This window comes from Neglectibacter sp. CSJ-5 (assembly GCF_032490475.1).
In the GTDB taxonomy this organism is placed as follows: domain Bacteria; phylum Bacillota; class Clostridia; order Oscillospirales; family Acutalibacteraceae; genus Hominenteromicrobium; species Hominenteromicrobium mulieris.
In genome coordinates this window covers 227,299-284,969 of record NZ_JAVYJC010000004.1, presented here as the reverse complement: position 1 = coordinate 284,969, position 57,671 = coordinate 227,299, and the positions used below count along the sequence as shown (strand labels likewise).

52 protein-coding genes and 1 pseudogene (2 of these 53 only partly in view) are annotated in these 57,671 nt (G+C 53.8%); 39 read left to right on the top strand and 14 right to left on the bottom strand.

From position 1 onward, the window contains the following. From R2K26_RS10220 to R2K26_RS10170, 11 genes and pseudogenes are all read left to right on the top strand, one after another. Positions 1 to 1,338, top strand: the 3' portion of a protein-coding gene (locus R2K26_RS10220) for a phospho-sugar mutase (RefSeq protein WP_316520533.1). Its footprint begins 366 nt before the window's first position; the window shows 1,338 of its 1,704 coding nt (coding positions 367-1,704); its start codon lies beyond the left edge, outside the window; it ends in the stop codon at positions 1,336 to 1,338. 323 nt (positions 1,339 to 1,661) lie between these two features. Then, positions 1,662 to 2,834: a recombinase RecA gene (gene recA / locus R2K26_RS10215; protein ID WP_176819585.1), complete on the top strand. Its 1,173-nt coding sequence runs from the start codon at positions 1,662 to 1,664 to the stop codon at positions 2,832 to 2,834. Next, positions 2,834 to 3,445, top strand: coding sequence for a regulatory protein RecX (locus tag R2K26_RS10210; protein ID WP_316520530.1), 612 nt, complete (start codon positions 2,834 to 2,836; stop codon positions 3,443 to 3,445). The genes recA and R2K26_RS10210 overlap by 1 nt, the downstream gene beginning before the upstream one ends. A 248-nt stretch (positions 3,446 to 3,693) precedes the next feature. After that, positions 3,694 to 5,016 carry a 30S ribosomal protein S12 methylthiotransferase RimO gene (gene rimO, locus R2K26_RS10205; RefSeq protein WP_316520528.1) on the top strand — a complete coding sequence of 441 codons (1,323 nt, stop codon included), beginning with the start codon at positions 3,694 to 3,696 and terminating at the stop codon, positions 5,014 to 5,016. 14 nt (positions 5,017 to 5,030) lie between these two features. Further along, a complete protein-coding gene (gene pgsA / locus R2K26_RS10200) occupies positions 5,031 to 5,624 on the top strand; it encodes a CDP-diacylglycerol--glycerol-3-phosphate 3-phosphatidyltransferase (protein WP_316520526.1) in 594 nt (197 codons plus the stop codon). A gap of 50 nt (positions 5,625 to 5,674) precedes the next feature. Continuing rightward, the gene (locus tag R2K26_RS10195; RefSeq protein WP_316520523.1) at positions 5,675 to 6,631 is read left to right on the top strand and encodes an NAD(P)H-dependent glycerol-3-phosphate dehydrogenase; all 957 of its coding nucleotides are present in this window, start codon (positions 5,675 to 5,677) and stop codon (positions 6,629 to 6,631) included. Beyond that, entirely contained in the window at positions 6,621 to 7,091 is a 471-nt protein-coding gene (locus tag R2K26_RS10190) for a GAF domain-containing protein (protein WP_316520520.1), read from the top strand. The genes R2K26_RS10195 and R2K26_RS10190 overlap by 11 nt, the downstream gene beginning before the upstream one ends. A gap of 69 nt (positions 7,092 to 7,160) precedes the next feature. Then, a complete protein-coding gene (locus R2K26_RS10185) occupies positions 7,161 to 7,685 on the top strand; it encodes a nitroreductase family protein (RefSeq protein WP_176819579.1) in 525 nt (174 codons plus the stop codon). Between the two features lie 335 nt (positions 7,686 to 8,020). After that, positions 8,021 to 9,403, top strand: a complete 1,383-nt coding sequence (locus R2K26_RS10180; protein ID WP_316520517.1) for an MATE family efflux transporter — start codon at positions 8,021 to 8,023, stop codon at positions 9,401 to 9,403. A gap of 38 nt (positions 9,404 to 9,441) precedes the next feature. After that, positions 9,442 to 9,626, top strand: a pseudogene (locus R2K26_RS10175) (TnpV protein); the annotation flags it as partial. Positions 9,627 to 9,763: 137 nt separating this feature from the next. Further along, positions 9,764 to 10,366, top strand: coding sequence for a Type 1 glutamine amidotransferase-like domain-containing protein (locus tag R2K26_RS10170; RefSeq protein WP_316520514.1), 603 nt, complete (start codon positions 9,764 to 9,766; stop codon positions 10,364 to 10,366). A gap of 348 nt (positions 10,367 to 10,714) precedes the next feature. Here R2K26_RS10170 and R2K26_RS10165 read toward each other — a convergent pair whose 3' ends face one another. Genes R2K26_RS10165 through R2K26_RS10145 form a run of 5 tightly spaced genes read right to left on the bottom strand, consistent with a single transcriptional unit; the run spans position 10,715 to position 14,224 of the window. Beyond that, complete coding sequence (locus tag R2K26_RS10165; protein ID WP_316520511.1) at positions 10,715 to 11,245, bottom strand: histidine phosphatase family protein; 531 nt, start codon at positions 11,243 to 11,245, stop codon at positions 10,715 to 10,717. Positions 11,246 to 11,258: 13 nt separating this feature from the next. After that, positions 11,259 to 12,290, bottom strand: a complete 1,032-nt coding sequence (locus R2K26_RS10160; protein WP_316520508.1) for a 3-deoxy-7-phosphoheptulonate synthase — start codon at positions 12,288 to 12,290, stop codon at positions 11,259 to 11,261. 16 nt (positions 12,291 to 12,306) lie between these two features. Next, a complete protein-coding gene (locus tag R2K26_RS10155) occupies positions 12,307 to 12,753 on the bottom strand; it encodes a hypothetical protein (RefSeq protein ID WP_316520505.1) in 447 nt (148 codons plus the stop codon). Between the two features lie 14 nt (positions 12,754 to 12,767). Next, a complete protein-coding gene (gene ymfI, locus R2K26_RS10150; RefSeq protein ID WP_316520503.1) occupies positions 12,768 to 13,490 on the bottom strand; it encodes an elongation factor P 5-aminopentanone reductase in 723 nt (240 codons plus the stop codon). Further along, on the bottom strand, positions 13,487 to 14,224 hold the full coding sequence (locus R2K26_RS10145; protein WP_316520500.1) for a 16S rRNA (uracil(1498)-N(3))-methyltransferase: 738 nt from the start codon (positions 14,222 to 14,224) through the stop codon (positions 13,487 to 13,489). Before R2K26_RS10145 ends, ymfI begins: the two co-directional genes overlap by 4 nt. A 184-nt stretch (positions 14,225 to 14,408) precedes the next feature. On the opposite strand from R2K26_RS10145, the gene lepA reads away from it, so the two are divergent. Together lepA and hemW are read left to right on the top strand one after the other, a co-directional pair. After that, positions 14,409 to 16,211, top strand: a complete 1,803-nt coding sequence (gene lepA, locus R2K26_RS10140) for a translation elongation factor 4 (protein WP_176819572.1) — start codon at positions 14,409 to 14,411, stop codon at positions 16,209 to 16,211. Next, positions 16,204 to 17,316: a radical SAM family heme chaperone HemW gene (gene hemW / locus R2K26_RS10135; protein WP_316520490.1), complete on the top strand. Its 1,113-nt coding sequence runs from the start codon at positions 16,204 to 16,206 to the stop codon at positions 17,314 to 17,316. The genes lepA and hemW overlap by 8 nt, the downstream gene beginning before the upstream one ends. A 337-nt stretch (positions 17,317 to 17,653) precedes the next feature. On the opposite strand, the gene R2K26_RS10130 is transcribed toward hemW, so the two are convergent. The 3 genes from R2K26_RS10130 to R2K26_RS10120 are packed head-to-tail and all read right to left on the bottom strand — an operon-like array spanning position 17,654 to position 23,308. Next, a complete protein-coding gene (locus tag R2K26_RS10130) occupies positions 17,654 to 21,112 on the bottom strand; it encodes an FtsX-like permease family protein (RefSeq protein WP_316520488.1) in 3,459 nt (1,152 codons plus the stop codon). Positions 21,113 to 21,134: 22 nt separating this feature from the next. Then, positions 21,135 to 21,839 (bottom strand): ABC transporter ATP-binding protein, encoded by a 705-nt coding sequence (locus R2K26_RS10125; RefSeq protein WP_316520487.1) that lies wholly within the window; start codon positions 21,837 to 21,839, stop codon positions 21,135 to 21,137. Between the two features lie 29 nt (positions 21,840 to 21,868). Beyond that, positions 21,869 to 23,308: an MATE family efflux transporter gene (locus tag R2K26_RS10120; RefSeq protein WP_316520483.1), complete on the bottom strand. Its 1,440-nt coding sequence runs from the start codon at positions 23,306 to 23,308 to the stop codon at positions 21,869 to 21,871. 138 nt (positions 23,309 to 23,446) lie between these two features. Here R2K26_RS10120 and R2K26_RS10115 point away from each other — a divergent pair, with 138 nt between their 5' ends. Continuing rightward, complete coding sequence (locus tag R2K26_RS10115; protein WP_316520477.1) at positions 23,447 to 24,040, top strand: TetR/AcrR family transcriptional regulator; 594 nt, start codon at positions 23,447 to 23,449, stop codon at positions 24,038 to 24,040. On the opposite strand, the gene R2K26_RS10110 is transcribed toward R2K26_RS10115, so the two are convergent. Then, a complete protein-coding gene (locus R2K26_RS10110; RefSeq protein ID WP_316520885.1) occupies positions 24,033 to 24,863 on the bottom strand; it encodes a DNA glycosylase in 831 nt (276 codons plus the stop codon). The two genes, R2K26_RS10115 and R2K26_RS10110, sit on opposite strands and share 8 nt — an antisense overlap. Then, complete coding sequence (locus tag R2K26_RS10105; RefSeq protein WP_176819566.1) at positions 24,863 to 25,573, bottom strand: DUF6062 family protein; 711 nt, start codon at positions 25,571 to 25,573, stop codon at positions 24,863 to 24,865. Before R2K26_RS10105 ends, R2K26_RS10110 begins: the two co-directional genes overlap by 1 nt. 891 nt (positions 25,574 to 26,464) lie before the next feature. On the opposite strand from R2K26_RS10105, the gene rlmB reads away from it, so the two are divergent. Both rlmB and R2K26_RS10095 read left to right on the top strand, forming a co-directional pair. Continuing rightward, complete coding sequence (gene rlmB, locus R2K26_RS10100; RefSeq protein WP_176819565.1) at positions 26,465 to 27,226, top strand: 23S rRNA (guanosine(2251)-2'-O)-methyltransferase RlmB; 762 nt, start codon at positions 26,465 to 26,467, stop codon at positions 27,224 to 27,226. 25 nt (positions 27,227 to 27,251) lie between these two features. Next, entirely contained in the window at positions 27,252 to 30,314 is a 3,063-nt protein-coding gene (locus R2K26_RS10095) for a hypothetical protein (protein WP_316520467.1), read from the top strand. 157 nt (positions 30,315 to 30,471) lie between these two features. Here the strand turns inward: R2K26_RS10095 and R2K26_RS10090 are convergent, their stop codons facing one another. Next, positions 30,472 to 30,618, bottom strand: a complete 147-nt coding sequence (locus R2K26_RS10090) for a MarR family transcriptional regulator (RefSeq protein WP_176819663.1) — start codon at positions 30,616 to 30,618, stop codon at positions 30,472 to 30,474. 122 nt (positions 30,619 to 30,740) lie between these two features. Between R2K26_RS10090 and R2K26_RS10085 the strand changes: the two genes are divergently transcribed. Next, the gene (locus tag R2K26_RS10085; protein WP_316520464.1) at positions 30,741 to 31,070 is read left to right on the top strand and encodes a hypothetical protein; all 330 of its coding nucleotides are present in this window, start codon (positions 30,741 to 30,743) and stop codon (positions 31,068 to 31,070) included. 34 nt (positions 31,071 to 31,104) lie between these two features. Here R2K26_RS10085 and R2K26_RS10080 read toward each other — a convergent pair whose 3' ends face one another. Beyond that, positions 31,105 to 31,557, bottom strand: a complete 453-nt coding sequence (locus R2K26_RS10080; RefSeq protein ID WP_316520460.1) for a hypothetical protein — start codon at positions 31,555 to 31,557, stop codon at positions 31,105 to 31,107. Positions 31,558 to 31,582: 25 nt separating this feature from the next. Beyond that, the gene (locus R2K26_RS10075) at positions 31,583 to 32,050 is read right to left on the bottom strand and encodes a VanZ family protein (protein WP_316520457.1); all 468 of its coding nucleotides are present in this window, start codon (positions 32,048 to 32,050) and stop codon (positions 31,583 to 31,585) included. 174 nt (positions 32,051 to 32,224) lie between these two features. Between R2K26_RS10075 and R2K26_RS10070 the strand changes: the two genes are divergently transcribed. The 12 genes from R2K26_RS10070 (at position 32,225) to cysS (ending at position 47,625) form a co-directional block, all read left to right on the top strand. Beyond that, the gene (locus tag R2K26_RS10070; protein ID WP_316520455.1) at positions 32,225 to 33,574 is read left to right on the top strand and encodes a VCBS repeat-containing protein; all 1,350 of its coding nucleotides are present in this window, start codon (positions 32,225 to 32,227) and stop codon (positions 33,572 to 33,574) included. Between the two features lie 39 nt (positions 33,575 to 33,613). Then, positions 33,614 to 34,318, top strand: coding sequence for a response regulator transcription factor (locus R2K26_RS10065; protein ID WP_308449418.1), 705 nt, complete (start codon positions 33,614 to 33,616; stop codon positions 34,316 to 34,318). Positions 34,319 to 34,616: 298 nt separating this feature from the next. Next, on the top strand, positions 34,617 to 36,107 hold the full coding sequence (locus R2K26_RS10060; RefSeq protein ID WP_316520450.1) for a HAMP domain-containing sensor histidine kinase: 1,491 nt from the start codon (positions 34,617 to 34,619) through the stop codon (positions 36,105 to 36,107). A gap of 28 nt (positions 36,108 to 36,135) precedes the next feature. Beyond that, on the top strand, positions 36,136 to 37,071 hold the full coding sequence (locus tag R2K26_RS10055; protein ID WP_316520447.1) for a DUF1385 domain-containing protein: 936 nt from the start codon (positions 36,136 to 36,138) through the stop codon (positions 37,069 to 37,071). After that, complete coding sequence (prmC, locus tag R2K26_RS10050) at positions 37,068 to 37,913, top strand: peptide chain release factor N(5)-glutamine methyltransferase (RefSeq protein ID WP_316520445.1); 846 nt, start codon at positions 37,068 to 37,070, stop codon at positions 37,911 to 37,913. Before R2K26_RS10055 ends, prmC begins: the two co-directional genes overlap by 4 nt. Before the next feature lie 305 nt (positions 37,914 to 38,218). Further along, positions 38,219 to 38,509, top strand: a complete 291-nt coding sequence (locus R2K26_RS10045; RefSeq protein ID WP_176820398.1) for a Dabb family protein — start codon at positions 38,219 to 38,221, stop codon at positions 38,507 to 38,509. Between the two features lie 210 nt (positions 38,510 to 38,719). Beyond that, positions 38,720 to 40,069 carry an MATE family efflux transporter gene (locus R2K26_RS10040; RefSeq protein WP_316520441.1) on the top strand — a complete coding sequence of 450 codons (1,350 nt, stop codon included), beginning with the start codon at positions 38,720 to 38,722 and terminating at the stop codon, positions 40,067 to 40,069. 7 nt (positions 40,070 to 40,076) lie between these two features. After that, positions 40,077 to 41,459, top strand: coding sequence for an MATE family efflux transporter (locus R2K26_RS10035; RefSeq protein WP_316520438.1), 1,383 nt, complete (start codon positions 40,077 to 40,079; stop codon positions 41,457 to 41,459). A 201-nt stretch (positions 41,460 to 41,660) separates the two neighbouring features. Next, a complete protein-coding gene (locus R2K26_RS10030; protein ID WP_316520435.1) occupies positions 41,661 to 43,727 on the top strand; it encodes a beta-galactosidase in 2,067 nt (688 codons plus the stop codon). A gap of 125 nt (positions 43,728 to 43,852) precedes the next feature. Then, positions 43,853 to 45,025 carry a ribose-phosphate pyrophosphokinase gene (locus tag R2K26_RS10025; protein ID WP_308449411.1) on the top strand — a complete coding sequence of 391 codons (1,173 nt, stop codon included), beginning with the start codon at positions 43,853 to 43,855 and terminating at the stop codon, positions 45,023 to 45,025. Positions 45,026 to 45,476: 451 nt separating this feature from the next. Then, positions 45,477 to 46,166 carry a serine O-acetyltransferase EpsC gene (gene epsC / locus R2K26_RS10020; RefSeq protein ID WP_176820403.1) on the top strand — a complete coding sequence of 230 codons (690 nt, stop codon included), beginning with the start codon at positions 45,477 to 45,479 and terminating at the stop codon, positions 46,164 to 46,166. A gap of 19 nt (positions 46,167 to 46,185) precedes the next feature. Next, entirely contained in the window at positions 46,186 to 47,625 is a 1,440-nt protein-coding gene (cysS, locus tag R2K26_RS10015; protein WP_316520427.1) for a cysteine--tRNA ligase, read from the top strand. A gap of 64 nt (positions 47,626 to 47,689) precedes the next feature. On the opposite strand, the gene R2K26_RS10010 is transcribed toward cysS, so the two are convergent. Further along, the gene (locus R2K26_RS10010) at positions 47,690 to 48,121 is read right to left on the bottom strand and encodes a MerR family transcriptional regulator (protein WP_316520424.1); all 432 of its coding nucleotides are present in this window, start codon (positions 48,119 to 48,121) and stop codon (positions 47,690 to 47,692) included. 403 nt (positions 48,122 to 48,524) lie between these two features. On the opposite strand from R2K26_RS10010, the gene R2K26_RS10005 reads away from it, so the two are divergent. From R2K26_RS10005 to R2K26_RS09960, 10 genes are all read left to right on the top strand, one after another. After that, positions 48,525 to 49,460, top strand: coding sequence for a transglutaminase-like domain-containing protein (locus R2K26_RS10005; protein ID WP_316520420.1), 936 nt, complete (start codon positions 48,525 to 48,527; stop codon positions 49,458 to 49,460). 24 nt (positions 49,461 to 49,484) lie between these two features. Beyond that, on the top strand, positions 49,485 to 50,525 hold the full coding sequence (locus R2K26_RS10000) for a type II secretion system F family protein (protein WP_316520417.1): 1,041 nt from the start codon (positions 49,485 to 49,487) through the stop codon (positions 50,523 to 50,525). A gap of 19 nt (positions 50,526 to 50,544) precedes the next feature. Beyond that, positions 50,545 to 50,856, top strand: a complete 312-nt coding sequence (locus R2K26_RS09995) for a hypothetical protein (RefSeq protein WP_308449406.1) — start codon at positions 50,545 to 50,547, stop codon at positions 50,854 to 50,856. 9 nt (positions 50,857 to 50,865) lie between these two features. Continuing rightward, positions 50,866 to 51,330, top strand: coding sequence for a DUF4860 domain-containing protein (locus tag R2K26_RS09990; protein WP_308449405.1), 465 nt, complete (start codon positions 50,866 to 50,868; stop codon positions 51,328 to 51,330). Continuing rightward, complete coding sequence (locus tag R2K26_RS09985) at positions 51,327 to 51,752, top strand: hypothetical protein (protein WP_316520410.1); 426 nt, start codon at positions 51,327 to 51,329, stop codon at positions 51,750 to 51,752. The genes R2K26_RS09990 and R2K26_RS09985 overlap by 4 nt, the downstream gene beginning before the upstream one ends. Next, on the top strand, positions 51,749 to 52,132 hold the full coding sequence (locus R2K26_RS09980) for a hypothetical protein (protein ID WP_316520408.1): 384 nt from the start codon (positions 51,749 to 51,751) through the stop codon (positions 52,130 to 52,132). The genes R2K26_RS09985 and R2K26_RS09980 overlap by 4 nt, the downstream gene beginning before the upstream one ends. 15 nt (positions 52,133 to 52,147) lie before the next feature. After that, the gene (locus R2K26_RS09975; protein WP_316520405.1) at positions 52,148 to 53,215 is read left to right on the top strand and encodes a PilT/PilU family type 4a pilus ATPase; all 1,068 of its coding nucleotides are present in this window, start codon (positions 52,148 to 52,150) and stop codon (positions 53,213 to 53,215) included. A 220-nt stretch (positions 53,216 to 53,435) separates the two neighbouring features. Next, entirely contained in the window at positions 53,436 to 54,749 is a 1,314-nt protein-coding gene (locus R2K26_RS09970; protein WP_316520402.1) for a BTAD domain-containing putative transcriptional regulator, read from the top strand. Positions 54,750 to 54,929: 180 nt separating this feature from the next. Then, on the top strand, positions 54,930 to 55,283 hold the full coding sequence (locus tag R2K26_RS09965) for a hypothetical protein (RefSeq protein WP_308449400.1): 354 nt from the start codon (positions 54,930 to 54,932) through the stop codon (positions 55,281 to 55,283). Between the two features lie 67 nt (positions 55,284 to 55,350). Further along, positions 55,351 to 57,671, top strand: the 5' end (the start) of a protein-coding gene (locus R2K26_RS09960) for an InlB B-repeat-containing protein (RefSeq protein ID WP_316520394.1). It continues 3,088 nt past the right edge of the window; only the first 2,321 of its 5,409 coding nucleotides appear in the window; the start codon lies at positions 55,351 to 55,353; its stop codon lies off the right edge, out of view.

Below are 57,671 nucleotides of genomic sequence, written 5' to 3'. Positions count from 1 at the left end.
CCGGCGCTGTCCTTCGCTGTGCGTCACCTGCACTGTGATGCAGGCATCTGCGTTACCGCAAGCCACAATCCGGCAAAGTACAACGGCTATAAGGCCTACGGCAACGACGGCTGTCAGGTAACGGAAGGCATGGCAGACGGCATTATGGCGGAGATCGAAGCGCTTGATATTTTCGCGGACGTGAAGAAAATCCCGTTTGAGGAGGCCCTTGCTTCCGGCAAGGCGGAATATATTGGCGTAGAGACCGTCAACGCGTTCATCGACGCGGTTTACGGCGTGAGCATCCTCGGTAAGCCGGCGGATAACCTCAAGCTCGTCTACACCCCGCTCAACGGCAGCGGCAAAATGTGCGTGCTGCGTATCCTCGACCGCATCGGCGTGAAGGATATCACCGTTGTGCCGGAGCAGAGCGAGCCGGACGGCAACTTCCCCACCTGCCCGTACCCGAACCCGGAAATCCGCGAAGCACTCCAGAAGGGCCTTGACCTCTGCAAGACCGTAAAGCCCGACCTGCTGCTCGCGACCGATCCGGACTGTGACCGCGTAGGCATCGCCGTCAACCAGCACGGCGAGTATGTGCTCATGACCGGCAACGAAGTGGGCATTCTGCTCCTGAACTTTATTGCACAGTGCAAAACGGAACTCGGCACCATGCCGAAGGACCCGGTCGCGGTCACGACGATTGTTTCCACCGATATGGTCAACGACATCGCGAAGGATTACGGCATTGAAATTCGCCGTACCCTTACCGGCTTTAAGTATATCGGCGACCAGATTGCGTTGCTTGAGAGCGAAGGCCACCCGGAGCGCTACCTGCTCGGCTTTGAAGAGAGCTACGGCTACCTCTCCGGCGGCTATGTGCGCGATAAGGACGCCGTGGACGGCAGCATGATCATCTGCGAAATGGCTTCCTACTACAAAGAAAAGGGCATGACGCTCGTCGATGCCATCAATGTTCTGTACGAAAAGTATGGCTACTACAAGAACGCCCTGTGCAACTTCGCGTTTGAGGGCGAAGACGGCATGAAGAAGATGAATTCCATCATGGATCATCTGCGCCACAACGCTCCGGCAGAGATTGCCGGTTTCAAGGTTGTCGGCGACAGCGACTATCAGCTTTCCGTGCGCACAGAGGGCGCGGAGAAGACGGAGATCACGCTTCCGAAGTCCAACGTACTCGAGTATCGTCTGGAGAACGGCAGCAAGCTCATCGTCCGCCCGTCCGGCACAGAGCCGAAGATCAAAATTTACCTCTCCGGCAAGGGTAAAACCGTCGCAGAGTCCGATGAGATCATCGCAAAAATGGAGAAAGCGGCAACCGAACTGCTCGGTCTGTAATTTCTACATAAGCTAAAAAAGGGCAGAGTTCCGGTTTTCTCCGGGGTTCTGCCCTTTTTGCGCAAAAAGATGTCCGCCGATATCCTGTGATGTCCTCTTAACTGTCGCTTTTTCGCTCATCTCAGCAAGAAAAGAAAATATGTTCGAGAAAACCGTTGCTTTTTTTCGACGGATTTAGTATAATAGAGGCAGTAAAAAAAGAGTTTCACCTTTGGAAACCACAGCCTTTTGAAAAAGGTTGGCGAAAACTTTAACCACGCTCGACGGAAACACAATCAATCAGGAACCATAACCCAAATTTCAAAAGAAGTGAGGATATAACCATGGCGAAGGAAAATAAAAGCCCCGTAAGCAAAAAAGTGGAGGACATCAAGCCCGAAGACAAGCGCAAAGCGCTTGAGACTGCGTTGACGCAGATTAAAAAGCAGTTCGGCGAGGGCGCTGTCATGCGCCTTGGCCAGAACAACGGCATGCACGTGGATGCGATCTCCACCGGCTCTCTTTCGCTGGACCTCGCGCTCGGCATCGGCGGTCTGCCGCGCGGCAGAATCATTGAGATCTACGGGCCGGAATCCTCCGGTAAGACCACCTTGGCGCTCCACTGCGTCGCCGAAGGCCAGAAAATGGGCGGCAACGCGGCGTTTATCGACGTGGAGCACGCACTTGACCCGGTCTATGCGTCCGCGCTCGGCGTAGACGTGGATTCTCTGCTCGTTTCGCAGCCGGATACCGGCGAACAGGCGCTCGAGATCACCGAGGCGCTCGTGCGCTCCAACGCCATCGATGTTATCGTTGTGGACTCCGTGGCAGCGCTCGTTCCGCGCGCGGAGATCGAGGGCGAAATGGGCGACAGCCACGTCGGCTTGCAGGCGCGTTTGATGTCGCAGGCGTTAAGAAAGCTTGCCGGTGCCATCTCGAAGTCAAACTGCGTCGCCATTTTCATCAACCAGCTGCGCGAAAAAGTCGGCGTTGTCTACGGCAATCCGGAGGTCACGCCGGGCGGCCGTGCGCTGAAATTCTACTCCTCCGTGCGTCTCGATGTGCGCAAGAAGGAGGTTTTGAAGAGCGGTACCGACATCATCGGCTCCCGCACAAAGGTCAAGGTTGTGAAAAACAAGGTTGCGCCGCCGTTCCGTGAGGTCGAATTCGACATCATGTACGGGCAGGGCATCTCGAAGGTCGGCGACCTGCTTGACCTTGCCGAAAGGCTCGAGATCGTGCAGAAGAGCGGCGCGTGGTTCTCCTACAACGGCACGCGTATCGGTCAGGGCCGCGACAACGCGAAGAACTTCCTGCGCGACAACCCGGATATTTTTGAGGAAATTTCCGAGCTCGTCCGTCAGAACGCGGATAAACTCTACGCAAAGTCCATCAAGGGCGGCAGTGCGCCGAAGCCCGTTGAAAAGGCCGAGGAGGAAGAATCCCCCGAGCAGGCGGAGAACACCCGCAAGAACGTGCAGGCGGACATCGACATCACGGTCGATGACGACGAATAATGAAGATTACGGACATCGCCCCGCGCCGCCACAGACTTTCGCAGCTTTATATTGACGGAGAAGCGGCGGTGAAGGTGGACACGGAAACGCTTTTGCGCTGCGGCATTTCTATCGGCGACGAGCTCGACGACGAGGAGCTGCACGCGCTTTTGCAGGCCTCCGCAAAGCACCGCGCCGAGGAAAAGGCGCTGTACCTTTTGGAGCACCGCGCCCACTCCAAAAAAGAGTTGGAAAATAAGATCACCCGCGCGGAATTTGACCGCGAGGCTGCCCGCAGCGCCGTGGAGCACATGGAAGAGCTGGGCTTACTAAATGACGAGGACTACGCCCGCCGCCTTGCAAACGAGCTTTTCACACGCAAAAGATTCGGCGCGCGCCGCGTAAAGCAGGAGCTGCGCCAAAAGGGCATTGACGACGCGCTCATCGCCGCGGTGATGGACGAGTTTTCCACAGAACGTTCGGAAACAGAGGAAAACATCCGCGCCATTTTGGAGCGAAAGTATCCCATGGCGCGCGAAGACGAAAAAGTGCGCCGCCGTGCCGTAGCCGCCTTGCAGCGCTACGGCTACGGTTTCGACGAGATCTTCTCTGTCTTAAATTCAGAAGAATGACCGTAAAACGGCGCTGCTTTGGTTGCAGGGCTGTTTTGTGCGTTGCGCGAGACGGACAGGGTGCGCAAAAAAGGCATGATTTCCGGGCGGCAAGCGTGTTTTTGCGCGTATAATTGTATGATTTTTGTGAACGGGCGGCATTTCGATTGAAAAGCCGCTCGTTTTCTGCTAAAATAGGTAGCGGCAAAACAGAAATTATATAAGGGCATGTCTAAGGCTTGGATATGCACCGAGAAAGGGTTATATACATGGCAATTAAAGTGGGAATGGTCAGCCTTGGCTGTGCCAAAAACCAGGTGGACGGCGAAATGCTGATGGCGAACCTGAAAAACGCGGGCTTTGAGTTGTGCGATGACGCTGCGCTTGCAGACGTTGCAATCGTGAATACCTGCGGCTTTATCGACAGCGCGAAGCAGGAATCTATCGATGAAATTCTGGAGCTTGCGACGCTGAAAAAAGAGGGCCGCATCAAGAAGATTGTGGTGACGGGATGTCTTGCGGAGCGCTACCGCGAGGAAATTCACAAAGAGCTGCCCGAGGTGGACGGCGTGTTCGGCATCGGCGCGAACGCGGACATTGCGGCGTGCATTGAAAGTGCAATGAATGATTTTACGGAGAGCTTTCCCGAAAAGAGCAAAATGCCGCTGTGCGGCGAGCGCGAGCTTTCGACCCCGAGCTATTTTGCGTATATCAAGATTGCAGAGGGCTGCGACAACAAATGTACTTACTGTGCGATTCCGATGATCCGCGGCGGCTACCGCAGCCGCACGATGGAGAGCATCGAGGAAGAAGCGCGCGGTCTCGTTGAAAACGGCGCGAAGGAGCTTATCCTCATTGCGCAGGACACGACCCGCTACGGCATTGACTTGTACGGCGAATATTCCCTTGCAAAGCTGATGCGCCGCCTGTGCAAAATTGACGGCCTCAAGTGGCTGCGCGTGCTCTATTGTTACCCGGACGCTTTGACGGATGAGCTTTTGGAGACGATGGCGGAGGAAGAGAAGATTGTGAAGTATATCGATCTGCCGCTGCAGCACGCTTCCGCACGCGTTTTAAAGCGCATGAACCGCACCGGCGACCGTGAGAGCCTGACGGCGCTGATGAAGAAAATCCGCGAGAAGATTCCGGGCGTGACGCTGCGCACAACGCTTATTACGGGTTTCCCGGGCGAGACGGAGGAGGAATTCACCGAGCTTGCGGAATTTGTGAAAGACATTGAATTTGAGCGCCTCGGTTGCTTTGCCTATTCGCAGGAGGAGGGCACGCCGGCGGCTTTGATGCCCGACCAGATCGACGACGAGGTGAAGAACCACCGCGCGGAGATCATCATGGAATCACAGATGAACATTATGGACCGCCTTGGCGAAAAGCAGGTTGGGGGGGACATCACCGTGTTGACGGAGGGCTTTGACCGCTACGCCGAATGCTGGTTCGGCCGCAGCGCCATGGACGCGCCGGACATTGACGGCAAGGTGTTTTTCTCTGCGGAAACGAAGCCGTACTACGGTGAAATGGTAACGGTGCACGTGGACGAGGCCATTGACGGCGACCTGTTCGGTACGCGCGTCTAAACGGGAGAACCGCTATGAATTTACCGAATAAACTGACGATACTGCGCATCATCTTAGTACCGTTTTTTGTGCTTTTCATGCTGCTTTCTGGCGACATATTCCCACACCGCAATTTAGTGGCGCTGGCAATTTTCGGCATTGCGTCGTACACCGATCACTTGGACGGCAAAATCGCGCGGCGCGATCACCTCATCACAAATTTCGGCAAGCTGATGGACCCCTTGGCCGATAAGATCATGGTGATGTCGGCGCTTGTCTGCTTTGTGGCGAACGGCATGACGAACACGGTATTTGTGCTCCTTATTATGGTCCGCGAATTTGCCGTGACGTCCATCCGCCTTATTGCGGTGGAGCAGGGCAGGGTGATCCCGGCGAACAACTGGGGCAAGGCGAAAACCGTGTCGCAGATTGTCGCAATCTGCATCGTGCTGTTGACGCAGTACATTCTCGACCTTGGCGCATACGGCATTTTGGCTTTGCCGACGGAGACGCTTTCTCCGATATTTACATGGGTAAATCTTGTCGTGATGGCGATTGCAACCTTGCTCGCCGTCGTTTCCGGCATCATTTACGCCAAAGACGCAAAAGATTTATTTACAGAGCTGTGATTTGAATTTCGCGCTTACATTACCCCTTTGGAAGGACCTTAGCATTCCCTATGAAAATTACCGTTATCGGCTGCGGCCGTTGGGGCACGTTTATCGCGTGGTACCTCGATAAGATCGGCCACAGTGTTTCCCTTTACGGGCGGAAAAGCTCTGCCCACATGCAAAAGCTCATCGAAACCCGTACGAACGGGCTTGTAGAGCTGCCCGAAACCTTACATTTGACAAATTCTTTGGACGCTGTGAAAGACAGCGACGTGATTGTAATCTCCGTCAACTCGCAGGGCCTGCGCGGCCTGATGCGCGAGCTTCAGCCGTTTGAGCTGAAAAATAAAATTTTCGTGCTGTGCATGAAAGGCGTGGAGATTGAAACCGGCATGCGGCTTTCCCAGGTGTGTGCCGCGGAGTGTGACAACTCGAACGCGGTCGCCGTTTGGGTTGGTCCCGGCCATGTACAGGAGTTTGCGGCTGGTGTGCCGAACTGCATGGTCATTGACAGCGACAGCGAAGACGCAAAAAAGACGCTGGTGGAATCATTCGGCAGCGACCTCATTCGCTTTTACTACGGACAGGACCTCATCGGCAATGAGATCGGTGCGGCGGCGAAGAATGTCGTCGGCATTGCTGCCGGTATGCTGGACGGCCTCGGGCTTTCGACGTTAAAAGGCGCTTTGATGGCGCGCGGCACGCGTGAGATTGCGCGGCTGATTGACGCTTTAGGCGGCAACGAGCTTTCGGCTTACGGGCTTTGTCACCTCGGCGACTACGAAGCGACGCTGTTTTCGCCGTATTCGCACAACCGCATGTTCGGCGAGAAGTTTGTGAAAAACGAGCCGTACACCGATTTGGCGGAGGGCTATTACGCCGTGGACGCGCTTTTGCGCCTTGGCAAGACGGTTTCAGCCGATTTACCGATTTGCCGCGCGGTATACAATGTGTTGTATAAAGGCGAAAATGCGCACGATGAAGTCAACGCTTTGTTTACAAGGAGTATAAAAAATGAGTTTTGAGCTTCAAGGCAGCGGGACGTATGAAGACGTCGTTTTGCAGGCGAAGGCACTCATTGAAGACGAGCCGGAGCTTGTGCCGAACATGGCGAACCTTTCGGCACTGTTGAATCTAACACTGAAAAACATCAACTGGGTGGGCTTTTACACGGTGCAGCCGGACGGTAATTTGCTGTTGGGGCCATTTCAGGGTAAACCGGCGTGCATCCGCATTAAAGCGGGGCGCGGCGTGTGCGGCACAGCGCTTGCGGAGAAGAAAACGCTGCGCGTAGCGGACGTGCACGCGTTCCCGGGGCATATTGCCTGCGACAGCGCGAGCCGTGCGGAGCTTGTGGTGCCGGTGATGAAAGACGGAAAAGTCTATGCTGTTTTGGATGTGGACAGCCCGTTTGAAAATCGCTTTACCGCAGAAGATGAGGCATTTTTAGAGAAAATCGCCGTGCTTTTGGCGGAGAAATTTTGAGTCAATAAGCGGATGACCGCTTAAAAATAAGGGTACAGACCCGAAAAATCAAAGAGAGGAAGCGTTTTTATGACGAATGAAGTGATTCAGAACATTTTGACCCGCTGCAGTGTCCGCGCGTATGACGACCGCCCGGTGGAGAGAGAAAAGATCGATACGCTTTTGCAGTGCGCTGTGCATGCACCGAGCGCGATGAACCGCCAGACATGGCATTTTTCTGCTGTTTTAAATCGCGAGAAAATCGCGAAGCTTGCGGCGGCTGTGGGCAAGGCGCTCGGCAACGAGAAGTACGACATGTATAAGCCCGCCGCGCTTATCATTCCGTCGAACGAGCTGATTGGCGACACGGGTATCACTTCCTGGGACAACGCTTGCGCGCTTGAAAATATCTTCCTCGCGGCGCATTCCATGGGGCTTGGTACTGTGTGGATCAACCAGCTTTCTGACACGTGCGACGTGCCTGAGGTGCGCGCCGTTTTGACGGAGTTCGGCGTGCCGGAGAACCACAAGGTATTCGGCATTGCGGCCATCGGTTATGCGGCAGCAGAAACGCCTGTGAAGGAGAAGAAATTCCCCGTTACGTATGTGGAGTAAAGAAAAGTAAAGTGAAAGCGCCTGCAAGGTTTGACCCTGCGGGCGCTTTTTAGTAACTAAAAAGTTTGCCTTTGTCGTTCCGTTTACCGAACAGCTTTCCGGCGGCGGAGTTGTCGACGAGTCACGCGCGAAAAGCTTTGCGTACGGTAGGATTGAAATATACGCGCCGGGAAACGGGTGCGGCTATCTCCTGAGATGTCAAATTAAAATCCTATTTCGTACTTTTATTTTTGTAACCGCTTGAAAAATGGGAGAAAAGGTGTTAGAATGGGCGTATGCGTGTTTAGAGCGCGGTTTAAGAATAGGCGTTATAGGGTATCAAAGGGGGAGGACATTTGGAAAAAACAAAAAACGGAATCACGGAAGGTGTTATTTGGAAACAGCTTTTGCTTTTCTTCTTTCCGATCTTGATCGGCACTTTTTTTCAGCAGTTGTATAACACGGTTGACACGATCATTGTCGGTCAGTTTGTCGGCACCGAGGCGTTGGCGGCTGTGGGCACGACGGGCACGGTCATCAACCTGCTTGTAGGCTTTTTTGTCGGCGTAGCTTCCGGCGCGACGGTCATTATTTCGCAATATTTCGGCGCAAACGACCGCGAAAATCTTTCTAAATCTGTCCACACGTCCATGGCGCTGGCGGTGGCGGGCGGCGTTGTCATTATGGTCATCGGCATTGTGACGGCGCGCCCGACAATGCTGGCGATGGGTGTGCCGGACGACATCATGGATGACGCGGTTTTGTACATGAACGTATATTATCTTGGCATCATCGGCAACCTGATTTATAATATCGGCACAGGTGTTCTGCGCGCCATCGGCGACAGCCGTATGCCGCTGTACGTTTTGATTGTGTGCTGCCTTGCAAACGTGGTACTCGATTTGTTGTTCGTGGTGGTGTTTCACTGGGGTGTGTTCGGTGTAGCGTTTGCGACGGTTTTATCGCAGCTGATCAGCGCCGTGCTTTTGATGATCCGCCTGATGGGCACGCAGGAAGCATACCGTGTGGAACTGCGCAAAATTCGCTTTCACAAGGACATTCTAAAGAATGTGGTCCGCATCGGCTTGCCGGCCGGCTTGCAGTCTGTGATGTATTCATTCTCGAATATCCTCATTCAGGCGAGCATCAACAGCTTTGGCACGACGGCTATCGCGGCCTGGGCGGCCATCGGCAAGATTGACGGCTTTATCTGGATGGTGATGAACGCGTTTGGCATTGCGGTGACGACATTTGCCGGGCAGAATTTCGGCGCACGCCAATATGACCGCATGAAGCGCTGCACGCGTGTGGGCCTTAGCATGTGCCTTGGTACGATCATCGCGCTTTCCGCGCTGCTGTTTATTTTCCGCTATCAGCTTTTGATGTTCTTTACGGGCGATGCGGAGGTTGTAAATATCGGTGCGCAGTTCTGTTTGGTATTGGCGCCGTCTTACTTTACGTTTGTTTTTATCGAGATTTTGTCCGGCGCGATTCGCGGTGCCGGCGAGGCTTTGCAGCCGATGCTTATCACCTGCATCGGCGTATGCGGTCTGCGCGTCGTGTGGATATTGCTTATGGTTCCATATTGGCACACGATGCAGATGGTCGCGATGAACTACCCGGTATCATGGGTCATCACGGCGGTGATCTTTGTTATTTATTATTTGCGAGGCAAGTGGCTTGACCGCTGCATCAAACGCGAGCACGACCCGCAGCATGGCACTGCGACGGAAGCGTAAAGCAAAAAGCATCTCGGCATAGCTGGGTGTACGTAAGACAGTATTGCACTAAGATTGACGAAGCGGCACGAAACCGCATGGAGCTGATCGTGCCGGAGCTGGCGAAGCGAAACGGCGTGACCGAGAAACTGAAAGCCGACACCAAATGGAATGGGTACGGCAGATGAACGCTTGCAAGGCACAGGCAGAGGAAATTGTGAAAATCGAATTGATTTACGATTGAGTGAGGAAGTCCGGGCAGAAAACTGTTCGGACTTTTCTCATATATTCCAAAGTTGCGGTAGAACTGTTCACAAGTTTATGGTATAATTTGAATACGAAAAGCGAGCAATAAATCGTGATTTATAAAGGAGAATATTGATGAAACTATTTTTATGTTCGCACTTCTCAAGTGTAGGAAGTCTGATAAAGGAAGAAATTGAAAGTAAGAAAGTCGCATTTATTCCAACAGCTTCACTGCGTGAAGGCTACACCGGTTATGTTGGCTCGGCTCGAAAATTATTCAAAAAGTTGGGAGCAATCGTAACTGAAATTGATATTTCAACGGAGGCTTATTCAACGATACAGTCTGTTTTTGAAGATGCGGATGTGATATATTTTACCGGCGGAAATTCTTTTTTCCTTATAGACCAGCTCCGTAAAACGGGAACGGATGAGCTGTTGAAAAAAGAATTGGCAAAGGGAAAACTGATGATTGGTGAATCGGCAGGTGCGATTATATGCGCTCCAAGCATCCAATATATCGAGCAAATGGATGAAAAGCCGGAGGACTACTCACAAGAAGATGATGCAGGGCTTGATTTGATTGATTTCTATGTTCTTCCGCATTATCTTACAGCACCATTTAAGAAAGTTACCGAGAAAATAATGACTGAATTTTCGGATTTGAATCTATGCCCTATTAACAACCATCAGGGAATTGTAATTGATGGTGAAGGTTCAAAGGTTATTTGCAAAGACTAATTTGAAAATTCAAGTTTGTCGAACTGATAAAATCCCTTTAGGAACTAAAGGGCGCACTTCTATACTCTCTATCGAGAGTAGTGCGTCCTGCGGAGCTTCATTCCCGGTCAGCAGAAGAAAACTGCACGACCGAGAATGTTTCGTCACTTCGTTCCGTCAAGGTGGCTACACCCCCTTGCGCCGCTAAAGCGGCTATCCCCTGTGGACTTGCCGTCTGCAAACGGTTTTGACAAACCGTTTGCCGCCAGCAAGTTGGAAGATTAGACATAAACAAATCCTCCGCATGGTCTAAGCCATACGGAGGATTAACTGTTTTACGGACACCCGTCTATAGCCGAGATGCTCTTTTTACAGATCAAACTCCATGATGCCGCAGTTTGGAAGCTTGAAGGCGGCGTAGTCGGTGTTTTTGACATCTAAGAAGTAGGTGCGGATCATGCGGCAGATGCCGCCGTGGCAGACGAGGAGCGTGGTGGGGCCGTTTTCGGCTTTCAGCTTGTTTAAAAACGGGTAGAGCCGACCGGCTAAGTCCAGCATGGATTCGCCGCCGGGGTAACGTACGGCGAACTCGCGCTTATTTGCGTTGAACGCTTCGCCGTCCCAGTCGGTATTTTCGTAGATGCCGTAGTTTTGCTCGATGAGCCGCTGTTCGGTCTCGATGGTATCTATGCCGATCTCGTCTGCGATGAGCCTTGCGGTGTGTTGGGCGCGCAGAAGCGGGGAGGCGATGATGCGCTTGATGCCTTTATCTTGGAGGCTGCGCCCGGCTTCTTTTGCCTGCGCGATGCCTTTTTCGGTGAGGTCGATATTCGTGAGGCCGCAGACGCGGTGCGCAGCGTTCATGGGTGTTTCGCCGTGGCGTGTGACGTACAGTTTCATCTTACAACTCCCTTTACGCTTTTTCCGCGATGCTGTAAAGCAGCTTTTCGGTGTCTTCCCAGCCGAGGCAGGGGTCTGTGATGGATTTGCCGTGGATCATCTCCGGGCAAATCTTCTGCGCGCCCTCGAAGAGATAGCTTTCAATCATGACGCCCTTGACGAGCTTGTGTATGGCGGGGTCGTAAGAACGGCTGTGCAGCACCTCGCTGACGATGCGGATCTGCTCTTTGAACTTTTTGCCGGAATTCGAGTGGTTGACATCCACGACGCAGGCGGGATTTTCGAGCCCGCTTTTTTCGTAGAGGGAAGCGAGACGCTTTAAATCCTCGTAGTGATAGTTCGGGATAGTTGTGCCGTATTTATCAACGCCGCCGCGCAAAATAGCGTGGGCGAGCGGATTGCCGGTGGTGGTGACATCGCACCCGCGATAGATGAAGTTGTGCGCGCTTTGGGCGGCTTTGATGGAGTTCATCATGACGGAAAGATCGCCGGAGGTGGGGTTTTTCATGCCGGCGGGGATATCCATGGAACTTGCAGTCAGACGGTGCTGCTGGTTTTCGACCGAGCGCGCGCCGATGGCTTCGTAGGACAGAAGGTCATCCAAATAGCTGCGGTTTTCGGGGTACAGCATTTCATCCGCGCATGTGAGGCCGGTCTCCTCAATGGCGCGCATGTGCATTTTGCGGATGGCGATGATGCCGCCGAGCAGGTCAGGGGCTTTATCGGGGTCCGGCTGGTGCAGCATGCCCTTATAGCCCTCGCCCGTGGTGCGGGGCTTATTGGTGTAGATGCGTGGAATCAGAATGAGGCGGTCTTTCACCTGCTCGTTCACACGGGCAAGGCGGCGGGTGTATTCGCAGACGCTTTCTTCGTTATCCGCCGAGCAGGGGCCGACGATGACGAGAAATTTATCGGACTCTCCGCGGAACACGGCGGCAATCTCTTTATCGCGCGCGGCTTTGATTTTTTTGATGTGCTCCGGGACGGGAAATTCGGCTTTGAGGGCCGCCGGGTTCGGCAGCTCTTTGTTGAGGATCATGGACATAGGGGTGCTCCTTTGATTACTCGAGTTCTGTATTTTGCGCTAAATAGCGAGCGATGGCTTCGTCGCTGTACGAGAGCAGATGCCCGTAACGCACGGCGATTTGGCGGCGGTTTTCGCTCGTATAGTTGTTTTCGGCGATGAGGGCTTGCTTATCGTGTTGGATGCTTAAGATTTCTTTAAGGTCACGGTCTTCGCGGTAGAAAACGACGTTTTGCTTGCCGCGGTTCAACGAGACCGGGAAAAGGTCGGTGATGAGCGGTTCTTTTAAATAATACGCTTTGCAGCCGTACTTTCGGGCGATTTCTTCACACGCGGGGAGAAAATCTGCGCCGAGTGCGTTTTGAAGTTCGTCTTCTGTGAACGGGTGGCTGAGCGCGATGCGCTTTACGCCGGCACGGACAACCTCGCAGAATGCCTCGCACACGCCGAGTGCGAAGGAATAAGCATCGATTTGATTGGACATGGTAAATATTCTCCTTAACGCCAGCCGCCCGAAATGACGAGCGTTTCACCGGTGATGTACGGGCTTTCGGCTAAAAATCTGACGCCTGCGGCGACCTCTGCCGGAGTGCCTGCACGCCCGAGGGGAATCTCCTCGCACAGCGCTTTTTTCTCGTCTTCGGACAAATGGGCGTTCATTTTGGTATCGATATAGCCGGGTGCGACGGCATTGACGGTGATGTTCGACGGGGCGAGCTCCAAGGCCAGTGCGCGGGTGAGCCCGAGCATACCGGCCTTGGCGGCGGAATATGCGACTTCCATTGCCGCGCCGCTCACGCCCCAAATGGACGAGACATTGACGATAGCGCCGGATTTTTGGCGGATCATGGAGCGGGACGCGCATTGAGAGAGGTAAACGGCGGAGGACAGATTCGTGTCACACAAAGTTTTCCACTGTGCGGACGTCATGGTGTCGAAAAAATCGACGAGCGAGATGCCGGCGGCGTTGACGAGAACGTCAATATGCCCGAGTTTTTTTTCGGTGTCCGCCCATACGTGTTCACATGCGGCGGGGTCGGAAAGGTCGCCGCAGACGGGATAGGCTTCGATGCCGTTTGATTTGAAAGTTTCGGCAAGTTGATTTACATTTTCAATGTGCTTTGCGCCGTGGAGCGCGAGGGCGTAACCTGCGGCGGCGAATTCTTTTGCGATGGCAGCGCCGATCTCACCCGACGCGCCGGTGACTAATACTGTTTTCATTGCATATTCCCCGTGATGTACATTAAAACGGAAAGCGCCGCAAGCGGTGCGGTTTCTGTTCTTAAAATGCGTGGGCCGAGCGTGGCGGGTGTAGCGCCGTATTGTTTAGCGAGCTGTACTTCGGCAGCGTCAAAGCCGCCCTCCGGGCCGATGAAGACGGAAACTTCGGCCTCATCGGGGGAGACGAGCGTGCCGAGCGCTTCGCCTCCGCCTTCGTAGAATAAAATCTTTTTGCTGGGTGCGGTTTTGAGCGCGGACTCTAAATCGGTCATTTTACCGATTTCCGGGATGATGCCGCGGCCGCTCTGCTTTGCGGCTTCAAGCGCGATGCGCTGCAAACGCTCTTGTTTTTTTGAAACGGATTTTGCATCCGGCCGGGAAACGCTGCGGGAAGTCAAAACGGGCACAATCTTCGTGACGCCGAGCTCCACGGCTTTTTGCGTGATGAGCTCCAGTTTATCAGCCTTCGGCATACCGGGGTACAGCGTGACGCGCAGAGTGGGCTCGCTTCTGTTTTTAAACTTATCGGTAAGGCGCACCATGACGGTATCGCCCGTGATGCTTTCAATTTCGCCTGTATAGTCGGTGCCGGCACCGTCCGAAAGCGTGAGGGCGTCGCCCGTGTGCATGCGCAGGGAGCGGGCGATGTGGCGGCCGTCTTCACCGTCTATGACGGCAGAGCCTACGGACGCGGCTTCGTCAAACTGCACGGCGGATGTAAAAAATCTCGGCATATCGGTTCTCCTTATGAAACCACGTATACGCGTGGTTTTGTCTTTTCTATGATACCACGTTTAGGCAGAAAAGCGCAAGGTGTGAAGTACCTTAAAATGCGGACTTTTTCAAAAGCAGTCATTGCGTAAATGCCGTGAAAATGCTATACTTAACCATGTATACTTCTAAAGAGGAGAATCACGCTTGGAACAGAGTAAAATTCGCAATTTCAGCATCATTGCACATATTGACCACGGCAAAAGCACGCTTGCCGACCGCATTTTGGAGCAGACCGAGGCGGTCGCGAAGCGCGACATGGAAGACCAGATCCTCGACAACATGGATCTGGAGCGCGAGCGCGGCATCACCATCAAGGCGCATGCTGTGACGCTCGTCTATCGCGCGAACGACGGCGAGGCATATACGTTCAATCTTATCGATACCCCGGGCCACGTGGACTTTAACTACGAGGTTTCCCGCTCACTTGCGGCCTGTGAGGGCGCGGTACTGGTGGTGGACGCTTCTCAGGGCATTGAGGCGCAGACGCTTGCAAACACGTACCTTGCGGTGGACGCAGGCCTTGAGGTCGTACCGGTATTGAACAAGATCGATCTGATTTCCGCGGACCCGGACAAGGTTGCGGCGGAGATTGAGGACGTCATCGGTATTCCGGCAGAGGACGCGCCGCGCATCAGCGCGAAAACGGGCCTCAACATCAAAGCCGTTATGGAGAAAATCGTGACGGATATTCCCGCACCGCAGGGCGACCCGGACATGCCGCTGCGCGCACTGATTTTCGACTCCTACTATGACGCATACCGCGGCGTTATCGCGTATGTGCGTATTAAAGAGGGAACGGTGCACCCCGGCGACACCATCCGCATGATGGCGGTGGGCAGTGAGTTCACCGTGGTGGAGTGCGGCATTCTGCGCGCGACGTCTTTGGAGCCCGCAAAGAGCCTTTCCGCGGGCGAAGTCGGCTACATTACGGCATCGATCAAAAACGTGCGCGAGGCGCGCGTGGGCGACACCATTACGCTGGCGGACAGACCGGCGGCAGAGCCGCTGCCCGGATACCGCGCGGTGCAGCCGATGGTTTTCTGTGGCGTGTACCCGGCAGACGGTGCACACTATGCAGACCTTAGAGATGCGCTCGAAAAATTGCAGCTGAACGACGCGGCGCTGACGTTTGAGCCGGAGACCTCCGTGGCGCTCGGCTTCGGCTTCCGCTGCGGCTTTTTGGGACTGCTGCACATGGAGATCATTCAGGAGCGTCTGGAGAGAGAATATAACCTTGACCTCATCACAACCGCGCCGAGCGTTGTGTACCACATTACAAAGACGGACGGCACAAAACTTTCCATCGATAACCCGACGAATTACCCTGATCCCTCGCACATTGCGCTGGCGGAGGAGCCGATTGCGAACGCGCACATTTACTCCCCGACAGAATTTGTGGGTAACATCATGGAGCTTTGTCAGGACAGACGCGGTATTTTCAAGGATATGAAATACATTGACACCGACCGTGTGGATATTCACTATGAGCTGCCGCTCAATGAAATTATCTACGATTTCTTCGACGCGCTGAAATCCCGCACGCGCGGCTATGCGTCGTTTGACTATGAACTCATCGGCTACCGCAAGAGCGAGCTTGTGAAGCTGGATATTATGCTGAACGGCGAAGTGGTGGACGCGCTTTCGTTTATCATCCACGCGGAAAAGGCGTACCCGCGCGCTCGCAAGATGGTGGAAAAGCTGAAGGAGAAAATTCCGCGCCAGTTGTTTGAGGTGCCGGTGCAGGCGTGCATCGGCGGCAAGATCATCGCGCGTGAGACCGTTAAAGCGATGCGCAAGGACGTTTTGGCGAAGTGCTACGGCGGTGACATCACCCGTAAAAAGAAGCTGCTGGAAAAACAGAAGGAAGGCAAGAAGCGTATGCGCCAGCTGGGCACGGTAGAAGTACCGCAGGAGGCGTTTATGGCGGTTCTGAAGCTCGATGAATAAACCGTTTTCGCTGTATATCCACATTCCGTTTTGCAAAAGCAAGTGCCCGTATTGCGATTTCTACTCCGCGCGGCCGGAAGAAGACGACGTATTTGACCGCTATTTGGCGGCGCTGTGTGCGCGGCTTGCAGTGTACGGTGAAAAATACGGCGAACGGCTGCTGCATACGGTATATTTTGGCGGCGGTACGCCGAGTGTGTTCGGTGCGAAAAGACTGTGCCGCGTGCTCGAAAAAGTGAAAGAGCAGTTTAATGTTGCCGAAAACGCGGAAATCACGACGGAGTGCAACCCGGCGGATGTAGACGTTTCATTTTTTGAAACGCTGAAATGCGGCGGGTTCAACCGTATTTCAATGGGTATGCAGTCCGCAAAAGAGGCGGAATTGAAAATTCTCGGCCGCAGGCACACGGCGGAAACCGTGCGGGAAGCGGTGAAGGCGGCGAGAGAAGCGAGCATCGACAATGTTTCGGTCGATTTGATGCTTGGCCTGCCGAACTCGAGCTTGGAGACACTGAAAAGCTCGATCGATTTTTGCGCTGCACTCGAGGCCGACCATGTTTCCGCGTATATTTTAAAGATAGAGCCCGGTACGCCGTTTGCAAAGCAAGAGCTTAATCTGCCCGATGAGGACGGCACGGCAGACCAGTATTTGTTTGCCGTAAACGAGCTTAAAAAGCACGGGTACGCCCAGTATGAGATCAGCAATTTTGCGCGGCCGGGCAAAGAGAGCCGACACAATTTGCAGTATTGGCGGTGCGGGGAATATTTGGGACTCGGTCCCGCGGCGCACTCCTTTATGGAGGGCAGGCGGTTTTATTTCCCACGCGATTTAGAGGGCTTTTTAAACGGCAATGCGCCCGCAGACGACGGCGCGGGCGGCGGCTTTTCGGAATTTGCGATGCTGTCGCTTCGGCTGACCGAGGGGCTGCAAAGAAAGATTTGCGAGACACGATTTGAAAACGGCGGTGCGCTGTTTGACGGGGTTCTGGAAGGTTGTAAGCGCTTGCCGAAAAATCTGATACATGCAAATTACGAGCGAATCTCGCTGACCGCGGAGGGCTTTTTGGTCTCCAACGCGATTTTGGCGGAAATTTTGCCGGGATAAAGAAAATTCTCCTTTGGCTGTGGAGCCGAGGGAGAATTTTTTCTATGCTTATTTACTTTTCTTTTCCCTGAAAATCAAGCGAAAAATCAGGCGGACGAGCGGGCCACAGTAAAACATTTGCCACAGCACGGCGCACGGGAAGTTCATGCCTCATGTCTGAATAAACGTGCCGAAGGTGTGGGTGTTTTTAAAAAGCATGGTCGCAATCAGGCTCATGAAGCAGCACAGGTCGTCCGTGGCGGTTTTGAATTCCGGCGAAACGCGACCAACTTTATTTATCGTTTGGATTATGGCACAACAAAAGCTCTGCGGCAACGGGGTGCGGCAGAGCTTTTGTTTATTCAATCGATTTTAAGGATTCTGCCATGTCTATTTTGGCGATTTTCTTGCGCATGACGAGGTCGGTGATAACCGTGAACAGCACGACCATGACAACGGTCAAAAGGAAGCTGACGGGTGCGATGACAGTTTTGAAAGAGACCATATCGACGCGGATCTGCATGAGCACAAATGTGTGCAGCAGAACGCCGAGCGGCAGGCCGACGACGATGCCCATCATGGACAAAATGATATTTTCACGGAACACATACGCGCCGGTTTCCCCGGAATGGAAGCCGAGCACCTTGATGGTGGCAATTTCCCTGACGCGTTCGGTCAGATTGATGTTGCCGAGGTTAAACAGGACGATAAACGCGAGTGCGCCGGCGGAAATGAGCACGAGCGCGACGACATAGTTTAGGCTCTGCATCATTTGGTCGATCATATTGCGCGTATCGGTGACGACGGAAACGGAGGATACGCCGTCCGTTTTGGAGAGTGCGGCGGAAAGTGCATATTCGTCTGCGCTGTCGTTTACGCGCAGCAGGAGCGTTTTCGGCTCGTAGCCCTTATCGGCGACCATGGCGTACGTTTCGCCCGTCATGTAGAGGTAATTTTGCACGTAGTTTTCAACTAAACCCGCGACCTTGAGCTCGGCTTTTTCCGTATCCGAAACGGAGACGGTGACGGTATCGCCGGTTTTGATATCGGTGAGTTCGGCGAGTTTTTCGGTGAGCAGCACTTCGCCTTTGCCGGGGTAGGGTACGGTCTCGCCGTCGATATGCAGATCGAAAATGTCGGTAATGGCGGGGTCGTCGGACGCGACGATGTAAGCGGATTTTGTGATGCTGTCGCCTGTGACGTCACCGGAGGTCATCTGCACGGCGGTGGCGGCGTCAAGTTCCGATTTGTGGTCGCTTTCGACTTCGTTGATTTTATCTTCGGTCAGCGTATCGGAGAATTGGGCGCTGACATCGTACTTTTGAATATCATCAAACTGGAAGTTTGCGATGTTCGCGACGGAATCATGGATACCGAAGCCGGTGAGCACCAGCGCGGTGCAGCCCGCAATGCCGAGAATCATCATAATCATGCGCTTTTTAAAGCGGAAAATGTTGCGCAGGGAGACCTTGTGCAGGAATTTCAGGCGCTTCCACAGCGGCGTGATGCGCTCGAGGAAAATGCGTTTGCCGGCGGCCGGGGTCTTCGGGCGGATGAGGTTTGCGGGCATGTTCTGCATCTCGATGCGCAGGGCTAAATATGTGGTGCCCGCCGAGCATAAAAGCGACGCCACAAGCGCGATGACAAACAGCACGGGGTCATACAGTATGACGAAACCCGGAATGCGATACAGCATGCCGTAGGCCGTCCAGATGACGAACGGGAAAACATAGCCGCCCGCAAAATAGCCGATGACACAGCCGAGTGCGGCGGCGCTTCCGGAATAGAGCAGGTATTTTGCGAGGATGGAGCCGCGGCTGTATCCGAGTGCGCGGAGCGTGCCGATCTGTGTGCGTTCGTCGTCGATCATACGGGTCATGGTGGTGGAGCAGACGAGCGCCGCGATGAGAAAGAAGAAAATGGGGAAGATCCCCGAGAGCTTTTCAACGATGGTGGAGTCGCTTTCAAACGAGACGTAGCCGGCGTTTGTGTCGCGCGTTAAAACGTAGAGCTCCGGCTTCTTTAAATCGGCGAGCTCTTGTTTGGCGTCGGCGATTTTCTGTTCGGCGTCGGAGATTTGCTCGTCAAATTCCTTTTTGCCGTCCTCGTAGTCTTTAAGGCCGTCTTCGTATTCGGCTTTGCCGTCGGCGAGCTCTTTTACGCCGTCGTTGTACGAAGCGAGGCCCTCGTTGTACTCTTTGATGCTGTTTTGAAACGTGATGAGCGAGTTATACGCTTCGTCAAGCTTTGCGGTTTGCGTTTTTCTCTGATATTCAAGTTGTGCTATGCCGTCGGTGTAATCGTTTTGGCCGATATCGAGCAGCGTGCGCATTTGCGAGAGAGCGGTTTCGGCTTCATCGAGCTGCTTGCCGGTCTCTGTGAGCTGTGCTTCCTGCGCGGTGAGGGCGGCATCCTGTTCGTTTAATACGGCTTCGGCATCGTCGAGCTGCGTCTGATTTTGATTTAAAGCGGCGCGCTGCATATCGAGCGCCGTTTGCTGCGCTTCGGCTTCTGCCGGGTCGAGCATATCTTTTACGGCATCAAGCTGCGCCTGCGCTTCGTCGAGTGCGGCAAAGCCCGCCGTGAGCTGCGCTTTTTTCTCGTTTAAGTCGGCGCGTGCGGCATCAATTTGTGTGCGGGCGTCCTTTGCGGCGGCAAGACCCGCTTCATACTGCTCTTTGCCGGACGTGAATTCGGCATATTTTTCAGTGTAGAGCTTTTCGTTTTCCTGCAGCTGCGTGTAACCGGCGTCGATCTGCGCCTGGCTCTCCGCAAGGGCATCCTCTAATTGCTGCTTGCCGCTGTAATATGCGTCAAAGCCGCTTTGCAGGGCGCTTTCCCACGAAGAGAAGCCGGGCTGAATCTGCTCTGCGCCTGCATCCAACTGTGCTTTGGCATCGTCCAATTGCTTTTTCGCGTCGGCAAGCTCCGCTTCGCCGGAGGTGATGGTCTCTTTTGCATCGTCAAGCTGTGTTTTGGCGTCGGCAAGCTCTGTTTCGGCTTCGGCTTTTTTGTCGTTCAGTTCGTTCTCGGCGTCTGAAATTTCGGCTTTGCCGTCGGACGTGAGACGATCAAAACGCGCGTTGACGGAAGTGGTGGCGGCGGCTTCGACAGTATCGGAGAACGTATCGATGTAATCGTCGTAATCGTCGCTGTATAGCGGGAATTCATCGGTGCAGGTAACGTATAATTCTGTGTAATACTCGAAATCGAAGCCGTCTTCCGGGATGAGAACGAAGCCCTGCAGTGTGCCGTCGCCAAGCGACGTGGTGCCGCGCAGCGTGTGGATGTACAGCGGAGAATCTGCAAGGCCGACCACGGTGTAGGTGCTGTATTTGAAGTTTTTCTTCGTATCTTCGTCGTTGGAGTCGGAAATTTCGATCGTTTGTCCAATCATGCCTTCCGAAAAGCGACTGGAATCTATAAGGCACTCACTGCCGTTTTCAGGCATACGTCCGGCAGTGAGCACAGGCTCGTTGATGTTATCTGTCAGCATATGTGCACGGTAAACGCGCTCTTTGTTGTCGTGCTGCCAGATGAAATCGGCATTCACACTGCCTGCGGCGGCAACCACACCGTCGGCTTTCTGCACGGCGGCAACGTCGTCCGCATCAAAGCCGATGGTGGAGATGAGGCGAAGATCGTAGAGTTTCGTATTTTTCACATAGGCGGTCTCGGTGGCGGACATGATGGGACGGGTATCTCGCAGACCCGTGAGAAACGCCACACCCAGCATAATGATGAGCAGGATAGCGATATACCGCCCAAGGCTGCCCGAAATGCTGCGCCGCGTGTTTTTTCTGAGTGCTTTTGTCATGCGTTTTCCGGCTCCCTTCGCGTTACCATTCAATCTGTTCCACGGGCGTGATGTGCTCGTTCATGCGAACGGAGTAAATGTGGCCGCTTTTTACGCGGATGATGCGGTCTGCCATGGCGGCAAGCGCCGCATTGTGCGTGATGATGACGACGGTCATGCCGTCGCGGCGGCAGGTATCCTGCAAAAGCTTTAAAATAGATTTGCCGATCTCGTAATCGAGTGCGCCGGTGGGCTCGTCGCACAGAAGGAGCTTCGGCTTTTTGGCGAGTGCGCGGGCAATGGAAACACGCTGCTGTTCGCCGCCCGAGAGCTGTGCGGGAAAGTTCTGCATGCGGTCATGGAGACCGACGGCGCGGAGCACGTCTTCGGCGGGGATGGCGTCGGTGCACAGCTGTGCCGCAATTTCCACGTTTTCGAGCGCCGTTAAATTCGGGATAAGGTTATAAAACTGGAAGACAAAGCCGATGTCATAGCGGCGGTAGTTTTCAAGCTGGGTGCGGTTAAAGTGGCTGATGTCGCGTCCGTCCATGCGGACGGTGCCTTTAGACAGCGTATCCATGCCGCCGAGGATGTTTAAAAGCGTCGTTTTTCCCGCGCCGGATTCACCGACGATGACGCAGAATTCGCCCTTTTGAATTTCAAAGCTTGCATCGGTTAAGGCGTGCACCTCTACGTCGCCGGTTTTATAAATTTTCGATACATTTTCAAACTCCACAAATGCGCCCATCGTACCGTCTCCTTATACTGCACTGGTTTCTATATTAAAGTATAACAGAAGCGAGGGAAAAAGTCATGGACAGAATATGAAAATTCACTTGATTTATAGAAGGTATTTTTGGCTTTTGCGGGCGAATGCGGCTTTGCGGAGACGAGATCTTTCTTTATGGCGCGGTAAAGGAGTAAGATGGCTAAAAGTGTGGAGAAAATATCGGCGGCGGGTGCGGCGTAAAACACGCCGAAAAGACCGAACAGACCATGGAGCGAAAGCAGAAGCGGTACATAAACGGCACCCTGCCGCAGAACGGAAAGCGCGGAAGCCTGCGTCGCTTTGCCGACGGACTGGAGGTAATTGACCGCAAGATAATACACACCGATAAGCGGCATGCCGAGGAGACCGAGCGCCGTGATGTGCGCGGCGGAAGCGACGAGAGCTTCGTCCTTTAAGAATAGGCCGCAGATAGGAAAGCGGAAAATGAAGCAGACAATGCTTAACACGATGCCGAGAGAGACCGCCAAAATGCTGCTTTTGCGGAAGGTCTCGCGCAGGCGGGCAGTGTTGCCCGCGCCGTACAGATATGCGAACATGGGTTGCACGCCGAGGGCAATGGCCATGACGACCATGGCGACGATCATGCCCGCTTTGCCGCCCGCGCCCATTTCGGCGACAGTATCGGCCCCATAGGCGATGACAATGCGGTTTGTGATCGTGTTGACGGCACTCATCAAAAGGTTGCTGACGGAGCCGGGGATGCCGAGCGTAAAAATTTCACGGAAGACATGCGGCATGTGGAATGCTTTGCGCATGTTGAGCGTCAAGATGGTATCGCGACGGCGGAGATAGAAAAGCAGGCCGCAGGCGGTGAAAATATTGCCAAAGACGGTCGCAATGGCCGCGCCCTGTACGCCGAGGTTCAGACCGGAGATGAAAAGCGGGTCAAGTATAATATTGGCGACAGTGCCGAGCATGTTGAGCAGGACGGCGGTCTGTACGGCACCCTCTGCACGGACGAGGTTTGCAAAGACATTGGAAAACACGATGACGGGCGTGCCAAGGGCTAAAATTTGCAGGTATTGTGCGGTGTAGTCCCACGTGGCGGCATCGGCGCCGAAAAAGTGCAGGAAGGCGTTTGGGAAAAGCAGCGCCGCGCCGCCGAGCAAAATGCCGCCCACAAGGCTCAAAAGTACGCATGCTGCGCCGGCTGCTTTGGCTTTTTCTGTGTTTTTTGCGCCGAGTGCGGCGGAGATGACCGTGCAGCCGCCTCCGCCGATCCACGTGCTGAGCGTCATCTGCAATAAAAAGAACGGCGACGCGAGCGAAACGGCGGCGACCTGTGCCGCGATGCCGGTTTGCCCGACGAACACCATATCGGCCATGTTGTAGACGGTCATGACGAGCATAACGACAACGGTGGGCAGGCACATCTTGAAAATGGATTTCCACACGGGTGCGCGTTCAAAAAGTTCTTCGGTTTTCACGAGAATTTCCCCCTTGATTTTATGTTTGCAATGCGCTACTATAAAGTCAACACCTGTTCTGTTAATATAAGCATAACACGTGGAGATTTGGAAAACAACCGCTAAAACACGATGAGTGTTGTGTTAATGGAGGGCAAAATGAACACAAAGAAAAACGAACGCTTTGCGGAGACCGACCGGCGCATCCGCAAGGCGTTTACGAAAATGGTGCTCAATAAAAAAACAAATCAAATTTCCGTGCGGGAAATTTGTGAGGCGACGGGCATCAACCGCTCATCGTTTTACCTGCACTATGCGGACATACCCGCGCTGATAACAGCGATCGTAGAGGAGAAATGGACGGAGTCCGTAGAGCGGATACACGAAGAGATGCACGGCGACCCGAATATCTTCTCCGAAGCATATGTGGCGGCGACGCTGCGCGAGGCAAAGCGCGACAGGGCGTTTTACCGGGCGTATTTTGAGAAATTCGGCACGGCAGAACTGGAAAAAGGCTATCAGACGCTGTTTGAAAACGTCTTCAAGCCTTTTTTTCGGCGGCTCGGCATCGAGAGCGAGCACTGCATGGAATATCATTTTGAATTTGTGAAAGCGGGGTACTTTGCCGTGACGCGCAAATGGCTTTTGTACGGCTGCCCGGAAACGCCGGAAGAAATGGCGAAGATCATAAAAAGAAGTATGGCGGCGATACCCGATGACCTGCCGCCGGTCCCGGACGAATTATTTATTTGAAAAGCTCGGGGTGCATGCGCACATAGTGGAATAAGTACTGCTGCGCGATGCCGGCGTTTTCACCGAAATCTGCGGGGGAAAGCCTCGGCAAAAGCAATACGGCGCGCTTCATCCACACGTCCATCGGGAAGCACTCCGTGCGGTGCAGACCGTAGAGCAAAGCGCAGTCCGCGACTTTTGGGCCGACGCCTGAAATCGTCTGCAATTTCGCTTTGGCATCGGGAAGCGGCATTTTGCGCACAGCTTCCAAATCGATTTCGCCGGAAGCGATGCGCTTTGCGGCATCGATGAGATATTTCGCGCGAAAGCCCGCGCGCAGCGGAGCGAGGTCTTCCGGCGTGCAGGAGGCCAATTTTTTCGGTGTCGGGAATGCGTAGCGGGTCTCGTTATGATAAAGAAACGGCTCGCCGAAATGCAGACACAAGCGCTCTATAATGCCCTTGATGCGCGGAATGTTGTTGTTCTGCGAGATGATGAACGAGCACAACGCCTCAAACGGCTCTTGCTTTAAAATGCGGATGCCGCCCGCGAATTCGGCGGCTTCTTTCAGCGCGGGGTGCAGAGCGGAAAGCACTTCGCGGGACTTTTTGTAATCTGTGTTAAAATCGAAATAATCAAACCAAATGTCACGAAATTCCTGCTCGGTGCAGTCTAAAACGAGGTCGTTATTTTCATCTTGATAGACGGTCAGCCCGCGGGAAAATGCCACACCGCACCATGCGGGAATGTTGTTTTCGAGCGTGACGGGATAAAAGCGGAACGACTGCCCGCAGTCGAGCGTTTGGGCGAGGTTTAAAACGCCATCGGGCGGGGTGAAGCGCATCAACGGTTTTTGCCTTCCGTTTTGGTGGTGACGGTGGGCTCTCGGCTCGTCAGATACGTGATGGCGCGCTCAATGGCATCGCGGGAATTGCCCCAGTCGCCGCCCGCATTGCGGTAATCGAACATGCGGCAGAAATGGGTGGTATCGGCCTTGACGGTATCGAGATAGTTTTTCGCAAGGCGCTTAGTTTCTGCCGCAAACGGCTGAAAGTTTTTACGCGGCATTTTCTGCGCAGCAGCCAAAATGAAGCTGTAATGCGGCAGGCAGATGTGCGTCTGCTCGCTGTACAGTGTGCGGAACTCCGGCTCACTCTGCCAGAGCTTGATAACCGTGGCGCTGAGGTGCTGCATGTTTTTCTCAACGTTTTCGCAGACAAAGCAGCTGTGCGCACGGCGATCTGCGGCGGCGAGAATTTTTTTCGGCGCGAGCTTGTCGTCCTCGGGCAGGATATCTTTGCCGGCTTCGTCTAAGAGACTTTCGAGAATAAGGGCGACGGACAGGCGGCTGCCGCGCTGTAAGATCTGCTCAAAATGTTGGTGGCAGAAGCCGAGACGGTTCGTTTCCACGCGCACGTCGGGTTCCATCATAGCCGCGCCGGTAATGTAGGTGGCCATGCGGTCCTCGAGCATGTCGCGCATGCGGCAGAACGGGCAGCCGTCCTTCGGCTCGAAAATTTCACTGATCGGTATAGAGCAAATGTCTTCACGCATTTTGGGTTCCTCTTTTCTGAATAGTTGTATACAGTGCATGTTTATCCGAAAAATGTCTTTTGTTTTAATTGCCGTGGCTTACGGTTTGTGCGGCCCCGCTTTTTTGTGGGACACGTCTAAAAAGTGCGCGGCTTTCCGGTGTCTTTCTGCTCGCTATTTTCATTTTACACGATTTTAGGTGAAAAAACAACTGTGTAAAGCCTGCCGCCTTGCTTTTTTTCACAAAATGTGCTTAAACGGAAAATCTCGCCGCTTAGGATTTCGCCTAAATCGTTCTAATTTGGAATTAAAACGCTGTTTTTCGCAAAAACACCATATATAGGGACATTTTTTCGGGCAAACACAAGGCTTTTCACGCAAATTTTACACACGGTTTATCGTGAGTGTTCTGTGAAAAAACGGTAAAAAGCGGCATTTTCGACGGAATAGTTTACATAATATTTTACATTGTGAAAAGCTGTGGAAAGTAAAAAGAGCACCGAAAGCGGGTTTTTAACACTTTCCACAGAGTTTTCCACAGCTTAAACGGAAAACGCTATGGAAAGCTCGCTGTGTGTATACTTCTGCCGTGCATATTACAGATTGTATAAATGTAAAGGCCAGCTTATATACAGCAAGATGTGAGAAGATATGCAGCCCGAATGAATAATTATGCCGAGCAAAATGAACACGCAAAAGCACCGTCAAAATGACGAAAAGAGCGCGGCGAAAAAACTGCCCAAAAACACGGCGGTTTTAGGCGCAAAAACCGCCTGCAAAAACCGCGCTAAATTGCGCGTTTCGGTTGCAATGACAAATATAAGTATGCTATAATCTACTATATACTGCGATAGTATTGCGAATTTCGGCCGCAGACGTGTTCTGAAGCCGCGGAAAGGAATAGGTTTGTTCATGGAAAACGAGAGAGAAAGAGATGTCATAGCAGGGCGCAATGCCGTTACGGAGGCGCTTAAAGCGGGCAGACCCATCGACAGCATCCTTGTGCGGCGCGGGGAGAAAAACGGTTCGGTATCGTCCATTCTCCGCATGGCAAAGCAGGCGGGCATTCCGGTAAAGGAAGTGGATTCCCGTAAGCTGGACGGCATGTGCGGCGGCGAAAACCACCAGGGCGTCATCGCCATGGCGGCGGTGCACGCGTTCTCCGAGGTGGAGGATATTTTTGCGCTGGCGGAAAGCCGAAACGAGCCGCCGTTTATCCTTGTGTGCGACGAGATTGCGGACCCGCATAACCTCGGTGCGATCCTCAGAACGGCGGAATGTGCAGGCGCACACGGCGTTGTTATCCCGAAGCGCCGCAGCGTTGGCCTTACGGCGGCGGTCGGCAAGGCTTCTGCGGGCGCGGTGGAATACGTCCCCGTGGCGCGTGTGACGAATATTGCGGTATTTCTTGAGGAGATCAAAGCGCGCGGCGTTTGGGTATACGCCGCGGATATGGACGGCACGGATTGGTGCCAAACCGATTTCTCCGGCCCGGCAGCGCTTGTTGTCGGCTCCGAAGGTTTCGGCGTGTCCAGACTTGTGAAAGAAAAATCAGATTTTATCGTTTCTCTGCCGATGAAGGGCAGAATCAATTCGCTGAACGCTTCGGTGGCCTGCGGCGTGCTTTGCTATGAGATTGCGCGGCAGCGCGCGGGCATCAAGGCCAAGGGCTGAGGCGAAAAAGAAAGGACCCAAAACCATGAACGATGAGAGCAAATTCTCGGTGGACGAGATATTGGAAGCGGAGCGCAAGGCGAAAGCCAACGGCGCGCCGGAAGAGCCGGAGAAAACAACGCCCGGGGTGACGGAAGAACCCGACGCTGTGGCGGAGCAGCCTGTAGAGGAAGCCTCGGCAGAGGTAACACAGCCCGCGCCGGAAGCGGAACCGCAGCCGGTGGAGGTGCAAGAAGACTCCCCGTGGGATACCTACGAGGAGGAAGAAGAGCCCGGAAAGAAAAAGAAGAACAAAAAAGAGAAGAAAGAGAAAAAAGGTTTTTGGGCGCGCCGCCGCGAAAAGAAGCAGAAAGAGGTTTTTAACGAAGCCGAAGACATGTACTACGGCATCCAGTTAAAGCCGATTGACGAATACACCCGCGGGTTTGATGCCACAGGTGAGATTTCCACGCAGGACGAGGGCTATCGCAAGCTGTTTGACGAGAACACCGCGGAGCTTGACGACGAAGTGGCAAAGGACTTTGAGCGCCTGCAGAAAGAGCGTCGCCGTCGTGTGGCCGAGGCCGTAGAGACGGCCGGTGTGGATCTTTCCGCTGTGGAAGACGAGCTGGGCATTGTGGCCCCGGTGCCGGTCTCCGTTGCGATGAATGACCCGAACGCTGTGGTGCCGGAAAACAAAAAGACGAAGGACAAGGTGCAGAATTTCCAGACGGCGATGCTGCAGGACGCGCAGACGCACACGATGGAGATTAAGCTTGACCTTGAAAATGAGACGTTTGGTTTGCAGCAGGCAAAGGTGGTGCCGGAGGTGAGCGAGGATTCCGTGCGCCGCATTCTGGAATCTGTGCAGGCGGAAAACGCGGCAAAGCAGGCTGCACAGGTGCAAAATGCCGAGCAGCAGGCTGCGGCAGCGCCGAAAACGGAAGAAAGTGACGCGCCCGAGATGGCGTTTAAGGATATTTCAAGCAATGGCCCGGAGCCGGAGGAAGAGCCGCAGGCGGAAGAAGGCATGGACATTGCTTCCGGCGAGCAGCTGCCCGAAGCACAAGCGCCGAAAGCGGAAAATGTGCAGGCTGCGGAAAGCGCCGAGAACGCCGGCGAAGAAGCGGCAGAGCCTGCGCAGCAGAAGATCTCCGTGCCGGTAACGGACGTGACGCAGTACAGAAAGCGCGACTTGCCGGTGCACATCATCAACGCGGATGTTTTGCAAAGTGCACTGCTGAGCGAAGCACGCGTGTATTCCGACGACGAGAACGTCAGTGCGGCCGGTGCGCACCGCTTTAAAATTCGCTTTGCGGAAAAGCCGGACGAAGCGCCCGAAAACACGGAAGCCGCCGAAAACAGCGACGAGCTCATCGACGATTACACCGGCCCGGCAGACGCAAAGAGCGTGGCGCACGACCTGCGCACGACGATGCGCGAGCTGACAATCCGCATGCTTGCAACGGGCGTGAGCACTGCAGTGCTCATTTTGGCGTCGCTCATTGCGGAATCCGGCTTCAATGCCAATAACACGGAGACCGCCGGTGCAGTGGGCTACACCATCTTATCGCTTGTGCTGCTGCTAGTGGCCATCGGCTTCTGCGCGAAAACGATTTTAAACGGTCTGAAGGCACTGTTTGAGTTCCGCGCGAATTCGGATTCTGCCGCTGCGGTAGCTTGTGTGGCGGTTTTTGTGCAGACGCTCTGCACGCTGTTTGCGCCGGCTGCGCTCAGCATGGGTAAAATCCACCTTTACGCCGGTATTGCGGCGGGTATTCTGTTCCTGAATACCGTCGGCAAGCTGACGATGCTGCGCCGCATCCACTCGAATTTCCGCTTTGTGTCTTCCCGCGAGCAGAAATATGCGGTGCGCGTATTTGACGATTACAACACGTCTTTAAAAATGGCGGGTTCCTCCGTCATTTCGCAGCCTGCAATCGCGTATCAGCAGAAAACGGGCTTCTTAAAGCGCTTCTTACAAATTTCTTATGAGCCGGACCCGGCAGAGACCTCTTCGCAGGTTTTGGCGCCGGTGGGCCTCATTTCCTCGCTGCTTCTGTGCGTGGTGGCGCTTGTCATCACGAAAGATGCGTCCCTTGCCATTACGGCTTTGGCGGCTTCCTGCTGCGTGTGTGTAGCGGTGATGAACATGCTGGCCGTAAACCTGCCGGTGAGCCGTCTTTCCCACCGTCTGCGCCGCCGCGGCGCGATGGTCTCCGGCTATGAAGGTATCAAGCGCATGAGCGCCGTAAATGCCGTTCTGGTTGATTCCACAGAGCTTTTCCCGCGCGGCACGGTCGTTTTGAACGGGGTGAAGCCGTTTAAGCAGGAGGGCCTTGAAGAAGCCGTTTTGGCTGCCGGCACGTTGGTGCAGCAGCTCGGCGGCCCGCTTTGCGGCGTGTTCGAGCAGGTGTTCAGCGAGCATGAGGGCGAGCTTCCGGAGGTCGAAAAGGCCGCATTTGAGGCCGGAAACGGCGTTGTGGGCACGGTGGACGGCAAAGAGGTGCTCATCGGCTCTCGTACGCTTTTGACTGCGCACGGTGTGGAAGCGCCGGAGCAAAATGTGGAGAGTCAGTACACGACGGGCAGCCGACAGATCTTGTACGTTGCAATGGGCGGCGAGCTTTACGCCATGTTCATCCTGACCTATAACGCAGACCGTAAGAAGAAAGCGGAGCTGCAGAATATGGAAATGAACGGCGTTTCGCTCATTCTGCGTTCGGCAGACCCGAACCTTACGCCGCAGTTCATTTCGCGCCTGTTCGGCATTGACGCCACGGCGGTGAATGTCATCGGCGCGGGCCAAGACGGCCCGGCAGACCACCTTGTGAACGACACTGCGGATCGCGTGGACGCCTATGCCGCCACAAAGGGTCGTGTGGAATCCATGATGAGCCTTGTTTCCACGTGCATTGATGAAAAGAAGAACATCAGCTTCATCGTCGCCATGCAGAACGCGGCGGTCGTCATCGGCTTTGTGCTTGTGGCGTTCCTCACGTTCGTTGCAGGCGTGGAGCAGATTTCCGCATTTGCGCTCGTCATCTACGAGCTGTTCTGGGTGCTCGCCACCGTGTTGGTACCGAAGTTCAGAAATAAAGTAAAATAAGGTTCGAAATTGAAAATCTCTCTCGGCGCAGCCGAGAGAGATTTTTTACGTTATTCTGCAATTTTGACGCGGATACTGCCGCTGAGTGTGCTGACTTTGCATGTGCCTGTGCCGGTATCGAACGGAACATCCACTTTGCCGTTGCTTAACGTGACGGTTACATTACCGCTGAAGCTTTCGTTGCGGAAATGTAGGTCACGCGACCGTCTTCCTCGGAAGCGGTCTTTTGCAGGTAGTCTTTTTGCTCTATTTCCTTTACGGTACGGGTCACACCGGGGCGCGGCCGGTTCAGTGTTTCACCGATGTCAGATCATAACTAACTTTGGTAATGATCAGAACGTAAAAAGAAAATGTCAAGGTTTCAAAGAAAAATCGGCACGGTGTACCTGCCTTTGGCGTAAACTGGTTTAAGATACACCTGCGGGTGTGCCTTGGGAACGGAAAGGGGGTGGTGGCATTCGTATCGTTTCGCCGCCCGTGCCGCTGACGTTTTGCTTTGAGACCGTGGGGCATTTGATGGATGCGGTGGAGCGTGCCGTGCACACGCTCCATGTTCTTTCTTCGGCGCTGGGGCGGATCGGCAGCCGGTTTTTCCTGTGCGTGACGGTGCGGTTTTCAGAGCGCATCGCGGCGCGCAGCCTGTTTACGGAGTATGGGGAGTACGTCGGCGCGGGTGCGCTGACGGCGGCTTATATAGCAGAGCGGGCGGAAACATTCATCCCGAACGCCGCTGCCCGCATGGCAAGGTATTTTTAAAGGCTCGTCGGTTTTGCCGACGAGCCTTTAAAAGTTAAAGTCCCAATGCTGTTACGACTTTATTTACAGTGTCCTTATCCGCGCCGGTGGCGAAAAGAATCGTGGTGCCGTTGCGGTAGAGTACCGTTGTGAGGTCGTCGCCTTTATACGTGTAGCGGTTGTATTCGCTGGAATCGACCGCCTTGCCCTCGGAGGTCCTGACGCTTGAAAGCATCTGCGCGTAGTTCGTTTTGGCGCTGTCCGTGGAAGCGAATGTGAAAAAGCCTAAGGAGTAATCATCGCCCGAAACGGTCAGCGCTTTTGTGATGACGCTGCTGTCAAACTGGTCGGAAACGTCCGTTACTTCGCAGTCGGCAGCCTCGCAGGCGGACTTGAATTGCGCATCTGTGATGACGGTGCGGCCCGCGCAGCCGGAAAACACGATGCACGTGAGCAGAACGGACACGGTGACGAAGAGGGGAACCTTTTTCAAAATATGCTGTTTCATGGTATTTATCCTTTCCGGTTGCCGGTTACCCGGCTTTTTTACAGTGATTGATAAAAAGAAAGAGCAGAACGGTCAAAAAGAATCCGGTCGAAAAGCCGGCGGTGTCGATCCAAACATCGGAAACAAGCGAACCGCGGCCGGAGAAAATTTGAATGGTCTCATCTGTAACGGCGCACAGCATGCCGATGAGCGGAAAGTCGAGAAGATTGCGCCCGTGCTGGAGATTTTTGCCGTTTTTATCGTGCTGCAGGCCGAGCAGAAGCGAAAATTCCACACCCAGAAGGCCGTATTCCGAAAAATGCGCCGCCTTGCGCAGCAAAAATTCACTGATTTCCGTGTGCAGAAGCTGCTCGAGCCACGTTTTTAAGGAGCTGCTCATGCTGCCGGAGACCGCGCGGCTCTGCATGGAGTTGCCCCAGATGAACGCAAGCGTGAGCGCAATGAGAATGCCGAGCACCCATCGCACGCGGGTATTGTGCATTGTTTGTTTCATGCGGAATCCTTTCGAGATATTTTCTCCATTTTACCACGCGCGCGCCGGTTTCTCAATGCTGTCACAGAAATTTAATTTTTATAGGACGCCAAAGCGCCCCTGACTGCTTGCGGCGGTGCGGGGGATATGCTATACTTATATTGATATTATAAATTTGCGCAGGAGGTGACGGTGATGCGCGGAAAACTGAAAAAACTTTTTGCAGCGGTGCTCGCCGTGCTTTTGGCGCTTTCTTTTTCGGGGTGCAGCGAGCTGACGGGTCTTGATGCGCAAGCGCTGATGTCTCCGCCGAAGACGACGGCAGACAGAGAAGCGATATATGCCCTGATGGGCGGCGGCGTGGGTGACGTGACGCTCGTTTACCCGAAATGCGGCGATTACCGCTCGGCGATCATCTCGCGCGATTTAGACGGGTGCGGCACTTCGGAGGTCGTGAGCTTCTGTGCAAACGGCGACGCGGGCGGCACGCGGCTGGAATTTTTTAAGAAAAACACGGACGGTGTTTGGAACTCTATGGCGCGGTTTACCTCGGCGGCAACGCAGGTGGACAAGGTGTTTTTCGGTGACTTGACGGGCGACGGTATGGACGAGATCATCGTGGGCTGGGGAGATCCGCTCACGGCGACGGCAAGCGTTTCGGTTTATTATGTGGACGGAGACACGATCCGCGAATTCTCCATGACAACGGTCTCTTACAGCGAAATGCTGCTGACGGATTTTGACAGCGACAATATAAAAGAGCTGTTCGTTTTGCAGGCGGCGCAGACGAGCGGAGAGGAGATCACCGCGCTCGGCGGGTTATACCGCTTTGACGGAGACCAGCCGTATGTCTCCAAAACCGTGCCGCTCGATGCGGCGGTGACGCGTTACACCTCCGTAAGCTTTTCGCAGGTGAATTCCTGGCGGCGCGCAGCGGTGCTGGACGGCGTGAAAGCGGACGGGCGCATGCTGACGCAGGTTATTGGGTATGACGAAGCGTCGGACAGACTCGTTTCGCCGCTATCAAACGAAGAAAACGCGACGGATCGGCCAACGGCGGCCGCAGCGGTCTCGCGCGATGTGAATAAAGACGGCATTTTGGAGATTCCAACGGCGAAGTTGGCGATAAACGGCAGCGAAACGACGGCGGATTCCACCGGGTATGTCATCACGTGGAACACGTATAGCTTACAGGACAACACGTTGACGCCGGTGTGCAAGAGTATTTTGAATACGGCGGAAAACTACAACCTGTTTTTGCCGAGCAGTGAGGATAACTACGGCTGCCAAAATGACACCGTGACCCGCACAGCGACATTCTTTACGTATACGCAGATCGGCTTTAACGGCAATTATCTCGGTCGGGAGGATAAGTTCTCCATTCGGGTATATACGGAGGAAGACTGGGCGGAAAAAGAACAGGATGACGAAGATATTCTGTTGAGCAGCTCCGCCGGGCGCGTGTATGTGCTGCGCATTTTGGACGATTCCATGGCGGAAAGCGACGAAAAAACGCTGCAAAGCGGATTTGAAGTGCTGGAATAAATATAGACTGAAAATGGGGGACAGAAAGGGGAAACGAACATGAAAAAGATATTGGTGGCAGAGGACGAGCAGAATATCCGCGAGTTTGTGGTCATCAATTTAAAGCGCGCGGGGTACGACTGCGTGGAAGCCGCAAGCGGTGAGGAAGCCTTGCGCGTGTACGAGCAGGCCGGCGGCGATTTTGACGTGGCCGTGCTGGACATCATGATGCCCGGCAGTCTGGACGGCCTTGCCGTATGTAAGGAATTAAGACAGAAAAACGCGACCATCGGCATCATCATGCTGACGGCGAAAACACAGGAAATGGACAAGGTGACGGGCCTGATGATGGGCGCGGACGATTATGTGACGAAGCCGTTCAGCCCCTCAGAACTCGTGGCGCGCGTGGACGCCGTTTACCGCCGTGTGGCACAGTTTACGAGAGCCGCAGAGCCGAATTTCTCCGAAGAGCTGCGCTCCGGCCGCTTCGTGCTGAACCTGCGCAACCGCTCATTCACAAAAGATGGCAACCCCGTGGAGCTGACACAGGTGGAGTTTCAGATCATGGAATACTTCATCTCAAATGCCGGTAAGGCGTTAAAACGCTCCGAAATTCTAAAGCACGTCTGGGGCAGCGGATATGTCGGTGAGGAAAAAATCGTAGACGTGAATATTCGCAGATTGAGAATGAAGATCGAAGACGAGCCCTCGAACCCGAGACATGTTGTCACCGTGTGGGGCATCGGCTATCGGTGGGATAAATAAGAACGAGACTGCGTGAAAGCGCGGCTAAAAGTTTTGATCGACCTTTTTTCAAATGAAGGTCAAACCGAACCTATGGTTCGGTTGTGGATTCCAAAGGGGAAACCTTTGGTCGAGCTCCGCAGAGTGCGAAATCCTTTTGCCTACCCGAAGATCAGGAAGGTAGGCTGAATAATCCAGTGAATTATTCAGCCGTAGGGAACCCTATCCAGGGGTTTCCTGAATGACTTGCAAGGCAAGTCATTTAAAATGATAAAAATAGGCTATTCCACAAAAAGAAGCACAGAAAGGAGGAAAGCGCGTGTTCAAAAAAGGTATCGCAAGACGCTGGCTGTTTAACAGCCTCGGTGTGATGATTTTATTATTTACAGCCTGTATTGCGGCGCTTTCTTTCGTTGTGCAGAGCTATGCCTATAACGGCATACAAATGACGCTCATCGGTCGCAGCGACGAGCTGCCCACCGTGCTTTCTGGCAGCATGAAAACCGTAAGCGAGTTTAACGCTGCAGCCAGAAGCTACACCGAAAATTTCCCGGATAAAGACCTCATGGAGGTCATGGCGGTCTCGCGTTCGGGCAGCATTTTGTCTACCTCCTCCGGCTTTGCGCCGGACCAAAACCAGAGCAAGCCCGATTTTGAAAGTGCCTTGCACAGTGAAAACGGGTACGGCTATTGGATCGGCAAGCTCGCAAGCGGCGAGAAGGTCATGGCCGTCTCGCGCGTGGCGCGCGGCGCAAACGGCGCGGTGCTCGGCGCGGTGCGGTACATCGTCTCTATGGAGCGCGCAGACCGGCAGATTACGTATGTCGTGCTGGTCCTGATTGGCATCGGTGTACTCATTTTGGTGCTCGTCACGCTTTCAGGTATTTATTTCGTGCGGTCTATTATCACGCCCATTCGGGAACTCAATGCTACAGCGGAAAAAATAGCAAAGGGCGATTTTGACGTGCGCGTCAAGAAAGAGAAGGACGACGAGCTCGGCGCACTGTGCGACTCCATCAACGACATGGCGGCAGAGCTTGGCGCAGCGGAAAAAATGAAAAACGACTTTATTTCCTCTGTTTCGCACGAGCTGCGCACACCGCTGACGGCTATTAAGGGTTGGGCGGAAACGCTGCAAACAGGCGGCATCGGCCGCGAAACGTATGATAAGGGCATGAACGTCATCGTGCGCGAGGCAGAACGTCTTTCCGGCATGGTGGAGGAGCTTCTGGATTTTTCCCGCATGCAAAGCGGCAGAATGCGGCTGATCCTCAAGAAGATCGATCTTTTGGCGGAGCTGGATGAGGCCGTGTACATGTTCACCGACCGCGCGCGAACGGAGCATAAAAACCTCATTTACGATGAGGAGGATACGATGCTTTCGCCGATTTTGGGCGATGTGAACCGCCTGCGGCAGGTGTTCATCAACGTCATCGACAACGCTTTGAAATATACGAATCCCGGTGGTACGGTGCGCGTTTCCGCGTATGAGGACGACGGGTTTATCCGCGTCATCATCAAGGACAGTGGCTGCGGCATCCCGGCGGAGCATCTGCCAAACGTCAAAAAGAAGTTCTACAAAGCAAACCAAAACGTGCGCGGAAACGGCATCGGCCTCGCCGTCGCAAATGAGATCATGGAGCTGCACTCCGGCTCGCTTGATGTTGACAGCGAAGAAGGCATGGGCACCACGGTCATCATCACGATACCGACCATGAAAAAACTCGAGACGAACCCCGAGCTTTCCAATACAACGCAGATTCCCACCGCCACCGCGCAGGTGCAGGTCGTGGAGAGAAAACAGAATTAAATATTGTTTATAAGCAAAAGGAGAAAAAATGGCAAAACGCGTAACATCTATCGGCGGGCAGGCCTTGCTTGAGGGCATTTTGATGGTTGGCCCGAAGAAAAACGTAGCGGCTTTTTGTGACGAAGCCGGAAATATTACAACGGAGGAGGTTTCCACGCCGTCGCTGCGCGAAAAATACCCCATTTTGAAAAAGCCGTTTATACGCGGCGTGTTCTCTATGGTGGATACCCTGCGCCTCGGTATGAAGGCGCTGACGCTTTCGGCGGATAAAGTGGGCGGCGAGGAAGAGGAAGAGCCCTCGAAATTTGAAAAGTGGCTCGAAAAGAAATTCGGAGACAAGGTGATGAATGCGGTCGTCGCCGTGGGCGGTGTGCTGGGCGTGGCGCTTGCGGTGCTGCTGTTCTTCTTTTTGCCGGCGGTTCTCTTTAACGGGCTGATGATGCTCACGGGCGACGGCATCAGTGGTTGGCGTTCGGTGTTTGAGGGCCTTTTACGTATCGTCATTTTTGTACTGTACATTGTTATCATCTCTAAAATGCCGGAGATTGACCGCACATTCCGCTACCACGGCGCGGAGCACAAGACGATTTTCTGCTATGAAAACGACCTGCCGCTCACCGTGGAAAATGTGCGGAAGCAAAAGCGCTTCCACCCGCGCTGCGGCTCCAGCTTTATGATCTTAATGCTTTTACTCGGCATCATCATCGGCTTTTTCATTCCGTTTTCCAATCCGTTCCTGCGCACATTCTGTAAGCTCTTGTGCCTGCCGATCGTTGTCAGCATCGGTTATGAGCTCATCAAACTTTGCGGCAAGTACGATAACGTGCTGACGCGCATCATTGCGGCGCCGGGCCTGTGGTTTCAGCGTTTGACCGTAAAAGAGCCGACCGATAAGATGATGGAAGCCGCTATTGCGGCGATGAAAGCGGTTATCCCGGAAAACGGCGAGGATATTATCCGATGACGCTGAACGAGCTGTACCGCGCAGCGAAAACGGCGCTTGAACCCGTCACGGAAGACCCGACGTTTGAAGCCGCGTGCCTTTTGGAGCATTTCTGCGGCGCGAACCGCACAGAGTTATTGCTGCACGGCGATAAGCCGGCGGAGTCTGAAGCGGAGCAAGCGGTGCTTTTCGCGCTCGAAAAGCGCAAAACGGGCGAGCCGCTGCAATATCTGCTTGGCGAGTGGGACTTTATGAGCCTGACGCTTTCCTGCGGAGAGGGCGTGCTGATTCCGCGCGAGGACACCGCTGTTTTGGTGGAAGCAGTGTGCAAGCGTTTGTCGAAAACCGAGAATTTGCCGAAGGGGCTTGACCTTTGCGCCGGCACGGGTGCGGTGGGGCTTTCCATCGCGAAAGAAGCACACGCCGAAGTGACGGAAGTGGAGCTGTACGACGGCGCATTCAACTATTTAAACGAGAATTTGGCGCGTTACCCGGAGCTGCCGGTGACGGCGGTAAAGGGCGACATATTAGATAAAGCTTTTGCGGAGACGCTGCCGGATGGGTTCGATTTCATCGCATCGAACCCGCCGTATATTGAGACAAGCGAGCTGCCGCTTTTGCAGCGCGAAGTGCAGAAAGAACCGAAAACGGCGCTGGACGGCGGCGCGGACGGCCTCATCTTCTACCGCGCGATCTGCGATATTTGGGCGAAAAAATTGCATCCGAACGGCGTGCTTGCCGTGGAAATCGGTGAGACGCAGGGGCAGGCGGTAAAGGTGCTGTTTGAAGCCGCCGGTCTGCGCGATGTGCGGATTCACAAGGACTTGGGCGCGCTCGACAGGGTGGTTTCGGGGGTTAGATAGAATAAGTCGATTTTTTAAAGGCGGCTTTGGACGCCTTTCGGGGAAGACTGGGTTCGATTTTTATGAACTTGTGTTACAAGTTCATAGGGAAACCCCTTAGTAGGGTTTCCCTCGGACGAAACGTCCACCGGAAGTTTCGTCCTCCCTTTCTGACTTTGCGAATGCAAAGAGATTTCGCTTTCTGCGGAAAGCGATGTAGGGCGCTGCCCTAAGAACCTGCAAGCTTTTGAAAAAGCTTGAGCAAAACTTTTAACCATGGTTTTCTTTAGCTATGCAATAATTTTATCCGAAAGGAAGTTTTTCAAATGGTAAAGCATGTTTTAATGATCAAGCTCAAGGACAATTCCAAGGAGCAGTGCGAAAAGCTGCGCGATCTTTTTATGACGATGAAGGGCCGCGTGCCGCAGGCACTTGACGTGGAAGCCGGTGCGGATTTCCTCCACTCCGAGCGCTCCTTTGACGTCTGCCTGACCGTTACGCTCGAGAGCCCCGAGGCGCTCGAAGAATACCAGAAAGACCCGTACCACTGCAACACGGTGAAGACTTATGTTGCGACGGTTCGCGAAAAGGCGGTTGCGGTCGATTACATCGTTTGATTGAACAAAATTCACGCGGCGCTGTGCGGCTTTTGCATGGCGCTGCTTTTTTACACGGCTTGTTGCTGAAGCCGAAATCGCGCCAAATTAGCCAAAAAAGAATAGGAAAATTCGGCGTTTACACCCCTCGAAAACGACATATGGGCATTGAATTGCAGCATTTTATCCGATATAATGGTAGCTAAAGTGTCTTTTGAAGGGAGCGATTTTGTGGTTCGCAATATGACGAAGGGCAGCCCGGTAAAGCTTTTGCTGGCGTTTGCACTGCCTTTGCTCGTTGCCAATGTGTTTCAGCAGTTATACTCTGTGGCGGATGCTATGGTGCTCGGCCGCGGTGTAGGCGTCAACGCGCTTGCGGCGGCGGGTTCCACGGGTTCGGTACATTTCTTTATTTTTGGTTTCATCAACGGCTTGACGCACGGGTATTCCATTTTGATTTCGCAACGCTTCGGCGCAGGCGACGAAAGCGACATGCGCCGCACGGTGATGAACGCGGGCTACCTCGGTTTTATGAGCGCGGCGGTCATCACGGCGTTAAGTCTCATTTTCTCGCGCCCGCTCATGACACTGATGGGTACGCCGACCGATATTTTCGACGACGCACTTTTGTACATCCGCATTATTTTCATCGGCATTTTCACGACGGTGTTTTACAATACGCTTTCGAGTATTCTTCGAGCGCTCGGCGACAGCATGTCGCCGCTCATTATCATTCTCATCAGCTCGGCAGTGAACATCGGGCTGGACATTCTGTTTGTCATGGCCTTTAAATGGGGTGTGGCCGGCGCTGCGTGGGCGACCGTTTTGGCACAGCTGCTTTCCGGCCTGATGTGTCTTTTCGTGTTGCGCCGTATGCCGGTTTTGCGGTTTAAAGCCGGCGAAAAGCGCATGGATAAGTCTATTATTTTTGGCTTATTGAAGCTTGGTTTGCCGGTCGGAATTATGAATTCCATTACGGCGATCGGTGGTATGATCTTGCAGGGCATTGTGAATAGTTTAGGTTCTACGATTGTGGCGGCATATACGGCGGGCTCGAAAATCTTCGGTCTTGCGGAACAGCCGTGCAACATCATCGGGTTATCCCTTGGCACGTATGTCGGGCAGAACCTCGGCGCGGGACGCGTTGACCGCATTAAAGTCGGCGTGCGCCGCTGCATTTTGATGGTGCTCATCGTCGATTTCTTCATCGGCGGCGCAATGATTCTGTTCGGTCGCCAGCTGACGGCGGTGTTCGTCTCCGGCGTGGAGCAGGCGGTCATCGAAGCTTCGTATCCGTATTTGCTGTGTTGCGGTGCGATGATGTGGGTGCTGGGTTTGCTGTTCGTTTACCGCTTTTCCCTGCAAAGTCTCGGTGACACGGTGGTGCCGATGCTCTCCGGCGCGCTGGAGCTAATTCTGCGCATTTCCGTTGTGCTCGTGCTCTCTAAAGTGTTCGATCTGGGTTTTCTTTCCATCTGCATTGCAGAGGTCTCCGCGTGGTTCGGCGCGGCGGCACTGCTGTGCGTGACATATTACATTCGTATTCAAAAATTGCCGGAAAAACTTTCGGCGAAATCATGAGGGGTTTATGGCAAAAACAGAACGTATTCAAAATATGACAAAAGGCAGCCCTGCAAAGCTGATTTTCACTTTTGCGATACCGCTGATGCTGGGCAACGTGTTTCAGCAGTTCTACACGGTGGTGGATACCGCCATTGTGGGGCAGGCGCTCGGCGTAAACGCGCTGGCGGCGCTCGGTGCGGCGGACTGGCTGAACTGGCTCGTGCTGGGGCTTATCCAAGGCTTTGCGCAGGGCTTTTCCATTTACATGGCGCAGCGTTTCGGCGCGGAAGACCACGAGGGTCTTAACCGCTCCATCGGCGCGACGATCTCGCTTTCGGCGGTCATTTCAATCTTGACCGTCATTCTGAGCCAAGTCGCCATGGCACCCGTGCTGCGCGCCATGAACACGCCGGAGGAGATCATCGGCGGCGCGTTCACATACCTGCGCATCATGTTTGCGGGTATACCCATCATCATGGCATATAACGTGCTTGCAAGCATCCTGCGTGCGCTCGGCGACAGCAAAACGCCGCTGTATGCCATGGTCATTGCATCTATTCTGAATGTCGGGCTTGATCTGCTGTTTGTTATGGTGTTCCACTGGGGCATTGCGGGTGCGGTCGTCGCAACGGTCATCGCACAGCTTTTTGCAGCGCTTTACTGTTTGCGCGCTGTGCTGCACGTGAAGGTCATCCATCTGAAAAAAGAGTATTTCCGGCTCAATCCGGAAATAGCAAAGCGCCTTTTGGGACTCGGTACGCCGGTCGCTGCACAGAATGTTATCATCGCCGTGGGCGGCATGGTGGTGCAGTCGGTCGTCAACCGCTACGGCACGCTGTTCGTGGCGGGCTTTACGGCAACGAATAAGCTGTACGGTATTTTGGAGATTGCCGCCGTTTCGTTCGGCTACGCCGTGACGACGTATGTCGGGCAGAATCTCGGCGCGGGGCTTTTAGACCGCGTGAAAAAGGGTATGCACTCCGCAACGTGGATCGCTTTGCTGACCTCGGTCGTCATTACGGTTTTTGTGCTGATTTTCGGAAAATACGGCATCGCACTGTTTATTTCCGGCACGGCGGAGGAAGTGTCGATCTCGTCGCAGGTGGCAATACACTATCTTAATATCATGAGTATTTGTCTGTCTATCCTCTATATGCTGCACATTTACCGCTCCGCGCTGATGGGGCTTGGCGATACCATCATGCCGATGGCTTCGGGCATCATGGAATTTCTGATGCGTATTGGCGTGGCGTTGTTTCTGCCGCTTGTTATCGGGCAGGAGGGTATTTTCTATGCGGAGGTCACGGCTTGGGCCGGTGCGGCTATTTTGCTTGTCACGACGTATTTTGTGAGAATGCATAAGCTGACGAGAGGGCTTGGCGCAAGCCAAAGTAAAGCGGGCGAATAAAAGAAGCCTTTCAGAAAAATATGAAGCTAAAAAGCGTGCAGAAAACAAAATCTGTGCGCTTTTCTTTATTACATGCGCATAAGAACGCGGCAAAGACTAAAGAATGAAGAATGTGAAATTCACACTTGAAATTTGTCCGTACAACCTGTATACTGGGTGTAGATTACGCGCGGGAAGCCGCGCTGACGGAGGTATTTTATTATGAGGCCCCTTACACCGAAATTTCCGAAGCTGCTGCATGGCGGCGATTATAATCCCGAGCAATGGCTGCGCTATCCCGAAATCCTCAAGCAGGATGTGGAGCTGATGAAGAAAGCGGATATCAACTGCGTGTCGGTCGGTATTTTTTCTTGGGCACATCTGGAGCCGAGTGAGGGCGAATACGACTTCGATTGGCTGGAGAAGATCATCGACAATCTCTACAAAAACGGCATTTATACCGTGTTAGCCACGCCGTCCGGTGCAAAGCCGCTTTGGATGAGCGAAAAGTATGATGAGATTCGCCGTGTGCAGAATAACGGTGTGCGCGACCTTTCCGGCGCGCGTCATAACCACTGCTATACATCTCCCGTGTACAGAGAGAAGACCCGCGAGATGGATAAGCGCCTTGCAAAGCGATTTGCAAATCACCCGGGCGTCATTTTGTGGCACCTTTCTAATGAGTACGGCGGCGAGTGCTACTGCCCGCTGTGCCAACAGGCGTTCCGCGATTGGCTGAAAAAGAAGTATAAGACGCTCGACGACCTGAACCACGCGTGGTGGACAGACTTCTGGAGCCACACGTATACGAGCTGGGACCAGATTCACGCGCCGCAGCCGAACGGCGAAATGAACGTGCACGGTCTGACGCTCGATTGGAAGCGCTTTGTCACGTACCAGACCGTCGATTTCATGAAAATGGAGCGCGACGCCGTAAAGGAAGTAAACCCGGATATCCCGGTGACGGCGAACCTGATGGGCTTCTACGATGGCCTCGATTACTTCAAGTTCGGCCCGGAGCTTGACGTTGTTTCCTGGGACAACTACCCGCAGTGGCATACGACCGATAACGTAGAGATTGCGGTTTCTTCTGCGATGACGCACGACGTGATGCGTTCGATCAAGCACGAAAACTTCCTTTTGATGGAAAGCACGCCGAGCATGACGAACTGGACGCCCATCAGCATGCTGAAGCGCCCGGGCATGCACCTGCTTTCCTCCATGCAGGCGGTTGCACACGGCTCAAATTCCGTGCAGTATTTCCAGTTCAGAAAAAGCCGCGGCTCCTGCGAAAAGTTCCACGGCGCGGTCGTCGACCATGTCAGCCATGGCGGCGTGTTCGACTCCGTCACGAACGAGAACACCCGTGTGTTTAAGGACGTGCAGTCCGTCGGCGCTGAGTTGAAGAGCATGAACGAGCGCGGCGACGTATACGGCACCGAAGTCAAGCCGCAGGTCGCCATCGTATACGACGTGGAAAACCGCTGGGCGCTGGATGCTGCCGCGGGCCCGCGCAACAAGGATAAAGACGAAAAATATGTAGAGACGCTCTTGACGCACTACCGTCCGTTCTGGGATAAGGGCGTGCAGGTGGACATCGTCGATATGGACGGCGATATCTCGAAATATAAGCTTGTCATTGCGCCGATGCTCTATATGTACCGCGCAGGCTTTGAAAAGAAGATGCGTAAATTTGTCGAAAACGGCGGCACGCTCGTTACAACGTACTGGAGCGGCATCGTGGACGATACCGACCTGTGCAAAATGGGCGGCCTCCCCGGCGATATGATGGACGTGTTCGGCGTGTGGAACGAAGAAATCGACAGCCTGCCGGACGGCATAAAAAACGGCATTGTGTTTAACGGCAGCCGTTACGATGCTATGGAGCTTTGTGCACGTATCCACCTGCTGACGGCGGAGGTGCTCGGCACATATGAAAAAGATTTCTACGCAGGCGAAGCGGCGCTGACGAAAAACAAGTTCGGCAAGGGAGAGGCGTATTACATTGCGGCCCGTACCGGCAGCGATATGCTTTCTGTACTGTACGGCGAGATGATTGAGACGCTGCACATTGAAAAAGCGCTCGATTGCGCCCTGCCGCACGGCGTAACGGCACACATCCGCCACGGCGAAAAGGAGAATATCATTTTTGTAGAAAACTACACGGAAAGCGGAAAAACCGTGGAATTGCCGCGCGACTACAAGTTGTACGGTACAGATCAAACGGTAAATTCAATCAAACTCGCTCCGTTTGGCATTGCCCTCTTATCGGATTTAACAAAAGTTTAATATTTTGCGTATTTGCTGTGGAAATTCTCGCTATTTTGTGCTATATTGAAATAGACAAGAGCCGACATTGTTCGTGTAAAACGGACAGGCAAATAACGGAATATGCAGTTTGAAGGAGTAATCAAATGGCAATGGAATCACAGACGTTTTTCAGTGCAGAGAATCGCGTAGCACCGCTTGGCATCGTACCGCTTGCCGGTGCGCGTGAGCTTTCCGAAAAGGTTGAGGCCCATCTGGTGCGTTGGGCAAAGCGTGCCGGTATGGATGTGGACACGTTCATCATCGAAAACAGCTGCCCGCGTTTCTCTTCCGGCGACAGCAAGGGTCTTATCAAGTCGACCGTGCGCGGCTATGACCTGTTCTTTGTTGTAGACGTAGGCAATTATAGCCTGACCTACAACTACTTCGGCAACGAGAACCACATGTCCCCGGATGACCATTATCAGGATTTGAAGCGTCTCATTCAGGCGGCAAGCGGTAAGGCACACCGCGTAAACGTTGTGATGCCGCTGCTTTACGGCGGCCGTCAGCACCGCCGCAGCTACCGCGAGTCTTTGGACTGCGCGTACATGCTGCAGGAGCTCCAGCAGATGGGCGTTTCCAACGTTTTGACATTCGACGCACATGACCCGCGCGTGCAGAACGCTGTGCCGGTTATGGGCTTCGATAACCTGATGCCGACTTACCAGGTTTTAAAGAAGCTCTTCAAGGACTTCCCGGATCTTTCCACCGATAAGAAAGACTTCATGATTGTCAGCCCGGACGAAGGTGCGTTGAACCGCAACATGTACTATGCTTCCGTGCTCGGCGTGGAGATGGGCATGTTCTACAAGCGCCGCGATTATTCCCGCATTGTAGACGGCCGCAACCCGATCGTTGCACATGAGTATCTCGGTACCCCGGTCGAAGGCAAGGACGTGTTTGTTGCCGATGACATCATCTCTTCCGGCGAGTCCGTGCTCGACATTGCAGAGAACGTCAAGGCCCGCAAGGCACGCCGCTTCTTCGCTTACGGCACGTATGCCATCTTCACGAACGGCCTCGCAAAGTTCGATAAAGCGTATGAAGAGGGCCTCATCGACGGCATCTTCGGCAGCAACCTGACGTACCTTAACCCGGAACTGAAGAACCGCCCGTGGTTCCATGAAGTCGACGTTTCGAAGTACATCGCTTACTTCATCTCCGCTTTGAACCACGACGCTTCCATCAGCTCCCTGCTTGACCCGCACGCCAAGATCGACGCACTGCTCCAGAAGCGTGCGCTTGAAAAGGCAAAGATCATCGACGAGCAGCTTTAATTTTTGAATCATTGCTAAAAAAACAGGGTATGCACTGTAAAAAAGTGCGTACCCTGTTTTTATATGCGCGTATTTTAAAAGAACCAAAAGAAAAAAGCCGCATAAAATGGCGCGGAGAGGTGATCTTTGGACTTGCGTTTTTAAAGGGGCTGTGTTAAAATACTGTCATAAAGCAAACGCTGAGACCGAACGAGTACCCCGGGGACAGTCGATAGAGAGCGGAGGTCATGGGCTGAGAGCCGCCGCAGAAAAGAGCCGGGCGAAGTGCATTCGCGAGCGGATGCGGTGAGCGAAAGTGAGCCGCATACGGGTACGGTACGTTACGCCGTTTGAGTGATAAACCGGAGTGGAACCGCGGATTTATTGTATCATGAATGTTTTGGTACATTTCGCCCCCGAGCGCCTATGTTGTGCGCTTGGGGCTTTTTGTTTTTAGGGAGAGATTTACGTCATGTTTTCTAAGTTAAAGGCAGAGCTTGACGCCGTGATGGCGCGCGACCCAGCCGCCCGCAGCCGTGCGGAGGTTTATTTTCTGTATTCCGGCTTCAAAGCGGTGCGGTCTTACCGCAAGGCAAACTGGTTTTTCCGTCATAATATGAAATTCATCGCGCGCTATATCTCGCAGCGCGCGCGCCGCAAAACGGGTATAGAGATTCACCCGGGCGCGACGATCGGCAAAAATCTGTTCATCGACCACGGTATGGGTGTCGTCATCGGCGAAACCACCGTTATCGGTGACAACTGCACGCTGTATCAGGGTGTGACGCTCGGCGGCACGGGCAAAGACCAGGGCAAGCGTCACCCGACGCTTGGAAATGACGTGCTCGTCGGTGCGGGCGCAAAGGTGCTGGGGCCGTTCCGCGTGGGTGATAACGCCCGTGTGGCGGCGGGTGCCGTGGTGCTGGATGCCGTGCCCGATAACGCAACGGCGGTCGGTGTACCGGCGCGCATCGTGCGCGTGGGCGGCAAGCGTGTGATGGACAACAGCACGCTGGATCAGATCCACGTGGCCGACCCGGTGGCGCAGGAAATGTGCCGCATGCGGCTTGAAATTGAGCGCCTGCACGGCGAGCTGAACAGCTGCCGCAGAGAAAAAAGCAAGCTGACCGCACAGAAAGCGGAGAAGAATAAGGAAGAATAAGCAGAAAGGAAGCACCTGTATGCAGCTCTATAACACAAGAACACAGAAAAAAGAAGAATTTATTCCGCACGAAGCCGGCAAAGTCAAAATGTACACCTGCGGCCCAACCGTGTACCATTATGCGCACATCGGCAACCTGCGCTCGTACATCATGGAGGATATGCTGGAAAAAGCCTTGCGCTACCTCGGCTATGACGTGACCCGCGCCATGAACATCACGGACGTCGGCCACCTTTCCAGCGATGCCGACACCGGCGAAGACAAGATGCTCAAGGGCGCGCGCCGCGAGCACAAGACCGTCATGCAGATTGCGCAGTTCTATACCGACGCATTTTTCAGTGACTGCGAAAAGCTTGGCATCAAGCGCCCGGAGATTGTCGTTCCGGCGACGAGCTGCATCGATACATTCATCCACATGGTAGAGGTGCTCCTTGAAAAGGGCTATGCGTATATCGCGGGCGGCAACGTCTATTTTGATACCTCCAAGCTCGAAAACTATTATGTTTTCGGCAACATGGAGGAAGAGAGTCTCGCCGTAGGCGTGCGTGACAGCGTGGAAGAGGACGAAAACAAGCGCTCCAAGAGCGACTTCGTACTATGGTTTACAAAGTCGAAGTTTGACGACCAGGAGCTCAAGTGGGATTCCCCGTGGGGCGTGGGCTATCCGGGCTGGCACATCGAGTGCAGCGGCATCAGCATCAAGTACCTTGGAGAATATCTCGACATTCACTGCGGCGGCATCGATAACGCGTTCCCGCACCACACAAACGAGATTGCACAGAGCGAAGCGTATCTCGGCCACCCATGGTGCAAATACTGGTTCCATGTGCTGCACCTTTTGGACGCGCGCGGCAAGATGAGCAAATCAAAGGGCGATTTTCTCACGGTTTCGCTGCTTGAGGAAAAGGGCTACGCGCCGCTTGTATACCGCATGTTCTGCTTACAGTCCCATTACAGAAAGCCGCTGACGTTCTCGTTTGAAAGCCTGGACAACACCGCCACGGCGTACAAAAAGCTCGTTTCCCGTATTGCGGCGCTGAAAAATGAGGGTGAACACGACGAAGCTGCCATGGAGCCGCTGCGTGCCTCGTTCCGCGCGGCGCTGGAAAACGACCTCAACACGTCCTTGGCACTCACAGCGCTGTACGACGTACTGAAAGCCAAGCTTTCCGACGCGGACAAGCTTGCGCTCATCAAGGAGTTTGACGAAGTGTTGTCCCTCGGCTTGCTGAAAGCTGCAAAGGCGCTGCGCGAGGAGCAGAATGCGCAGAAGTCCGCTGTGCCGGAGGGCATGACCGCCGAGGAAGCCGCGGAGATCGAAGCGCTCATCGCAAAGCGCACGGAAGCCAGAAAGGCAAAGGACTGGGCAACTGCCGACGCGATTCGCGATGCGCTTGCCGCACGCCATATCGTTGTGAAGGATACCCCGCAGGGTATCACGTGGTCTGTGCAGGGCTAAAATAAGGAAATAAAGCAAAAGGGCACGGAGCTTTAAAACTCCGTGCCCTTGGTTTTTGCGGAACTTACGCGTCTTTGTTTTCTTTTTTGTCGTTGCAGCAGTTGCCTGTTTTGTTCTTGTGAATGTCTTCCGTACCGGCGGCAATGGCTTCTTCGTAGTATTTGCACTTATAATCGATTACTTTAAGCTGATCTTCAAGCTCCTTGATTTGTGCCATAACGGCCTCGCGGCGCTCAAGAAACAGGTTGTAGCGCTGCTCCAGGGTGGAGTCACCCATTTGTGCCCACACCGCGTACTGGCGAATATCTTTAATGGACATGCCCGTGCATTTTAAACATTCGATAATGCGCAGCATGGAAAGATCCTGTTCGGAAAACATTCTGTGGCCGGATTCCTTCCGCTCCAAAAACGGCAGGATGCCTTCTTTATCGTAATAGCGCAGCGTGGTCGCCGGAATGCCCGTGATGTCCGAGGCTTCCTTAATGGTGTACGTCATCTGCAAGCGCTCCTTTCTAAGTTAGATATAACTCTATATATAAGCATACGTTTTTTTGCGCGGTTTGTCAATGTGTTCGTGGAAAACTCCTGCACCAAAATTTCGGAAAAACAAAAAGAACGCCCGGCAAGCTGCGTAAACCGGCCGTGCCCGCGAGCAACTCGGCATTGAAACTGCACTGTGTGATTTCGCCGCCCTTGTCATATAGCACGTCGCCGTTCACGGTGGACATTTTTAGTGAAATTTATGTCTATAATATTATATATTATCAATAGTTTCCGATGTTTTTTTGAAAATATTGACGGTAGGGACAATACGGAAGATTTTTGCACAGGGCTTGCGCATAAGACAAAAACAAGATAAAATAATATTTAGTATACACAGAAAAGACAGGGGGTGCGGCATGAAAGAAAAAATTCAGCTGTTAGCGGCGGCGCTGGCGCTTATTTTGCTGCTTTGCGGCTGTGCGGCGCGGGGCACGGCATCAAACGACGCCAAGCCGGCGGCGGGCGATGTCACGGACAGCAACGCCGCGCCCTACGAGGTCCCCGCTTTTCGGGATTCCGTCTTCAACGAAGAGGAAGCGACCGCGTTCGGCAGCGGAGAGATTGACCTTTCCCAGCTTGAAGGCGGCATCATCGGCGTAAAAGCGCAGAGCGATACGCGATTAAAAATACAGATTGTCTGCGGCGAGGATAAATATAACTATGACTTGCCGAACGACGGCACTGCGACATTTTTCCCGCTCAATATGGGAGACGGCACATACACGTTCCGCCTGATGGAGCAGGTGGGCGACAGCAAATACGCGTGTATCGGGAGCGAAGACCGCGACGTGACGCTGAAAGATGAATTTCAGCCGTACCTGCGCCCGAACCAGATGGTGAATTACAACAAAAGCTCCGATTGCATCAAAAAGGTGAAAGAGCTGGCCGCAAGCTGCACCACCGATGCGGACATTGCTGCCGCCGTGTATGACTACATGGTGAAGAATATCCAATACGATACGGAAAAAGCGGCGACCGTGCAGAACGGCTACCTGCCCTCCCCGGATGAGACCTTAAAGACCGGCAAGGGTATATGCTTTGATTATGCAAGCCTTGCCGCCGCCATGCTGCGCAGCGAGGGCATTCCGTGCAAGCTCATCACGGGTTATGTGGGTGAGGAGACCTACCACGCGTGGAACAGCTTTTATGTGGAGAGCGAGGGGTGGATCACCGTGGAGATCCGCGCAAAAGCGGATGAGTGGCAGCGGGTGGACATCACCTTTGCCGCAGGCGGCATGCCCGCCGGGGAGATTCAAAACGATTCGGAATACACAACGCGGTTCACTTATTAAAGGAAAAGCGAAAGGACGAGGAACATGGCAGAAAAATTTTTGACTCAGGAACAGCTCAGCGTATTTTGCAGCAGCCTTGCAATGCTGCTGCGCTCCGGCGCGTCGCTTTCGGAGGTTTCTTCCCTGTTTGAGGAAGACGGCATGGACACCGCCTTGCGGCAGGCTTCTACCGAGATCAGCCTTTCGGTTGCGGCGGGCGAGACGTTTTCGGCAGCGGCGGAAAAGACCGGCGTTTTCCCGGAATACGCCTTGAGCGTTTTTAGCACGGCAGAGCTTTCCGGCCGATTGGACGAAGCGCTTGACCGCCTTGCAGACCACTATGACCGCCAAAGCGCGCTATACGACCGTTTGCGCAGCACCCTTACATACCCGGCCGTTTTGATGCTGATGATGTGCGGCGTGCTGGCGGTGCTCGTTTTTGCCGTGCTGCCCATGTTTGAGTGCGTGTACGACAATTTAACGGGCAGCCTGCTTTCATCTTCCTATGCCTATGTGCTCGCGGCGACGCTCATCGGGCGCATCAGCCTGGTGTTTGCGGGGCTTTTGGGCATCGTTTTGCTCGTTTTGGCGTTTGGTATACGCTCCGATAAAGGTCGGGAAAAGCTCAGAAATGCAATGGAAACGAGCCGCTTCACGCGCAAAGCTGCGTGGCTTTTGGCGGTCTCCGAGGTGATGGACACGCTCTCCGCCTTGCTTGCGAGCGGTACGGATGAAGACAGTGCGCTTGCGCTGTGCATCGAGCAGACGCGCCACAAAAAGCTGCACGAAGCGCTTGAAAAATGCCGTGAAGAAACACAGATGGGCATCGGTATTGCGACGGCGTTTGCGCACCAAAAGATATTGCCCGCCATGTACGGCAAAATGCTGCTTGGCGGTGCGCAGAGCGGCGAGCTCGTGCAGGTGACGGAAAACCTCGCGCGCCGCACGGCGCAGGAGGCGGAAAACGGGCTGTGCAGCGTCATCGACCGCACGGAGCCGATTTTGATCGGATTTCTCACCGCGTCTGTCGGTTTGACGCTTTTAAGCGTCATGCTGCCCTTGCTCGGCATTTTGAGCGCAATCTGAGGGAAAAGTTATGGGTATTTTGAATCGAAAAGTAAGCTTCCGGCTTTTCGCGGTCGGGCTTATTCTGGTGCTTGCGGTAATTTTTACCGCGGTGTGCGTGCCGGTTTTTCAGGAGGATATCCGCGAAACAGGCCGTGCCGCCGTGCGTGAAGCCGTTTTGCGCAGCGCCGTGGAGTGCTACACCTTAGAGGGCGCATACCCGGAAAGCCTTGAATATTTGGAAAAGCACTACGGGCTTACGGTCAATAAGAAAGAATACATCGTGACATACGAGGTTTTCGCCGATAACCAGCTGCCGACCGTTCAGGTGCTGGTGCGCGGCGAGGAATAAGGAGGGCGCATGACGGAACCGAAAAAGAGAAATAGCACTTCTCTGATGCTGCTTCTGCTGTATGCATTGCTCATCGCATCGCTTTTGGTGTTGACGCTTGCGGGCGCGCGGCTGTATTCCGATACGATGGATGCCCGCGACGCACACGCAAAGCAGCGCAGCGCGCTTTCGTATATTCAAAGCCAAACGGCAGCGTGCGGCGGCAAAGGGAACATCCGCTTGATTGACGGCCCGGAGGGCCCGGCGGTGTGCCTGCGCGAGCCGGAAAGCGACTTCGAAACGCGCATCTATTTATATGAAAACGCGCTGCGCACGGAGTTTTCACGGGTCACGGCGGAGATCGACCCCAATAACGCCGAAAAGCTGTGCGACCTTAAAACGTTTAAAGCCGAGCTTTCGGAAAACGGGCTTTTAACGATCACTGCGGACGGCATGACCGCCGGCGCGTATTGTGACGGAGGTGGCGCGGCATGATAGATTACGAGGAAAAGCGCAGTGAAACGCGCCACCGCATGGGCTTCATGACCCCGCTGCTTGTGTTTGTTCTGGCATTTGTCGCGTGCTGCGGTGTCATTGCGTGCGTGTTCCTGCGCGCGGCCGTCATCAGCGATGAAGCGGCGAGGGAAAGCGCAGGCATTGCGCTGTGCCGCAGCGCCGCAGAGGCGTTTCGCGCGGGAGAGATCCCCGAAAACGGCGAAAAAGCATATTTCACAAAAGATATGGCAAGCTGTGCGGAAGCGGACGCTTACTATTATATAAAAACCGAAGTGACCGCCGCCGAGACCGAAACGGGAGCGTTGTATGCCGGGAAAATCATGGCGTACACGGCGGAGCAGGATAAAGAAATTTATGCGCTGAATGTACGGTGCTACCAGCCGAAGGAGGGAACGCCATGAGCCGAAATCGATTCCGCATCGGCAGCATCGCGGTGCTGTTCGCGGCCGTTGTGCTGTGCGTCGCCATTTTCGGCGTGCTTACGGTGTCCTCTGCCGTATCCGATCGCCGTGCCGCAGAGCGCTACGGCGAGCACGTGGAAGTGCTGTATGCCTGCGAAAACGCCGGGCAAGACTGGCTTTCCGAAGCAGATGCGTATTTAAAGGGCGCGGGAGATCTGCCGGAAAACACCGAAGAGACCGAAACCACGCTCAAAACGGAAATCACGCGCGGCAACATGCAGCTTGAGATCTGCTTAAATAAGATAAACGGCAGCTATGAGATTGCAAAATGGCGCTGCACAGCGCGCTGGCAGCCGGATGACTCCCTGAACCTCGGGTAAGAAAGGCGGAGTACAATGAATATGACTGAAATTTTGAAAAGTGCCGTGGAGCGCGGCGCTTCCGATATTTTCGTGGTGGCGGGCCTGCCGCTGACGTATAAGGTGCGCGGCGAACAGCAGCGTGAAACGGCGGACGGCGCCTTCACGCCCGAAAAAACCGAAGCGTTCGCAGCGGAAATCTATCGTCTTGCCGCACGTGAGCCGCACTGCTTAAACGGCAGTGCGACCGATGACGATTTTTCGTTCTCGCTCAGCGGTACGGGACGCTTCCGTGTGAATCTGTTCCGCCAGCGCGGCAGCATTGCCGCCGTGGTGCGCGTCATCCGCTTCGGTCTGCCTACGGCCGAAGAAGCGCATATCCCGCCGGAGGTCATGCGCGCGGCACAGATGAAAAAAGGCATCGTGCTCGTTACGGGATCAGCGGGCAGCGGTAAGTCCACAACGCTCGCGTGTATCATCAACGAGATCAACCGTACGCGCACGGGACATATTCTGACGCTCGAGGATCCGGTAGAGTACATCCATCGCCACGATAAGTGCATTGTGAGCCAACGTGAGATCGGCTGCGATTGCCCGAGCTACGTCGCCGCTTTGCGCAGTGCACTGCGCGAAAGCCCGGACGTGATTTTGCTCGGCGAAATGCGCGATAAAGAGACAATGGAGGTCGCGATGACCGCCGCCGAAACGGGGCAGCTATTGCTTTCGAGCCTGCACACTACCGGCGCGGCGAATACGATTGACCGCATCATCGACGCATTTCCGCCGAACCAGCAGGCGCAGATCCGCTTACAGCTTTCCATGGTTTTGCAGGCGGTCATCAGTCAGCAGCTCGTGCCCGGCGTAGACGGCACACCCATCCCGGTGTTTGAAATCATGTATTCCACACTCGCGATACGCAATATGATCCGCGAAAGCAAAACGCATCAGCTCGATGCCGCCATCGCTTCCGGCGCGGCGCAGGGCATGCGCACCATGGACATGGCGCTTACGGACCTTGTACGGCAAAAGCGCATCACAGAGGAGACGGCGCTGTATTACTGCACAAACTATGAGACCATGCAAAAACGTCTGCAATTGCTTTAAGTCATAGTTTTTAGCGTGACCTTTCGCCAAAAAAGGTATTTTCTCCGACAAAAAAGCAAATTCTTATGAGAAAAATCGTGTTTTCCACCTTTCGGTGGATTACAAATACCGTGAAGCGTGCTATACTTTATGAAAAGAACAAGTTCGGAATATTATTTTTTCGCAATAGCCGGGGTGATATTTTGAACCGTTATTTCTGAAAGAGGGAGATGAACCGTTCATGAGTCGAACAGCGAAAGAAATTGAAACCACCGGGCTGCCGTGTGAAGCACAGAACGGTGAAACGATACAGGTTGTGCCGAAGATCGATGTGACCATGTTCGGCAAGTTTACATTAAAGCAGGAAGGTATGGAGGTTCCGCACGTTGTGAGCCTGACGGGACGTTCCAGAAGACTGTGGACGCTTACGGCGTACCTTATTCTGCACAGAGACCGCGGCGTTTCCGCGCAGGAGCTTATCGACCTGCTGTGGCCGGAAGCCGAAAACGATAATCCGTTAAGTACGCTGCAAAATAATGTCAGCCGCGCAAGGGCTGCGCTGGCAGAGCTCGGCTTTACGCACGCAAAGGTTATAATCCATAACGAAAAGGGCTATTATCGCTGGGCGCCGGACCGCGAGACGCAGCTTGACGTGGAGCAATTTGAAACACTTGCAAAGGCAGCGCTTGCCGAAGAAGATATGGAAAAATCGGTTGCCCTGGCGCAGAAAGCCGTGGCACTTTACACCGGCGATTTTCTTACGGAAAGCGCAGCGGAGTTCTGGTGCATCAACCTCAACACGTATTACCGCTCGCTTTATACGCGCCTATGTCGCGCGGCGGTGGATCGCCTTTTGAAGCTCGGACGCATTACGGATGCGGAAAAGCTCTGCACGGGCGTTATTCGTTTAGATCCCGCCGCAGAGGAATTCAGCGTGTTTTTGATGCAGGCGCTCATAAAAAACAAAAACCCGAAAAAAGCGCTGGAACACTATGATTACATCGCTTCGCTGTACCGGGAGGTCTACGGTGTTTCGCCTTCGGCGGAGCTGGAGGCGCAGAAGGCGCTTGCGGTGCAGGAGCTTTACGGCAGCGAGACGAGTGAAGACGATATTCAAACGTTCCTGCTTGAAAAAGAACAGGAAACCGGTGCGTTTTGCTGCGATAACAACGTTTTCCGCGAGATTGTGAACCTGCATGTGCGCGAGATGCGCCGAAACGACACCCCTGCGGCGCTGATGATTGTGCGGCTTGCAAACCGCTCGGTAGACCCGGAAAAGCGCGCCGTATATATGAAGCAGATGGAAGCGACGCTTTTAAATGCACTGCGCGCGGGCGACCCGTTCACAAAGGTGGGCGCAAACCAGTTTTGGGTGCTGCTGCCGGGTGCGACCGGCGAAAACGGCGGGCTCGTTTCCCGCCGTGTGTTCAATCGGTTCCAAAAGGAATACCCGAAAAGCAGTGCGGCCTACACCTTTAAATCGCTCGACCTGCGCCACCTGCACATGAACGCAGAGGAAAAAGCAACGGAGAAAACGGAGCACCGAAAGGGTTAAAACCGTCACCGGAAAGAATAAATCGGTTGACACAACATGATTACCAAAAAAAACTACGACCTATTTTCTTTTTTTATGAGAAAATGGGTCGTTTTTCTATGGAAAAAACTTCTTAATCATAGCGTTCTCATAGCACCTTTGTGTAAAATAGAATCACAAAAGACAAAAGGGAGGGGTTAGGTGAAAGAAAATCGTATGCTACCGATCGGCACAGAGACCTTCCGTATCTTTGTGGATGAAGCGGAGGACGGTGTCATCCGCGGCAGGGTCTCCGGCGGGACGCTCCCGGAGGAAACCCTATTCCGAAGTCTTTCACGTCTGATCCTGCTTTTGGAAGAGCAGCTGGATACAGGCGGCGCGCCGAAAGCTTCTCCCATAAAATGTACGGAAACACCCACGTTTGAACTGGACATCCTGTTCCGCCAGAATTACAGCTGGCAGGGAAGACTGCGGTGGACAAAAGGCGGCAAAGAGGCCGCGTTTCGCAGTGTGCTGGAGCTGCTCATCCAAATGGAAACGGTTTTGGCACAGTAACACACATCAATTTAGGAATCCATATTTGTTATAAAACGGACAAATCACAGGATTGGAGGAAAACACTATGAAAAAGAAGATCATCGCCGTGTTGCTGAGCGCATGTATGCTGGTTTCGGCATGTCCTACGGGCGCGTTTGCAATGAGTGATGAGGAAACAAACACCTACACTGCAACAGGGGGATGTTATGCAGGGGGAACGCCGGTCGTTGACGAGACGCCCGCGCCCGAGGAGACCGCAGCTCCGGAGGAGACACCCACTCCCGCTCCGGAGGAGACACCTACTCCCGCCCCGGTAGAGACCCCGGCTCCCGTTGAAGTGGAAGCACAGGCGACCCCCGACGCAGGTACAGAGGAAGCTGCACCGGCAAAGCAGAGCGCGGAAACGGGCATTGCAATGACTATGCTGCGTCCGGACGACGAGAAGCCCAAGGTCGATACCTATCGCTTTTATAACGACGGTACGGAGCTGACCGAGTGGCAGCAGACCGTCGCCAAAGGCGATGAGCTCCTCGAGCCGACTGCACCGACAAAGGAAAACGCACGCTTTGTTGGGTGGTATGTCGGTGAGACTCCGTTAAACTTCGGCACAGTCGCGGATGTCAGCGGCACGGAAGTGACCGTTACGGCGAAGTTTGAGGAGTACAGCTACGTGTACTTCTTGGATGAAGACGGCGATACCGTGGTTTACCACACCGCCGCGGGCACAGCCGGTGAAACGGTCGGTGAAGACGTTTTGAACGCCGCGACCGCAAAAGTCGAGCTCACCATGAGCAAAGATAAAGGCGTTGTCGGCTGGAGCACCACGCAGGGCAGCGATACCCCCGAAACCATCACATTTGCAGCCGGCGTTACATACGTTTACCCGGTAGTTAAAACCGGTTTCTGGGTCACATTTGATACCGACGGCGGCGACTACATGGCGCCGCAGTTCCGGATGGAAACGCTTGACCTGAGCGCGGTCAAACCCACCCGCAGCGGCTACACGTTTGACGGTTGGTATGACGCAGAAGGCAACTCGGTTACAAAGGTTTCCGGAACGGCTACCGTCACCGCACGCTGGAAAGCCAATTCCGAAACGGAGTACACCGTTATCCATTGGCTGGAAAATGCGGATGATGACGAATATTCCTCAGAGGATATTGAAGAAAAGACCGGCGCCACAAACAGCACAACGAACGCTCAAGCAAAATCTTACTCCGGCTTTACCGCACAGGCGATTACGCAGAAGACCATTGCCGGTGACGGCTCCACGATTGTAAATGTTTATTATAAGAGAAACGTTTATGACGTTAAGTTCATGAAATTCACTTGCAATAAAGAAGAACATACACACTTCTTTTGTGGACCGTGGTGTAATAAAGAAGAACACCAGCATAGCGAAAAATGCTATACTGAAATCACAGGTTTAACCATTCATGCAAAATATGGTGCTAACATCCGTGACAAATGGCCGAATAAGCCGGAAAGTGCATGGAATGTTTCTACCGATGGCAACACTTGGCAAGCAGGTATAGATGTTATGCCCCTTGATGGTGCTACTTTCTATCAGAGAGGTCAAAATTCAAGTCATACGATGGTTGCATCGTATTACCTCGAAACCATTTCCGGCGGAAAATACGAGTTGGATCATCAAGATACGGTTTACGGAACAGGTGACTCGGTTACCAAAGAAGATCGATATTCGATTACAGGCTTTACTCTTAATGAAAGTAAGAGCACGCGTATTGGCAGGGACTACAATGGCGCAAAGTTCTATTATAATCGTAATTCCTACAATATCGTTTTCATGAATAACGGTGCGAAGGATAGCGAGGTTAGCCGCAAGTATCAGCAGGATATTTCCGATGTGACATACACCCCGACAAGACCGGCCGGTGTACCCGCAAACTTTACGTTTGCAGGCTGGTATGATAACGAGCTTTGCGAAGGCACGGCATATGACTTCACCGGCAAGACGATGCCCGCACAGAACATTACGCTCTACGCAAAGTGGCAGGCGCCGGTTATTAAAGCTACGGTTTACCTGACGGCCTCTGCGGATGGAGAGTTTGAAACGATTGAAATTCCGTACGGCACAAAGCTTTCGGATTCCGAAGATTTTAAGGCACTGCTTGAAAAGCTCACGGAAAAGCCCTCCGCTTGGATTGATTCCAACGGCGCGCTGTTCAATGTAGATACCAATCTTCACGGCTCCGTTACGATTTCCCCGTTCTTCCCCTCCGCAAAGGATGGCTTCACGGTCACATACGTTGAGGGTACGAATGTAAATGTTGCAACGGATAACCAGAAGTATGTAAGCGGCAGCTCCGCCCGCGTACTTCCGCCGGAAGCTTCCGAAAACTTCCTCGCTTGGAAAACGGAAGACGGCACGCTCATCCACCCGGG

Bases quoted from the DNA above. Each gene is read 5' to 3' on its own strand.
- recA (WP_176819585.1), top strand. From the start codon at position 1,662: ATGGCGAAGGAAAATAAAAGCCCCGTAAGCAAAAAAGTGGAGGACATC.
- R2K26_RS10210 (WP_316520530.1), top strand. From the start codon at position 2,834: ATGAAGATTACGGACATCGCCCCGCGCCGCCACAGACTTTCGCAGCTT.
- rimO (WP_316520528.1), top strand. From the start codon at position 3,694: ATGGCAATTAAAGTGGGAATGGTCAGCCTTGGCTGTGCCAAAAACCAG.
- pgsA (WP_316520526.1), top strand. From the start codon at position 5,031: ATGAATTTACCGAATAAACTGACGATACTGCGCATCATCTTAGTACCG.
- R2K26_RS10195 (WP_316520523.1), top strand. From the start codon at position 5,675: ATGAAAATTACCGTTATCGGCTGCGGCCGTTGGGGCACGTTTATCGCG.
- R2K26_RS10190 (WP_316520520.1), top strand. From the start codon at position 6,621: ATGAGTTTTGAGCTTCAAGGCAGCGGGACGTATGAAGACGTCGTTTTG.
- R2K26_RS10185 (WP_176819579.1), top strand. From the start codon at position 7,161: ATGACGAATGAAGTGATTCAGAACATTTTGACCCGCTGCAGTGTCCGC.
- R2K26_RS10170 (WP_316520514.1), top strand. From the start codon at position 9,764: ATGAAACTATTTTTATGTTCGCACTTCTCAAGTGTAGGAAGTCTGATA.
- R2K26_RS10165 (WP_316520511.1), bottom strand. From the start codon at position 11,245: ATGAAACTGTACGTCACACGCCACGGCGAAACACCCATGAACGCTGCG.
- R2K26_RS10160 (WP_316520508.1), bottom strand. From the start codon at position 12,290: ATGTCCATGATCCTCAACAAAGAGCTGCCGAACCCGGCGGCCCTCAAA.
- R2K26_RS10155 (WP_316520505.1), bottom strand. From the start codon at position 12,753: ATGTCCAATCAAATCGATGCTTATTCCTTCGCACTCGGCGTGTGCGAG.
- ymfI (WP_316520503.1), bottom strand. From the start codon at position 13,490: ATGAAAACAGTATTAGTCACCGGCGCGTCGGGTGAGATCGGCGCTGCC.
- R2K26_RS10145 (WP_316520500.1), bottom strand. From the start codon at position 14,224: ATGCCGAGATTTTTTACATCCGCCGTGCAGTTTGACGAAGCCGCGTCC.
- hemW (WP_316520490.1), top strand. From the start codon at position 16,204: ATGAATAAACCGTTTTCGCTGTATATCCACATTCCGTTTTGCAAAAGC.
- R2K26_RS10130 (WP_316520488.1), bottom strand. From the start codon at position 21,112: ATGACAAAAGCACTCAGAAAAAACACGCGGCGCAGCATTTCGGGCAGC.
- R2K26_RS10125 (WP_316520487.1), bottom strand. From the start codon at position 21,839: ATGGGCGCATTTGTGGAGTTTGAAAATGTATCGAAAATTTATAAAACC.
- R2K26_RS10115 (WP_316520477.1), top strand. From the start codon at position 23,447: ATGAACACAAAGAAAAACGAACGCTTTGCGGAGACCGACCGGCGCATC.
- R2K26_RS10110 (WP_316520885.1), bottom strand. From the start codon at position 24,863: ATGCGCTTCACCCCGCCCGATGGCGTTTTAAACCTCGCCCAAACGCTC.
- R2K26_RS10105 (WP_176819566.1), bottom strand. From the start codon at position 25,573: ATGCGTGAAGACATTTGCTCTATACCGATCAGTGAAATTTTCGAGCCG.
- rlmB (WP_176819565.1), top strand. From the start codon at position 26,465: ATGGAAAACGAGAGAGAAAGAGATGTCATAGCAGGGCGCAATGCCGTT.
- R2K26_RS10095 (WP_316520467.1), top strand. From the start codon at position 27,252: ATGAACGATGAGAGCAAATTCTCGGTGGACGAGATATTGGAAGCGGAG.
- R2K26_RS10080 (WP_316520460.1), bottom strand. From the start codon at position 31,557: ATGAAACAGCATATTTTGAAAAAGGTTCCCCTCTTCGTCACCGTGTCC.
- R2K26_RS10075 (WP_316520457.1), bottom strand. From the start codon at position 32,050: ATGAAACAAACAATGCACAATACCCGCGTGCGATGGGTGCTCGGCATT.
- R2K26_RS10070 (WP_316520455.1), top strand. From the start codon at position 32,225: ATGCGCGGAAAACTGAAAAAACTTTTTGCAGCGGTGCTCGCCGTGCTT.
- R2K26_RS10065 (WP_308449418.1), top strand. From the start codon at position 33,614: ATGAAAAAGATATTGGTGGCAGAGGACGAGCAGAATATCCGCGAGTTT.
- R2K26_RS10055 (WP_316520447.1), top strand. From the start codon at position 36,136: ATGGCAAAACGCGTAACATCTATCGGCGGGCAGGCCTTGCTTGAGGGC.
- prmC (WP_316520445.1), top strand. From the start codon at position 37,068: ATGACGCTGAACGAGCTGTACCGCGCAGCGAAAACGGCGCTTGAACCC.
- R2K26_RS10045 (WP_176820398.1), top strand. From the start codon at position 38,219: ATGGTAAAGCATGTTTTAATGATCAAGCTCAAGGACAATTCCAAGGAG.
- R2K26_RS10035 (WP_316520438.1), top strand. From the start codon at position 40,077: ATGGCAAAAACAGAACGTATTCAAAATATGACAAAAGGCAGCCCTGCA.
- R2K26_RS10030 (WP_316520435.1), top strand. From the start codon at position 41,661: ATGAGGCCCCTTACACCGAAATTTCCGAAGCTGCTGCATGGCGGCGAT.
- R2K26_RS10025 (WP_308449411.1), top strand. From the start codon at position 43,853: ATGGCAATGGAATCACAGACGTTTTTCAGTGCAGAGAATCGCGTAGCA.
- epsC (WP_176820403.1), top strand. From the start codon at position 45,477: ATGTTTTCTAAGTTAAAGGCAGAGCTTGACGCCGTGATGGCGCGCGAC.
- cysS (WP_316520427.1), top strand. From the start codon at position 46,186: ATGCAGCTCTATAACACAAGAACACAGAAAAAAGAAGAATTTATTCCG.
- R2K26_RS10010 (WP_316520424.1), bottom strand. From the start codon at position 48,121: ATGACGTACACCATTAAGGAAGCCTCGGACATCACGGGCATTCCGGCG.
- R2K26_RS10005 (WP_316520420.1), top strand. From the start codon at position 48,525: ATGAAAGAAAAAATTCAGCTGTTAGCGGCGGCGCTGGCGCTTATTTTG.
- R2K26_RS10000 (WP_316520417.1), top strand. From the start codon at position 49,485: ATGGCAGAAAAATTTTTGACTCAGGAACAGCTCAGCGTATTTTGCAGC.
- R2K26_RS09990 (WP_308449405.1), top strand. From the start codon at position 50,866: ATGACGGAACCGAAAAAGAGAAATAGCACTTCTCTGATGCTGCTTCTG.
- R2K26_RS09985 (WP_316520410.1), top strand. From the start codon at position 51,327: ATGATAGATTACGAGGAAAAGCGCAGTGAAACGCGCCACCGCATGGGC.
- R2K26_RS09980 (WP_316520408.1), top strand. From the start codon at position 51,749: ATGAGCCGAAATCGATTCCGCATCGGCAGCATCGCGGTGCTGTTCGCG.
- R2K26_RS09975 (WP_316520405.1), top strand. From the start codon at position 52,148: ATGAATATGACTGAAATTTTGAAAAGTGCCGTGGAGCGCGGCGCTTCC.
- R2K26_RS09970 (WP_316520402.1), top strand. From the start codon at position 53,436: ATGAGTCGAACAGCGAAAGAAATTGAAACCACCGGGCTGCCGTGTGAA.